Consider the following 57671-nt stretch of genomic DNA (forward strand, 5'->3'; position numbering starts at 1 on the left):
TTGACTGAAGAACAAAAACCTACTTCTGAAAAATCGGTAAAAAGAAAATCCAATACATATTGGGAATGGGGAAAGGCCATCATTATAGCGGTTGCACTTGCGCTGTTAATCCGCCATTTCCTGTTTGAACCGTACTTAGTGGAAGGATCATCAATGTACCCGACATTACATGACGGTGAAAGGCTGTTTGTCAACAAAAGCGTCAATTATATCGGAGAAATCGAGCGGGGGGACATCGTCATTATTAACGGCGATACGTCGAAAGTCCATTATGTAAAGCGGCTCATCGGAAAACCGGGAGAAACGGTGGAAATGAAAAATGACACGCTTTATATAAACGGCAAAAAAATCGCAGAACCGTACCTCGCGAGCAATAAAAAAGAAGCGAAAAAACTGGGAGTCAACCTGACGGGAGATTTTGGCCCCGTAAAGGTTCCGAAAGGCAAATACTTCGTCATGGGCGACAATCGGCTGAACTCAATGGACAGCCGGAACGGACTCGGTTTAATTGCCGAAAACCGGATCGTCGGCACCTCGAAGTTTGTGTTCTTCCCGTTTCATGATATGCGTCAGACAAAATAAAAACGCCGCGCTGCCCGATTTGGACAGCAGGCGTTTTTTATTTGGCAAACGAGGCGGCGACGGCGATGAACAATACCGTGGCCAGCACTGATCCGACAATGGCCAGAACGCTGAAAAAAAGGTTCACCTGCTTCTTCTCTTTGCCGCGTTTTTCAAGCATCCGTTTTGAAAAGAGATGCGAAAACGTATAAATGAGGGCGATTCCGACGTACAAGCCGATGTCACGGGCCGTAAAGCCTGTGACGGCCAGAAAAACCCCGGTGAAGAAAATCATAAGACAGTATTCTGTGAGTGTTAAAAGCTTCAACTTGTTCCTCCGTGATGAATATGTATATATATCTATTGTATCACAGCGCTCCGGGTTTGACGCCTGCATCTTTCAAACCCGTATATTCGCAGGGAAACATTTCTCTTCCCCTTTATTCATGGTATACTTTTAATGATGATAGACACGATGGAGGATTCTAAATGATTGCTGTAAATAATGTGAGCTTGCGTTTTGCGGATCGCAAGTTATTTGAAGATGTCAATATTAAATTTACGCCGGGCAACTGCTACGGATTAATAGGCGCAAACGGTGCCGGAAAATCAACATTTTTGAAAATTTTATCCGGTGAGCTGGAGCCGCAGACCGGCGATGTCCATATGAGCCCGGGCGAACGTCTTGCCATTCTGAAGCAGAACCACTTTGAATATGAAGAGTTCGAAGTGCTTAAAGTCGTCATTATGGGACATAAACGTTTATACGAAGTCATGCAGGAAAAAGACGCGATTTATATGAAGCCTGATTTTTCAGATGAAGACGGCATCCGCGCCGCTGAGCTTGAAGGAGAGTTTGCGGAATTAAACGGATGGGAAGCTGAAAGTGAAGCCGCTATTTTGTTAAAGGGTCTCGGCATCTCTGAAGACCTGCATACGAAGAAAATGGCGGACTTAGGCGGTTCAGAAAAGGTGAAAGTGCTTTTAGCACAGGCGCTGTTCGGCAAGCCGGACGTTCTGCTGCTTGATGAACCGACCAACCACTTGGATCTGAAAGCGATTCAGTGGCTGGAAGAGTTTTTAATCAACTTTGAGAACACAGTCATCGTCGTATCCCATGACCGTCACTTTTTAAATAAAGTGTGCACGCACATCGCCGATCTTGATTTTAATAAAATTCAAGTGTACGTCGGCAACTATGATTTCTGGTATGAATCCAGCCAGCTTGCTTTAAAGCTTTCTCAGGAAGCCAACAAGAAAAAAGAAGAGCAGATTAAACAGCTTCAGGAGTTCGTGGCCAGATTCAGCGCCAACGCCTCTAAATCAAAGCAGGCGACATCAAGAAAGAAACTCCTTGATAAAATCACGCTTGATGATATCAAACCGTCATCACGCCGTTATCCTTATGTCAATTTCACGCCGGAACGCGAGATCGGAAATGACGTGCTGCGGGTTGAAGGCTTAACAAAAACGATTGACGGGGTTAAGGTGCTTGATAACGTCAGCTTTATTATGAACAGAGAAGATAAAATTGCTTTTACGGGCCGCAACGAACTTGCCGTTACAACATTGTTTAAAATCATTTCCGGGGAAATGGAAGCAGACAGCGGCACATTTAAATGGGGCGTGACCACTTCTCAGGCGTACTTCCCTAAAGACAACAGCGAATACTTTGACGGCAGCGATGCGAACCTTGTTGACTGGCTCCGCCAATACTCGCCGCATGACCAAAGTGAAAGCTTTCTGCGCGGTTTCTTAGGACGCATGCTGTTCTCAGGAGAAGAAGTCAACAAAAAATCAAACGTCCTTTCCGGAGGAGAAAAAGTGCGCTGCATGCTTTCAAAAGCGATGCTTTCCGGCGCGAATATCTTAATTCTGGATGAACCGACCAACCACTTAGATTTGGAATCCATTACGGCGCTTAACAACGGCTTAATCAGCTTTAAAGGCGCTATGCTGTTTTCATCTCATGACCATCAGTTTGTACAGACAATTGCCAACCGCATTATTGAATTAACGCCTAAAGGCATTGTTGACAAACAAATGTCTTATGACGAATTTCTTGAAAACGCGGATGTACAGAAAAAGCTTGAAGAGCTATACGCGTAATAAAGAAGCAGGGGAGACTCTGCTTTTTTATTTATGAAAAAAGTTTTCAATCTTCTGACTTCCCGTTACAATAAATGAAATACATATTTGAAAAGAGACGGAGGAATGCATCATGAAGTTTTTAATTGTCGGAGCTGGAGGAGTGGGCGGATATATCGGCGCGCGTCTTGCAGAAAAGGGAAATGACGTTACGTTTCTCGTCCGCAAGAAACGGGCGGAACAATTACAAAAAACGGGTTTGACCGTCAAAAGTGCAAAAGGTGATGTTTCAATCAAGCCGAAATTAATGATGGCGGGCGAAGAAGGAGCATTTGACGCGGTTATCATCGCTTCAAAAGCGTATTCTTTGCAGGACGTCATTCGGGATGTCAAACCGTTTGTCAAACCTTCGTCGGTCATTATTCCTTTTTTAAACGGATACAGGCACTATAACCAGCTGTTTGAAGCTTTTTCAAAACGGCAGGTGCTGGGCGGCCTCTGCTTTATTGAGAGCGCCCTTAACGACAAAGGGGACATTCTTCATACGAGCGCTGCCCACCGCTTTGTTTTCGGTGAATGGAACGGGGAACGCACGGAACGTATGAATGAGCTGGAAAACGCATTTGCAGGTGTGAAAGCGGATGTCATCATCAGCCGGGATATTGAAAAGGACATTTGGAAAAAATATATGTTTATTGCCGCGCAGGCGGGAGTGACCACTCTGTTTCAACAGCCGGTCGGACCGATTTTAGAAACAGAAGGCGGCCGCAAAACGGCAAAGCGCCTCTTTGCTGAAATCGGAGCCATTTTCAAGGCTGCCGGCATCCCGAAAGATCCTGGTCTGGAAGAAGAGAGTTATCGCACATTGACAAGCATGTCTTACCATATGAAATCGTCGATGCTGAGAGATATGGAAAAGGGCAGGGTGACGGAAGGTGATCATTTACACGGATTTTTGCTTGAGAAAGCGAAAGGCTTGTCAGTTGATACACCTGTTTTGGAAACCGTCTGCGCCAACTTGCAAATGTATGAAGCGAAATAAAAAGGAGGCCTAAGCGCCTCCTTTTTTTATTAAAATGCCCAGTTTCCGTTTCTGAAGATCGGTTCTCTTTTGCCGTCCGCCGTAATGCCGTCGATATTCATATCTTTGGAACCGACCATAAAATCTACGTGTGTAATGCTTTCATTTAAGCCCTCTTTGACAAGCTCTTCCCGTGTCATTTGTTTACCGCCCTCAATATTAAAGGCATACGCACTGCCGATCGCCAAGTGGTTAGAGGCGTTTTCATCGTACAGTGTGTTGTAAAATAAAATATTTGATTGTGAAATCGGTGAATCGTACGGCACTAAGGCCACTTCTCCAAGATAGTGTGAGCCTTCATCGGTTTCGACGATACCTTTTAAAATCTCCTCGCCTTTTTCAGCTTTCACATCGACAATGCGGCCGTTTTCAAAGGTAAGAGTGAAGTTATCAATAATGTTGCCGCCGTAGCTCAGCGGTTTCGTGCTGGAAACCGTGCCGTTCACCCCGTCACGCTGCGGAAGGGTGAAAACCTCTTCTGTCGGCATGTTGGCCATGAATTCGTGCCCGCTCTCATTCACGCTTCCCGCGCCTGCCCATACATGTTTTTTCGGCAGTTCAATGGTTAAGTCTGTTCCTTCAGCCTGATAATGCAGGGCGCTGTAATGTTTTTTGTTTAAGTGTTCCACTTTTTCATGAAGGTTTTGATCATGTTTTTTCCATGCTTCCACAGGGTTTTCTTCATTTACGCGGGTCGTTTTGAAAATTTCTTCCCATAAAAGCTGAACGGCTGTTTCTTCCGGCTGATCCGGGAACACTTTTTTCGCCCAGCCTGTTGAAGCGGCTCCGATCACCGTCCAGCTGACCTTATCTGATTGAATATATTGTCTGTATGTATGCAATGCTTTTCCGGCGGCTTTTTGGAACGCTGCAATCCGTTTGCCGTCAGTGCCTTTTAACAGGTCGGGGTCGGATGAGACGACAGAAATAAACGCAGCCCCTTTTTTCGCGAGCTCTTCTTTGCCTTTTGCTTCCCATTCAGGATACTCTTCAAACGCTTCAAAAGGTGCCATCTCGTATTTTAATCTGGACAGTTCATCGTCCTGCCAATTTACGGTGACGTTTTTTGCGCCTTTTTCATAAGAATGTTTGGCAAGCAGTCTGACAAGTTCCCGGACATCAGTTGAGGCATTGATTACGACATGCTGTCCTTTTTGGACATTGACGCCGACTTCTACCGCCAGCTGAGCATATGTATGTAACTTTTCAGTAAACGAACTCATCGTTCATTCCTCCTCATCGGTTTTTCTCATCATATCAAATATCGCCTCATAAAGGAAAGAAAGGAGCACAAACGAAAAAGACACAGCTTTTGCTGCGTCTTTACGGGTGATTCAGTTTTACGGCGCCGCCGGCCGGAGAATGGGGCATATTGGCCAGTGAAATGCTCATACCCCCCAAAATAATTCCGCTTAAAATGACGGCTACTGCTACGCGTCTTCCCACATCTCTAAGCATATGCTTCCTCCTTAATGTTTCTCCAGTTCTCACAATATGAGCCGGCTGGAGAAAAAAGAAGCACAATCTTATTATTTAATTGCTTTTTGCAGCTTATCGATGACGTCTAATGAACGTCCCGTGCCGATAGCCACTGATTCAAGCGGATTTGCCGCCAAATGAACGGGAACGACGATTTCATCTGTCAGCCATTCTTTCATCCCGTTTAAAAGGGAGCCTCCGCCGGTTAACACGACGCCGCGGTCAACGATATCACCGCTGAGCTCCGGCGGACAATCTTCAAGTGTCGCTCTGATCGCTTCAAGAATATGCAGGAGCGATTCACGCATCGCCTGCTGAATTTCATTAGACTGCAGTCTGATTGTCTTCGGCAGACCGGTTACAAGGTCACGCCCGCGGATTTCCATCGTTTCCGGCACATGTTCGATCAATGCAAAGCCGATTTCCATTTTCACTTGTTCTGCCGTACGTTCCCCGATCAGCAGGTTGTATTTTTTTCTGACAAACGAGGCGATATCTTCATCAAGCTGGTCGCCGCCGATTCTGATCGAATGGCAGGATACGACGCCCCCGAATGAGATGATGGCGACTTCAGTCGTACCGCCGCCGATATCTACGACGACGTTTGCGACCGGCTCGTCAACAGGGAGATCGGCCCCGATTGCAGCGGCTACGGGTTCTTCAATCAAGTGAACGTTTTTCGCTCCGCAGTTTTTGACAGCGTCACTGATGGCGCGGCGTTCAACGGCTGTTGAGCCTGAAGGCGTGCAGACGACGACATTCGGTTTGCGGAAGGTCATTCCGATTTTTTTTCCGGCTTTTTTCATAATGTGTTTTAATAAGTCAGTTGTCATATCATAATCAGCAATGACACCGTCTTTCATCGGCCGTACGGCGACGATTTTCCCCGGCGTCTTTCCGATCATGCTTTTGGCATCCGTTCCGATGGCAAGCACCGCTTTCGTTGTTGTATCTACAGCGACAACGGAAGGCTCGTTTAAAATAATTCCTTTATTTTTACTGTAAACAAGTATATTAGCGGTTCCTAAGTCGATTCCGATCTCAGTTGATTGAAACATGTTTTCACCCAATCCCTATCCTGATTTAATTGATTCTACATTTAAAGTTTCTGAGAAAAAACACGATTTTTGGGGGTTTCCAGCGGGAATGAAATGTTTTTGTAAAAAAGGAGGGAAAGTCTGTATCCCATATTTCAAAAGGATTTTCTTTTTGTAAAAAAACATTCAGCTCCGGATGCTGAGAAACTTTTGCTCCGTTCCTTTCGTCTACGTTTATGAAGGATTTTCCTTGGACATAAAGAAGAGACATTAAAGGAAGTAGGGGATTTCTATGAAATCAATTGGTGTAGTAAGAAAAGTAGACGAACTCGGGCGTATTGTCATGCCGATTGAATTGAGAAGAGCATTGGATATCGCTATTAAAGATAGTATTGAATTTTTCGTTGACGGAGACAAAATTGTCTTGAAAAAATACAAGCCGCACGGCATTTGCTTAATGACGGGGGAAATTACTCCCGAAAATCAGGAGTACGGCAACGGCAAAATTATTTTAAGTCCTGAAGGAGCGAAAATGCTGCTTGAGGAAATCGAGGAAGCGTTAAAAGATAGATCATAATCAGCAAAAAGGGCGGAGCATCATTCCGTCCTTTTATTATGAACTTGTGCAAAAACTCACGGGAAAAGTAAGCGAACCTGCTCAATTAATTGGGAATAGTTATCATTTTTTAGTCAATAATGCAGTCAACAATGTTACAATATATGTAGAAATGCTAGCGGCAGGTGGGACTATGGGAAAATATCAAGCGCGTATCATTTCCTTAATCTTGGCAATGATTTTTATTATGTTTTGGGATTATTTATTTTATATGATTGAACGGAATCCGATTAACTGGCCCGTTGACATCACCTTTACCGCCGTCACATTAATCAGCGTCTGGCTGCTGGCTTATTATGTGGATAATAAAAAGCAACTGCTGGCGGAGCTGAAGGACAGCGAGCAGAAAGCAAAGGCGCTTTCAGATGAGAAAAACCGGATCATGGACAATCTGCAGGAAATCGTTTTTCAGACGGATGCACAAGGGAATATTACATATTTGAATCAGGCCTGGACGGCGATTACGGGCCACTCCATCAGCGAATGTATGGGCACGATGTATAATGATTATTTTATAAAAGAAAAACATATCATTGATTATATTATCTCCCAAATCAAGCAGCAGTCCCCGTCAGGAATGTTTACGGCCAAATATATTAAAAGAGACGGCTCGATCTTTTGGGGAGAAGTCCATTATAAGCTGTATTATGACCGCAGACATAAATTTGTCGGAAGCCTGGGGACGATGTCTGATATCAGTGAACGGAAAAAAGCGGTCGACGAGCTTCTGGAAACGAACGAACGCCTTGCCATGCAATCTCAAAAGCTGGCCATTGCCGGGGAGCTTGCGGCAGGAATCGCCCATGAAGTAAGAAATCCTTTAACGTCAGTCAGCGGCTTTCTCCAGCTGATGAAAGCCCAGTATCCGGAAAGAACGGATTATTTTGATATTATTTTTTCGGAGATTAAAAGAATTGACCTCGTGCTGGGGGAGCTGCTTCTGCTCGCCAAGCCGCAGACCGTGACGTTTACCGCTCATCATCTCAACCATATTTTGCGGCAGGTGGCGACGCTTCTTGACACGAACGCGGTGCTGTCGAACACTGTGATTGAGAAGGATTTCAGGCAGACTGAGTCCTGTATGGTCAACGGTGACGAAAACCAGCTGAAACAGGTATTTATCAATATTATTAAAAATGCAATTGAAGCGATGCCTGACGGCGGGAATATTCATATTTATACAAAACGGGATGAAGAATACGCGGTGATCAGCATACAGGATGAAGGAAACGGCATGTCGAAAGAAAAGCTTGAAAACATCGGGAAACCGTTTTTCTCAACAAAAGATCAGGGAACGGGTCTCGGTCTTCCGATTTGTTTACGAATTCTGAAGGAGCATAATGGTAAACTTAACATTAAGAGCAAAAATGGAGAAGGCAGTACGTTTCAGGTGATTCTGCCGTTAGAAGCGGCTGCTGTCCAAAAGGAGGAAAAATAACTTGCTTCTTTTTGTATACGGTTTGTTACGGAAGCGTGAAGAAAATCATGAACTGCTGAAGGGCGCTCCGTGTGTGTGCGAGCAGGCTGCGATAAACGGCGTGCTGTACGAAACGGATAAAGGTCAGCCTGCGGCGTCTTTAGCAGAAACAGCTTTTGTGTACGGGGAATTGTATGAAACAGATCATCAGATGATCCGTAAGCTGGATGCGTATTATGCTGATTTTGACCGGAAAGAGGTTGCCGTGACGACGGATGCCGGGAATAAAACCGCCTTCGCATATGTCGTAAAGCCCGACCAGTGTGCCTCATTCAGCCGTATCAAAAGCGGAGACTGGAAAGAATACCGTTTTATGAAACGGGAGGATGACAGTCCGGTTTATTATTTCGCATACGGTTCCTGTATGGACAATGCCCGGTTTAAACAGGCGGGGGTCGATCACTTTTTTGCCGAGCCGGTCGGAGGGGCGGTTGTTGAAGGGTATTCGACGAGATTCACGTTAAGGCGTCCTGATGGTTCCAGAGCCGATCTTGTTGAAGATGGGGGACGAACTGAAGGCGTGCTGTACAAGCTCCCGTTTGAAGCGGCAACCTATCTGTACAAAAGAGAAGGTGTTGATAACCACACATACCGTCCCGCGTTCATAGAAGTGTGTGCCGGCGGCCGTGTATACAGAGGCGTCCTGACGTTTCTCGTTCTTGATAAAGCTGAGGAAATTGCGCCTCCGGGCCACTATCAGGAAGAAATCGAACGCGGAGCGGACTTGTATTTATCGCCCGCCTTTTCAGAAAAGCTTAAACGCTATATGAACTCATTGCCGAAAATGTGATACTATTCCTATTAGAGATATTGTTTAAAGGAGTACTGTTATGAGAAAAGAGTTTGCCGTTATCGGTCTCGGACGCTTCGGCGGAAGTATTTGCAAAGCATTAAGTGAAGAAGGCCTTGAGGTCATGGCGATGGATATTGATGAAGATAAAGTTAATGAATACGCCAAAATCGCATCACACGCGGTCATTGGCGATTCAACCGATGAATCAGTGCTGAAAAACTTAGGGCTGCGCAACTTTGACCACGTCATTGTGGCAATCGGCGAAAATATACAGGCGAGCATTTTAACGACGCTGATCTTAAAGGAACTCGGCGTGAACACGATCACGGTTAAAGCGCAGAACGATTATCATGAGAAAGTGCTTGCGAAAATCGGGGCCGACCACATCGTCCACCCTGAACGTGACATGGCAAAACGCATCGCCCACAACATCGTATCAAATAATGTGCTTGATTATTTGGAGCTGTCCGACGAACACAGCATTGTGGAGATCGTGGCCAACAGCAGGCTTGCGGGCAACACACTGCTTGATCTGGACATCCGGGCGAAGTACGGCATTAATATCGTGGCCATCAAGAGAGAAAAAGAAGTGATCGTATCTCCCCTGGCGACTGAAATGATCCAAAAAGAAGATATTCTCATCGTTATCGGCTCTCTTACGGACATTTCCCGATTTGAAAAAAGAGTGCTTCATACAAAGTGAAAAGCCGTCCGTAAAAGGACGGTCTTTTATTATGTCGGAATAGTAAGACATTTATTGTGTGAGCAGTATTTTCTGCGATTTTTATTGACTATGATCAGGCGATCCGATAGCATATTGTACCATATAAAGAAAAAGAGGAGGCCTCATTTTGAACAAAGAAACACTGGCTGAACGGCTGAATGCATCAGCCGGCAGACAAAAAGCCGATACCGTCATTAAAAACGGAAAAATCATGGATGTATTTAATCAGGAATGGATTTCTGCAGATATCGCCATTACGGACGGAGTGATCGTCGGGCTGGGTGATTATGAAGGGGAAGAAGTCATTGATGCAGAAGGCCAAATGATCGTTCCGGGCTTTATTGACGGACATGTTCATATCGAGTCCTCTATGGTTACTCCGATTGAATTTGCTAAAGCCGTCCTCCCACACGGAGTGACTACTGTCATCACTGATCCTCACGAAATTGCGAACGTTTCCGGAGCAAAAGGCATTTCTTTTATGATAGAGCAGGCGAAAAAGGCGCCGCTGAACATCCGTTTCATGCTTCCTTCCTGTGTTCCCGCGGCTAGCTTTGAACGCTCGGGAGCCGTATTAAAAGCCGAGGATTTAAAGCCTTTTTATCAGGAGAAAGAGGTGCTCGGACTTGCGGAAGTAATGGATTATGTGTCTGTTGCGGAAGGTGAAGAGGATATGCTTCAGAAACTGCTTGATGCCAAGCGTCACGGAAAACGGATCGACGGGCATTTAGCCGGACTGTCTTCAGATATCATCAATATATACAGAACCGCAATGGTGTCAAATGATCATGAAGTGACGACAAAAGAAGAAGCACTGGACAGAATCAGACGGGGAATGTATGTCATGCTGCGCGAAGGATCGGTGGCAAAAAATACGCTCAATGTGCTGCCGGCGGTGAATGAAAAAAACGCGCGGCGCTTTTTCTTTTGCACGGATGATAAGCATGTAGATGACCTGCTTTCAGAAGGAAGTGTGAACCACCAAGTCAAAATGGCGATAAAGGCGGGACTTGATCCATTCCTTGCGTATCAGCTCGCCAGCTTAAATGCGGCTGAGTGCTACGGCCTTGAAACAAAAGGGGCGGTAGCACCGGGTTTTGACGCAGATCTGCTGTTCATTTCAGATGTGCGGGAGGCTGCCGTCACGAAGACCATGGTCGCCGGCCGGACCGTTGCCGAGAACGGACGCACGGTTTATGAACAGTCTGCCGGTTCCTATTCGCCGGACCAGGCGCTGTTGGATACAGTGCGGCTGAAATCGCCGCTGACTGAATCGGATTTTCATATACCGATTCAAGAGGGCAAGAAAATGAATGTAATCGAAATGATACCGAATCATTTGGAGACGAGAAAAAAAGAAGTGCCTGCACCGTCTGCTGACGCGTTTCGTCCTGATACAGAAAATGATTTATTAAAAATCGTCGTCGCAGAGCGGCACAGCGGCGAAAAAATGATAGGACTCGGGATTGTACAAGGGTTCGGGTTAAAAGAAGGCGCCATCGCCACAACCATTTCTCACGATTCCCATAATATCATCGCCGTCGGTACAAACGATGCCGATTTGGCAAAAGCAATCAACAGGCTCCGTGACACCGGAGGAGGATTAACAGCTGTGAAAAACGGAGAATTGCTTCACTCCGTTCCGCTTCCGATCGCCGGGCTTTTGTCTGATAAGTCGGCGGAATGGGTCAATGACAGCTTGGGCGTGCTTCATGAGAAGCTTCCTCTGCTCGGATTCACCGGTGATTTCAATCCGTTTCTCACATTATCGTTTTTAGCGCTTCCGGTGATTCCGGATATTAAAATGACAGCGGCCGGTCTATTTGATGTCAAAGCCTTTCAGCATATTCCGCTGCAATAAAAAAAACTGCACTCGTAATGAGTGCAGTTTTTTTTAGACCTCCATAATGATCGGAAGGATCATCGGGCGGCGTTTTGTTTTTTCGTATAGGAACGGAGCAAGCGTATCGGTAATTTCGTTTTTAATTTCGGACCACTGCGTTGTTTTCCGATCCATAACTTTCTCCAGATGGTTCGAAATCAGCTGCTGCGCGTCATTGATCAAATCACCGGATTCTCTCATGTATACAAAACCTCTTGAGATTAAATCAGGCCCCGCCGAAACCTTAAAGTCGTCCATGTTGATGCTGACAACAACGATAACAAGGCCTTCTTCTGAAAGAATGCGGCGGTCGCGGAGCACGATATTGCCGATATCACCGATTCCGCTTCCGTCAATGTAAACGGAGCCGGACGGAATTTTGCCTGCCACAGCGGCTTCTTCGCCTTTGAGGGCCAGCACTTCTCCATTATCCATGATAAAGCAGTTTTCTTCAGGTATGCCGCAATCAGTCGCGAGTTTGACGTGCATTTTCTGCATTCTGTACTCACCGTGAATCGGCATAAAGAACTTCGGTTTGATCAGGCGGAGCATTAATTTCTGCTCTTCCTGTCCGCCGTGTCCGGATGTATGAATGTCATTCAATGAACCGTGAATGACTTCTGCGCCCGCACGGTACAGCTGGTTGATGGTGCGGCTTACGCTGATTGTGTTTCCGGGAATCGGAGAGGAAGAAAAGACGACCGTATCTCCGGGATTAATGGAAATCTGCCGGTGCGTCCCGTTAGCGATGCGTGATAACGCCGCCATCGGTTCACCTTGGCTTCCCGTACATAAAATTGTTACTTTATTGGCAGGCAAACGATTGATTTCGTTATGCTCAATAAACGTATTTTTAGGACAGGTAATGTAGCCGAGATTTTGTCCGATTTCAATAGCCGATTCCATACTGCGTCCGAATACGGCAACTTTTCTGCCTTTTAAAACGGCTGCTTCAATCACCTGCTGAAGACGGTGTATATTCGAAGCGAATGTCGCAAATATAATTCTGCCGTCCACTTTTCGGAAAATATCGTGAATGCTTTCGCCTACGCGGCGTTCTGACATGGTGAAATCAGGAACCTCACTGTTTGTACTGTCAGAAAGCAGGCACAGAACGCCTTCTTTCCCGATTTCAGCCATCTTTGTCAAGTTTGCCGGTTCGCCTACCGGTGTGAAATCGAACTTAAAGTCCCCGGTATGTACGATATTGCCCGGCGGTGTTTTGACGACGATTCCGTATGAATCCGGAATGCTGTGTGTCGTTCTGAAGAAGGATACAGACGTCTTGCGGAACTTCACGATGTCGTCTTCACCGATGATGTTTAATTTGGTCTGTCTTAACAGCCCGTGCTCTTCAAGTTTATTCCGAAGTAAGCCGATCGCGAGTTTACCGCCGTAAACGGGAATATTTACTTGTCTGAGCAGGTACGGAATACCGCCGATATGGTCTTCGTGACCGTGGGTGATAAACAGACCTTTAATTTTATCTTCATTTTTTACTAAATACGTGTAATCGGGGATTACGTAATCAATGCCGAGAAGTTCATCTTCCGGGAACTTGATTCCCGCATCAATCAGTACAATTTCATCCTGAAACTGCACCCCGTACGTATTTTTTCCGATCTCGCCCAATCCGCCGAGGGCGAAAACGGCAGTCTGGTCATTTTTTACAAATTTCATTCCGCTCATAACTCCAATACTTTAAAATTTTCGCTCTGCTTCTCATATTCTAAAAAAGCACCGTCCACAGGCTGAACAAATTCAATGTTGTATTTCTGATCTTTCAGTTTCGTTCTGACGTCCCGTTCTGAAACGCCCTCAATGTAAAGTGAATCTGTTTTTTCCCGAACAGGTACTTCGTCAGCCTTCTCTTGATAAAATACCTTATAAATCATCCAAATCTCTCCTTAAATGCCGTATGTTAGACTCGCTTATTCTATTATATTCGAAAACGGATTATAAGGAAAGTCTCGAGCAAAAAAGGGACTTTCAAAAAACGAAAGATCCCTTCTACGCGATGACTTTTTTCCGGAGCATTCCGCCCCACTGTCTTCTGAGTTTCTTCCGTAATCGGCGCAGCATCGTATACCTCCTTTAAAGCCCTTTATAGAAGTAGTATGCGGAAAAAATGAATTTGTTTTCGTGGGTAAAACTGGAATTTCATCAAGGCAGTTTTCCGGAAGAAAAACTTTCTGTATGATGATATTGAAAAAGACACGACTGATAAACGGGAAAAAGGAGAAATTGACATGAATCCAAAACTGATCTTTTTTGATATTGACGGCACGATCTATGACCATGATAAACATATTCCCGATAGCGCAAGAAACGCCGTGAAGGCGCTTAAAGAGGCTGGCCATCACGTTTTTATCGCCAGCGGAAGGTCCCCGTTTATGGTAAAACCGATTCTGGAAGAGCTTGAGATTGAATCATTTATTTCATACAACGGCCAGTATGTCGTATTTGAAGGTGAGGTCATTTATAAAAATCCGCTTCCTGAAGATGCGGTTGCGCGTTTATTAAAGCAGGCGGCAGAAGGGGAGCACCCCGTCGTATTTATGGCGGAAGACACGATGAAAACGACCGTCCCCGGACATCCGCACGTCTCGGAAGGAATCGGCAGTCTGAAAGCGCCTTATCCCGAAGTTGATGAAACTTTTTATAAAGGAAAAGAAATTTATCAGCTGCTTTTATTCTGCCGCGGACACGAAGAAAAAGCATATGCCGCTTTTCCGGAGTTTGATTACGTCCGCTGGCACGAATTGTCAACGGATGTGCTTCCGAAAGGCGGTTCAAAAGCGGAAGGCATTAAAAGAGTGCTTGAGCGGCTTCCGTACCGCGTAAGTGACACTTATGCATTCGGCGACGGATTAAATGACCTTGAGATGATCCGTTTTGTCGGCACCGGGGTGGCGATGGGAAATGCGGTTCCGGAATTAAAAGGTGCCGCCGATTTCGTCACAAAGCCGGTGGATGAAGAGGGAATCAGCTGGGCCGTCAAAGAACTGGGCCTTTTGAAATAAAGAAAACCGGCACTTTGGGAAGTGCCGGTTATTTTTAACGGTCAATGGCAATGGCGTTTTCAGGTTCTTTGAACGGATTTTCTTTATCGATATGGTCGTAAAACATCACGCCGTTCAGATGATCGATTTCGTGCTGAAACACGATGGCCGGAAAACCTTTGAGGCGGATGTCAATCTGTTCTCCTTCAAGCGTCACCGCCTTTACGCGGATGCGGGCGTAGCGCGGCACATAGCCGGGAATGGGTTCGTCTACCGACAGGCAGCCTTCTCCGCTCGTCAAGTAGCTTTTTTCCACTGAGTGGCTGACGATCTTAGGGTTAAAAAGAGCATAGCTGTATAAAGTGCCTTTCGCATCTTCTGCATGGACGGCGATCATCCGTTTTTTTACGTCTGTTTGGGGAGCGGCAAGGCCGACGCCCGGACGAAGCTTGTATTTCTCGGCTAATTCAGGATTTTGGCTGTTTTTCACAAACTCAATCATATCAGCAAGATGCTGTTTTTCTTCGTCAGAAGCGGGAAGCTGAACTTCTTCAGCGATCTCTCTGAGCGCGGGATGTCCGTCGCGTACAATATTTTCCATAGTAATCAAGAAACTTCACTCCTAAAGCTTAATATGTAAATTATAGCGAATTTCTTTATCGCGGCGCAACGAAACAATTGGCCGGCCATAGCAGGCCGGCCGATGTTCACGTTGTATAGGGTCAGCAGCCGCAGCCTAAATAAGCGGCACCGACGATGATTAATAAGATAAACAATACGACGATTAATGCGAATGTGCGGCCGTAACCGCCGCCGCAGCCGTAACCGTAACCGCCGCCATAACCATATCCGCCGCCGCAGCAACCGCCGCCAAATCCGCCGCCAAATCCATATCCGTACATAAAAAAACCTCCTCTTTTAATTACGCTGACCCTCTGTCAGCAGGGCCGGCGTCTACTATAAACTATGTAAAAGCCAAAAAGATGTATGGTCATCCGCCCTGTTTTCTCAATTTTTTATGCAAGTATTCTTTGACAGCACCGTAAGCGTCTTTTTACCCGGTCATGTCAATTACAGCTCAGCTATTGTCAAAAAGCGTTCGGGCTTCTATAGTGGAAATTGTCAAGATTGGGGGATTTTAAGTGAATATGATTCAAAAAAAGGTATTAGCAGGAATCGGAGCGCTCGGCGCCGCAAGTATGCTGCTTGCCGGATGCGGGGGAAAAGATCCGGTTGAATCGCTTCATGACTCGATGGAAAAAGCCGTTCAAGCGGAAAAACCGTTTCAAAAAGAGCAGAAAACATTAGAAAAATTGGAGAAAAAAGAGCATCAGCTATACGACAGCGCGGTTAAACTGAATATGGATGATTACCAGAAAATTGTCACACTGTCTGATCAGGCTCTGAGCAATGCAAATCAGCGAAAAAAACATCTGAAAGCAGAAAAAGACAGTATTGATGATTCAAAAAAAGCGTTTGAATCCGCAAAAAAAACTTCTCAAGAAATAAAGGATAAGAAAGTAAAAGAAAAAGCCGGGCATGCTGTCGCTTTAATGGGGAAAAGGTATGCATCTTATGATCTTTTGTACAAAAAGTACGAAAAAGCCATTTCACTTGATAAGGACCTTTATAAACTGATTAAAGATAAAAAGCTCACATTAGCGCAGCTGGAAGAGCAAATCAGCAAAGTAAACTCAGTTTACGAAAAGGTGCATAAACAAGCAGATGAGTTCAATCAATTTACTAAAGACTACAACAAAGAGAAAGAACTATTATTCCGCAAATAGTATAGTGAAGGCATATCGGCATGGGCTGATGAACTGATAACAACCGAGTTCAGCCGCCTGTAAAAAGGCGGCTGAAGAATTGGTATATACGTGTGTTTCCCATTGACAACAAGTAAATCATGGTATAGTATTTATTTAGGGAAATATTCACATAAAACCAATCGTTGTTTCGGCACGTTGGAATGTTTTTATTATATTGATATATATAAAACAGAATGAAAATGTGATTTTAATTATCAGAAAATTCTACCTATTTATATTTACGGCAATATGATATTTGTACATGCTTTTTGCTTTTAAACCTTTATCCGGCATAAAGGTTTTTTTATTTTGCTTAGTAATGCTTATTAAGTAAGTGTGCTAAGAGTAAACGACAATTTTAAAATTGAAGTGAAAAACGTTAATCAAATCGGAACGAAAAGAAACGGCAGAAATACGGAACAGGAGGAAAACAAATGCTTGCTTACGTCTTTCCCGGACAGGGAGCGCAGTTTAAAGGAATGGGCAGAGACTTATTCGATGAATTCAGTGAGCTCATTAAAAAGGCAGATCATATTTTAGGATACTCCATAAAGGATTTATGCCTTTCAGATGAAAAAGAGAGGCTGACTGATACGAAGTATACACAACCTGCAATTTATACAGTGAGCGCACTGCAATATTTAAAGGGTTTAAAAGAAGGTCATACACGCCCTGATGCTGTTGCAGGACATAGTCTGGGTGAATATACTGCGCTTTTTGCGGCCGGCGTTTTTAATTTTGAAACAGGTCTCCGGCTGGTTGCTAAAAGAGGCGAGTTAATGAGTGAGGCTTCCGAGGGCGGAATGGCTGCCGTGATCGGACTGGATGAGCATCACATAAAAAAAATACTTCAGAAGTATGAATTCGGCCAAATAGATATCGCCAATTACAATACATCTTCACAAATTGTGATAGCAGGGGCTGCAGATGAGATAAAGCGGGCAGCCTCTTTTTTTGAAAAAGAAGGGGCGAAAGCTTATATCGTATTGCAAGTCGGCGGAGCTTTTCATTCTCGTTTCATGGAAAGTGCACAGCGTGAATTTGCGGAATTTATCGAGGAGTTTCATTTTTCTGAATTGAATTTCCCGGTCATATCTAACTATACGGCAAGACCTTATAAACAAGAAGATATCAAACGGAATTTAATTGAACAAATAACAAACTCGGTGAAATGGACTGAAAGCATCAGGTATCTAATGGGACAAGGCGTAACTGTGTTTGAAGAGATCGGTCCCGGCAACATTCTGACTAAATTAATTCACACCATACAAAGAGATGAGGAACCGCTTACTATCAGTGCGCCGGAAGACAGTCTCTTTTTTTCTGAAGGGAACAAGGACAATTCGGAAAGCGGGAAAGAGCATAGCCTCTTGGCCGAAAATATAGAGAGCGGTGCAGCTTCACCGGTGTCCCGATTGGGTGATCAATCTTTCAAAGAAGATTACGGTTTGACATACGCGTATTTGGCAGGTGCAATGCATAGAGGGATCTCTTCCGCTGAAATGCTGATCCGCCTCGGGAAGAAAGGAATGCTGGGGTTCTTTGGCACAGCGGGTTTACCTATAAGGGAAATTGAACAGGCCCTTATTTCTATTAAGAAGACACTCAAAAATGGTCAGCCCTACGGAATGAATCTGCGATTTGAGCCGGATCATCAAGATAGAGAAAAGGAATTGATAGATTTATATATCAAGCATGACGTACGAGTAATAGAAGCGTCTTCGTATCTTTCCGTCAGCGCACCATTAATTTATTACAAAGCGCATCAGTTGAAGATAGACAAAAGCGGCAGGGTCATACCTCATAATCGGATCATTGCCAAAGTTTCACGGCCGGAAGTTGCGGCCGCATTTCTGAGTCCGCCTCCTCAAAGTATCGTAAAGAGAATGTGTCAGAACGGTATGCTGACGGAAGAGCAGGCGGAGTGGCTCAGCCGTATTCCGGCAGCAGACGATATCATTATTGAAGCAGATTGCGGAAGTAATACCGAACAGGGCTCATTGACGGCGATGCTGCCGTTTTTTGTTAACCTGCGGGATGAGATGATGGAAACACACAAATACGCAAGGAAGATAAGGATCGGGGCTGCGGGAGGAATCGGGACTCCCGAGTCTGCGGCGTCTGCTTTTTTAATGGGCGCTGATTTTATTATGACGGGATCCATTAATCAATGTACAGTTGAAGCCGAAACAAGCGGTTTTGTTAAAGAAATGCTGAGTGAGACAGGAATATGCGATACTGCTTATGCGCCTTCGGAGACTCTGTTTGAGTTCGGAACAAAGGTTCAGGTGCTGAAAAAGGGCACGCTGTTTCCGGTCAGGGCAAATAAATTATTTCAAATCTACCAACAATACGAGTCTTTGAGTGAGATAGATGAAAAGACAAAGATTCAGCTCGAAAATGATTATTTTAACAAGACTTTTGATGAAATCTACGAAAGCATAATAGATAAACAGCCGAACCTGGCCCAAAAAGCTGAGCGCAATCAAAAATATAAGATGCTGTTACTATTTAAGTGGTATTTGCAAAGAGGATGTCTGCTTGCTTTGGAAGGGCAGGAAGAACAAAAGGTGAATTTCCAAGTTCATTGCGGCCCGTCTTTAGGCGCTTTTAATCATTGGGTAAAGGGCACGGATTTGGAATCATGGAGAAACAGACATGTCGATGACATTGGTGAAAAATTGATGAATGAGACCGAAAGTCTGCTAAGGCACAGATTGGATACGTTATTTCTACACTAAAGAAGGAGCGGGTGGAGGCCAATGGTTCATTTGAATAAACAGAATGCGGATATCGCGATAATCGGGGTTGCTTGCAGATTCCCCGATGCAGATCATTATCAAGAATTCTGGGAAAACATAAATAGCGGCAAAGATTCCATCCGGGAAGTGCCGATTGAACGGTGGGATCCCGAACTTTATTATTCAGCTGATATCAGTGTACCGAACAAAACAATCAGCAAGTGGGGAGGTTTTATTCATAAAGCTGACCATTTCGACCATAAGTTTTTTAATATCTCTCCCCGGGAAGCGAAAAACATGGATCCTGAGCAAAGAATCCTTTTAGAAGAAACTTGGCGGTGCATCGAAGATTCCGGGGTTTCTTTGCAGGATCTCCAGCGTAAAACCACTTCTGTTTTTGCAGGTATTATGAATTCTGACTACCGGCAGACAGGTAAAGCTGAATCGGAAATCGACAGTTATGCCTGTTTAGGAAGTTTCGAAGCTATGCTTTCCAACCGGCTTTCATACACATTCGGTTTGACCGGAAAAAGTATGTCTGTAAATGCCGCTTGTGCATCGTCGCTTGTTGCTTTACATGAAGCGGTTAAGTCACTGCGGACAAAAGAAAGCGATTATGCAATCGCATCGGGAGTAAACTTGAATTTCCAACCCGGAAAATATATTTCTTTTTCTAAAGCCAGAATGCTGAGTCCTGACGGCAAATGTAAAACCTTTGACGCAGCGGCGAACGGGTACGTTCCCGGAGAAGGGGCAGGCGTTGTATTGCTGCAGCGCCTTGGTGATGCAGTAAAAGCCGGTCACCATATATACGGGATCATAAAAGGGACAGCTGTTAATCATGGCGGTAAATCCCGTTCCATAACCGCTCCTAGAGCAGAAGCGCAGAGCCGGGTCATCTCAGAAGCTTTACACAACGCTGCTGTCGATGCTGCGACGGTTTCTTATGTAGAAGCACATGGCACAGGTACATCTCTGGGCGATCCGATAGAAATAGAAGCATTGACAAAAGCGTATCGGCAATATACTGAGGATACTCAATATTGCAGGATCGGAAGTGTGAAAACAAATATCGGTCATACAGAAGCAGCAGCTGGAATGGCCGGATTGATAAAAGTTCTAATGATGATGAAACACCGGAGGGTGCCGAAAAGCCTGAATGTACATACGGTAAATCCAATTATACAGTTTGAAAAAACACCGTTCAGGCCGGCGCTTGATTCAAGTGATTGGAAGGCGGCAGACGGGGCTCCGCTCAGGGCGGGAATCAGCTCCTTCGGTTTTGGGGGTGTTAACTCTCACGTCATCATCGAAGAATTTATACATACAAAAGACGAATCTGACAGAAAAGGAAGGGTACCCTTCCTTTTTTCCGCTAAAAGTGAAGAAAGCATGAAACAAATGATACATCATTGGAGAACCTTTGCTGACGATTCTGAGGAATTTTGCAAAATATCAAATGAAGTGATCAGCAGCACCCTTTTAACGGGGAGGACATCGTTTGATTACAGGGCTGGTTTATTGGCAGGCAGCAAGGAGGAATTTAAAAATCAGCTTAAAGAGGGATTAAGTTTTCGGAGGAAACAAGATTCTGAATGGGCGCTTGCCATCGGTGACTTCAAATGGGAAAGTTATAAACAATTTGCCGTTTTGAAACGGGTATTCCCTGATTTAGAAAAGAACGTAAGGTCGGTGCTGAAAGATATACCAACATTGCACAGTTCATTTAAAAGAAAATGGACACCTGAGAAAATCCGCTTGTATTCTTTAGTTATCAATACGGAAATCATAAAAAGTATCCTGGCATCCGGTTTTAAGCCAAGCCTCATTACAGGCGCCGGAGACGGATATTACGTCGCTCTTGCAGCAGCGGATATCATCAAAATTGAAAAGGCCATTTCTGTAATCACAGGCGCTGAAAAACCTTCGCACATATCCTGTGAGCCGCCGTCCATTCCATTTGTCAATCCGTACACTTCAAAAACGTACCCGCCGGTTCGATTAAATGAAGATTATGTAAGGATGCTGCTGAACGGTCTGAGCTTCCCGGCTGATTTTACAGACCGCCTGTACGGGAAAACACGGCTGCTTCTTGAGCACCAATATACGTTTAAAGGGTTTTTAGAAGAGTGGGATAAAGCGGGGAAGACTCAGGAAATCGAGATTTTATCTTATATTGTGAATCGCGCGGCGGTTAAAAGAAATGCATTGCCGGCTGATGAGGAAGCAGCGATCATGGCTATCCTTGCCTCTATGAGAAGACTGTATAAGAGATGGGATTTAACAGATTATGATGGATTCTTTAATAATGATTATGTTCTGGAAATATTAAATTTACTTGATGAAGGAATCTTCTCTAAAGAACTTTTTCTGAGCATGTTATTGAAAAAGCAAGACGGAATTAAACAGGCTGTTGCTTGTATTAATGAGCAGCCGGCAGGTTTTTATGATAAAACTCGTTTTCCGTTGATGACAGAATACAATCAAATGGATGCCGTGTCTCAGGAGATAGCTGATCATATGCCGCTTCACACGGAAGAAAAGGGAACGGAGCCGGATGTGGATGTTTCTGATTTTTCAGTTTTTCAATTCGGATCGCTCCCTCCATCAGCAAAACTAAACAAAGCGGCTGCTTTTGAAGCGGACAAACCAGCTGATGAGGCTCTTTATCATTCATTTATGCAAATGTGGCTTTCAGGAGAAGAGATTGAATGGGCGAAACTAGGTGACTATCATAAAAGAAAAGCCCCGCTTCCGCCTTATCCGTTTGAGCGCTGTCAATTTTCTTTAAACCCTCAGCAGGTAAAATCAGACGCGGCTTTTTCAGAAAAGAAGAATCAGGCACTTTATACGCCGGTATGGAAAGAAACCGCACTTGAGAATGAAGCGGATAGCGGACAAGCCTGTACTATTTTGTTGTTCTCCGGAAACAAAGACTATTTTGAAGAGCTGAAAAAAAGAGAGAATACGTCCGCATATCTTATTATGCCCGGTGACCGTTTAGAGCAGATAAGCGACAGTGTTTTCACGATCAACAGGCAGCGGCCCGATGATTATCAAAGTGTCATTCGTCTGTTAAAAGAAAAAGGCGCAGCGCCTGATGCAATTTTGCATACGTGGTCTGAAAAACGGCCTGAACTGGAAGAAACACTCGAATCAGGAATTTATTCCGGGTTTTATCTGACTAAAGCTTTAATCAGCGAGAACCTTATAAACAAAGTAACGTTCATTTATACATTCAGCGCAGATCAAAAAGAAAAATTGCCGTATTTTGAAGGTGTGAACGGTTTTTTAAAATCGGTAAAACAAGAATATCCGCAGTTGCATTGTAAGACGGTTTGCTTTGAACATGATTCTGCATCCGTTTCATTTTCAGAGAAGGCTGCTATTCTTTATAAAGAAATAAACACAGCGCCTGATCGGCATATTCATATCACTTACAGAGGCTGCGTAAGATATGCACGGATGTTAGAGAAGCAGAGAGAAACATACACAAAGACCATTCAATACCCTGAAAAAGATAAAGTATATTTAATTACAGGGGGATTTGGGGGGATTGGCAGTAAAGTCGCTGAATATTGCGCGAAAACTGAAAGATCCACCATTATTCTATCGGGGCGATCTGCTTTAAACGGAGATAAGCAGAAACATTTAGAATACCTGAACAGCTTTAAAGCAAAGGTTTATTATGTACAGGCGAATATATCCGATAAAGAAGCGGTAAAAAAAATGATTGACGGTATTACCGATCAGCATGCAGGTCTTCATGGCGTCATTCATTGTGCAGGAGTTATCAGAGACTCGCTGCTTTTTCGAAAAACAAAGCAGGAACTTTCAGAGGTGATTGCTCCAAAAGTTCATGGCGCATTGAATCTTGATCATGCAACGAAGTCGCTGGAATTGGATTTTTTCGCCGTTTTTTCTTCAGTCGTCTCTATTGCAGGGAACGAAGGCCAATGTGATTATGCATATGCAAACAGCTTTTTAGATCATTTTGCCGAATATCGGGAACAGAAACGGCAAAATTCTCTGCGCAGCGGCCGCACGCTGACAATCAATTGGCCTTTATGGCAAGACATCGGAATGGGGGCGAACCTGTCAGGTCAAGGGCGGACGTCTCTTTTTCATGGTTCCGGGCTCGAAGAACTTCCTGCTGAAGACGGAACGCAATGGTTTTCGCGGATTGTAACTTCGGGTCAGCTGCATAATATTGCAGTCTGCGGTGATCATGAGCGCTTTGAACAATTTATGCGGCAGAGATTTTTGACGGACGAAACAGAGACAGGCAGTGCCATTCCTTTGGCTCAAGGCGATATTTTGGATCAGACAGTTTTGTTTTTAACCAATATCATCTCCTCTGAGATCGGTGCAGAACGGGAAGAGATCGATCAAGATGTGCATCTGGCTGAATATGGAATGGATTCGGTTATGATTCATCAATGCAACACAAAGCTGGAGCAGTCACTGGGAGCAATTTCGAAAACGCTTTTATTTGAATTTCATACAATCAGAGATTTAGCAGATCATCTTGTAAAGGAATATCCGGATCGGCTGGGGCGTTTATTTTCACGGGAGGAAAAAGGAAAACAGATTCAGAGCATTACCCCTGCCAGGCCGGAACAAAACATCACTGCACCTGCGGCGGAGGAAAAAGAACATCTTGACGGGATAGCGGTAATCGGTATCAGCGGCCGTTATCCCGGGGCTGAAAATATCGAAGAATTGTGGGAGCTTCTATCAAAAGAGAGAACCGCAATCACAGAAATTCCGAAAGAACGATGGAATTATGAGACCTACTATGATCCAGACCCCGCTAAAGCGCATGAGGGGAAAATTTATTGCAAATGGGGCGGATTTTTAAAGAATGCTGAATCATTTGATTCTTTGTTTTTCCAAATATCGCCGAGAGAAGCAGAAGCGATGGATCCTCAGGAACGAATATTTCTCGAAACCGTGTGGAAAGCATTTGAAGATTCGGGATATACCATTGAAGGGTTGAGAAAGCAGACCGAAAAACATGTCGGTGTATTTGCGGGAGTGACAACCAATTCCTACAAGCTGCTCGGCGAAAGAATACCGACGGATAAAAACGATGTACTTCCAAATTCGTTCCCATGGTCTCTCGCGAACAGAGTGTCTTACACATTTGACTTTACAGGTCCCAGTGTCCCTGTAGATACGGCTTGCTCTTCATCCTTAACGGCAATTCACATGGCTTGCCAAAGTTTAACAAAGGGTGAGTGCTCGGTTGCGGTTGCGGGAGGAGTAAATTTGTATCTTCATCCTTCTGACTATTTATACCGATGTCAGATGGGGATGCTTTCAAAATCGGGAAAATGCAGAAGTTTTGGAGAAGGCGGCGACGGTTTCGTACCCGGGGAAGGTGTCGGGGCCGTTATTCTTAAACCGCTTAAAGATGCCATACGTGATAATGATACTGTGTACGCCGTCATTAAAGGAACGGCAATTAATCACGGCGGAAAGACAAATGGCTATACGGTGCCTAATCCTGCCGCACAGGCGGATTTAATTCAAGGAGCTCTTAAAGCGGCCGGTTGGAGCGCCAGAAGTGTCAGCTTTATTGAAGCCCACGGCACGGGAACGCCGCTGGGTGACCCGATTGAAGTCCGAGGCCTGACCAAGGCGTTTAGAGCTTATACCGAAGATGTTTCATATTGCTCTCTCGGATCGATTAAATCTAACATCGGTCATCTCGAAGCGGCTGCGGGTATTGCCGGCCTGACAAAGATTATCTTACAAATGAAGTATAAAAAAATAGCCGCAACACTGCATGCTGAACGGGTGCATCCGGATCTTTATCTGGAAGAGACACCTTTTTGTCTTCAGCAGGAAACCGCCGACTGGATAAAACCCGCGAATGAAAAACATTCTGACAGCAATTATCCGCGGCGCGCGGGATTAAGTTCTTTCGGAGCGGGCGGGGCAAATGCTCATATCCTTGTGGAAGAGTATGAGTCTGCTGCTGACTGTCATACGAATTGTGAGGAAAGTGAGGAACTTATCGTACTCTCAGCCAAGCATTCACTGAGTTTACGGGAATCGGCAAAACAGCTGGAGGAATATCTTCAAAAGGCCCGTCATAAGCAGGACGAGTTTTTGCAGCAAGCGGGAACAAACAAGCCGCTTCACCTTTCTGATATTGCGTATACCCTTCTTGAAGGGCGTGAAGCCATGCCGGAAAGGCTTGCTGTCATTTCAAATAATATCGATGATCTGATGTTGAAATTAAATCACTTTTATAATGGAATTGACGATCACGAAATATTTAGAGGGAAAAAACCGAATCATAAACGCAGACAGCAGCAATCGGATCTTCCGCTCAAATCCGGCAGAACTACATTAGCCGAAATGGCTGAATTTTGGGTATCAGGAGGGAATTTAAGCTGGGAAGATTTCCGCACCGGCAGAAAACCGGCGAAAATTGCGCTGCCGACTTACCCTTTCTTAAAAAACAGACTGTGGGTGTCAAATAAGGCGCAAACAAAATCAGCAGCCGGTACAGCTCCTTTATTTGATTTTTCTGCAGGTGAGTGCCGATTTTATAAAACGCTTTCTGATTCTGAATATTATTTAAAAGATCATGTTGTGCATGGGAATATGGTTCTGCCCGGAGCGGCAATCATCGAAGCGGCCAGAGAAGCGGGAGAGAGGCTGTACGGAAAATCAGTCATAAAACTGAGTCAGGTTGTATGGCCGGTTCCAATAATCGTTGAAAAAGAAAAGACGATAATGATAGATCTGCTGCCGAATCAAAAAGACGGCAGATTTGTGGTGAAAACCGATATGCAACCTGAAGCGGCAGTTCATTGCCAAGGAAACATTATCACATGCGGAGATAAAGATGCCTCTCATACAGAGCATTTTCAATTGGACAACTGGTTAACCGGACAGAAGAGATTAATCAGCGGCGCTGAGTGTTATAGGACCTTCCGGCAGAGCGGTTTGGACTATGGAGCCAGTTTTCAGGTAATAAAACAGCTGTTTATCCATGAAAATGCTGTTCTTGCACGAATATCACTTCCTGAGAGCATTCATAAAAAATCCGGCACGCTGCTGGAACCGTGTTTATTGGATGGCATTTTTCAATCCACAACCGGGTTTATGTCCGGTCAAGAAGGGGATCACACCGCATATTTGCCTTTTGAATTAGGCGAGCTGGAGATTCTGCATGCACCTTCGGCAAACGGCTATGCTTACATTACAGCTGCCGATGAAAGACAACATGATGATGTCAAAAGGTTTCATATACTATTTATGGATGAAAACGGATCTGTAAGTCTTAAAATAAAAAACTTAGCGTTGAAGGCATTAAAGGCTGCACCGCAGACTCAGGATGAGCGGCATTCAGTTAAGTATTACACTGATATGTGGAAGCGGGCCCCTCTGCTTCATCAGCCTGAAGCCAGCGGTTTAAACAGCTGCCTTGTGATTTCACTCCGTCAGGATATATCAGAACCGCTGATCCGCAAGGCATATAAAGATATCGGCCTGAATATGATCTTTGTCCGCCATGGCGGCAGTTTTCAAGAAAAAGAAACTGATTCCTTTGAATTGAACAGCGTCAAACTTGACGGCTATAAGAAATTGCTGGCGATTCTCAAAGAAAGACAAGTGACAATTGACCGCGTCATTTTAATCGGGATGAGCCCTGAAACGGGAATTGAGCATAACATTCATGAAAAACTGGAAGAGGCTGTTTTGCCGGTTTTCAATGTAACGAAAGCTCTGCTAGCAACAATCCCAAGACATAAAATCCTGATATCACATGTATTTTTCACAAGGGAAAATCAAATCTTACCTTATCAAATGGCAATCAGCGGCTTTTTTAGGTCGCTTCATTTAGAACATCCTATGTTGTCCGGTAAAAATATTGAAATACACAGCGATGAAATTCAGTTACAGCTGAACGGCGGTCTGCCTGAATTAAAAAACCTTGTGAAAGAAACAGTCATCAGCGATGATACTTCTTCAGAAATCAGATACAGAGATGGAATCAGGCAGGTAAAGCACTCTGCAGAAATTGAAAGTGCCGAGCCCCCCAAAAAGATGGAAGTAAAAGAAGGGGGAGTTTACCTCATTACAGGAGGAACAGGCGGTCTGGGACTGATTTTCGCCAGACATCTTGTGCGAAAAGGGAGAATAAAACTTGTCCTTATCGGCAGGTCAGAGCTTTCTGAGGAAGCCATAAGCAATGTAAAAGAGCTCGAAAAAAACGGATCAGAAGTTTTTTATGTAAGAACCGATATTTCTGATAAGGAAAATGTCGACAACCTGATAAAACTCGTCAAAAACAAATTAGGTCCTGTTAAAGGAATTATTCACAGCGCCGGTGTGATAAAAGATTCATTACTCATCAATAAGCGTGAAGAGGATCTCGATTCAGTCTTGGCCAGCAAGGTTTACGGAACGATATGGCTTGACCGGTATACAGACAGAGAACCTCTGGACTTTTTTGTTATGTTTTCATCTATCAGCGCAATAATCGGGAATGCCGGACAAACTGATTATGCTTATGCAAACCGGTTTATGGATTATTTTGCGGAAATGAGAGCAACGGAAAATAAACCTGGAAAAACAGTCTCGATTAATTGGCCTTTATGGAAAGAAGGCGGTATGCAAATTGACATTCATTCAGAGAAGTTCCTTTATGACCGTTTCGGAATGCTGCCTCTGGAAAAACGGGAAGGCCTTGCAGCATTTGATCAAGCAATGACAGGGTGTGAACATCAAATAATGGTATTTAGCGGTAATGAATTAAAGCTGGAACGAATGATAACGATTGACAGCGGAAAAAGTGACCCGGCAATCGCCGACGAAAATCAAGAACCGAAAGAGCTGTCAATAACTGAATCTTTAAAAAGCACTTTGACGCGCATCGTCACCGGCGTATTAAAAATTGAAGAACGGGAATTTGATTTTGAACTGCCGATAAGTGAATACGGATTTGATTCAATTATGTTTACAATGCTGGGCAACGAATTAAACGAAACATTAGGAATATCAATGATGCCGTCAGATTTTTTCGGTCTTACTGATTTTAATGAACTTCTTGAGTTTTTAAAGAGTGAGTATTCTGAAGAGCTTCATCTCTGCGGTTCTTTTTCTTCAGATGAATCTGCGGCGAAAGACAGGAGAGAAAATCTGATTGAGGGCATCGCAAAGATGATGTCAAGTATTTTAAAGATTGACAGAAAGGAAATAGAAGAAGAGACTTCATTCGGCGAGTACGGATTTGATTCTATTACGTTTACCAGACTCGGAAATGAAATCAATCAACAATATGGTACGGAATTATTGCCGTCCATTTTCTTTGAATGCAATTCACTGGCTGAACTGACTGATTATGTAATCGAGCAATACGGAGAAATCCTTTTTGCTGAGACAGAATCTTTTTCTGCAGCTGACGAAAAAACATTGTACAGCACGCCTCCGCCGGAATCCTATGAACATTCCCCTGAGCCTGAAAACAAAACTAGGCAAGAGGAAAGACATATGAATGAGCCGGTTGCAATAGTGGGAATAAGCGGCCGTTTCCCCAAAACAGATACGCTGGAAGACTTTTGGGAAGGAATTGAAAAAGGGCGGGATATGATTACAGACATTCCTGAAGACCGTTGGAACTGGAAAGAGTTTGACGGCGATCCGATCAGGGACGTCAATAGAACAAAAATAAAAAAAGGCGGATTTATCAAAGGTGCGGACAGTTTTGATCCGTTGTTTTTCGGGATTTCTCCCGCCGAAGCAGAATTAATGGATCCCCAGCAAAGAATTTTTATGGAGACTGTATGGAAAACAATAGAAGATGCGGGCTATAAGCCATCTGATTTGGCAGGGACGAAAACCGCGGTGTTTGCAGGGGTTGCCACAACGGATTATGCTGAACGTCTGAATGAAAATGGCGTCTCTGTTCAGGCGCAGACTGCAACCGGTTTAAATCATTGTATATTGGCAAATCGTATTTCTTACCAGCTGAACCTGACGGGTCCGAGCGAACCGATTGACACTGCCTGTTCAAGTTCGTTAGTTGCTCTTCATCGTGCGGCTGAGGGGATTCAAAGAGGCGATTTTGAAATGGCGATTGCAGGCGGTGTGCATATTATGACAAGCCCTACTCTGTTTATAGCTTTTGATAAAGCAGGTATGCTTTCCAAAGACGGAAAGTGCAAAACGTTTGATAAAAGCGCTGACGGCTATGTAAGGAGTGAAGGGGCGGCTGCAGTATTGCTTAAGCCGCTCAGCAAAGCACAGGCAGACGGTGATCATATATATGGTTTGATTAAAGGGTCAGCTGTAAATCACGGCGGCCGCGCCAATTCTTTGACAGCTCCGAATCCGAACGCACAGGCGGACTTATTAACCGAAGCTTGGCGGAAGGCGGGGGTCAGCCCTGCCACTGCGGGATATATAGAAGCGCATGGCACAGGGACAAGTCTTGGCGATCCGATTGAAGTGAACAGCATCATAAAGGCATTTAAAACGTTATATCAAGAATGGGACATTCCCTTTGAGAAACAGAAATGCTGCGGAATCGGGTCTGTGAAAACAAACATCGGCCATCTCGAAACCGCTGCCGGAATAGCCGGAGTGATGAAAGTGTTACTGGCTTTTAAATATCGCAAACTTCCGGGTCTCGCCCATTTTTCAGAACTCAATCCATACATCAAACTGGAAAATACGCCATTTTATATCACAGAAACCGCTCAAAAGTGGCATCCGATAAAAGATGAAGAGAACAACGATCTGCCGAGGAGAGCAGGTGTCAGCTCATTCGGATTCGGCGGTGTGAACGCGCATATTGTTTTAGAGGAATATAGGGAACCTCAAAAAGAAGTGCCGGAAAACAACGGTAACACACATATTTTTGTTTTATCTGCGAAAACCAAAGATCAATTACTTAAGTATATCCGGCTTATGCTTCAGTACTTGGATCGCGTGATTGCCGGTGAAATGACCGTTAATGCCAGTGACATGGAATTTACATTGCAAAACGGCCGGGAAGCAATGAACGAAAGAATTGCCGTATGTGCAGCGAGTCTGACTGAGCTGAGAGATAAATACGTCAGCTTTCTTGATGACAGCAAGGTGCAAAAAGGCGTATTTATAAGCGAAAACACAGAAGAGCGCACAGCTGTTTCTGAATATATGATTGAGGAGGCTCTTCAAAGCGGAAAAGAGGAGCTGCTCGCACAATGGTGGGCCAATGGAGCCGAGTTTGAATGGAAGACAATCGGCAATAAGAAATTGAATAGAGTGCCGCTGCCAACTTATCCGTTTGCAAAAGAGAGTTATTGGTTTACTCCGAAAAAGAACAAAAGCGAGGTTAATAGCAAAAGTCTTCACCCATTAATCAGCGAGAATGTCTCAACATTAAAGAAACAAGCATTTAAAACTGTTATTTCCGGAACTGAATTTTTCGTCACTGATCATCTTGTTTCAGGAGACTATGTGCTGCCAGGAGCCGCTTCGCTTGAAATGGCTCTCGTTTGTGCGGAAATAAGCGGAGAAAGTAAAGTATATAAAATAAAAGACGTGATGTGGAACAGACCTATATTATATAAAGGAAAAACGCTGCACATTTATACCGACTTGGACATGAAACAAGATAAGTTGAACGTAACGATATGTAAAGAGGGTCCGGATGGCGTGCAGCAAATCTGCACACGAAGTGAAACAGTATTCGGAGACATAAACAGCAATCCTGAGTATGTCGATATTGATAAGTTCAAACGCAGCAGTGGGCCGGTCATAAGCCGGGAAGAGTGTTATCACCGCTTCAGTCGTATGGGCCTGACATATCATAGCAGTTTTCAAACGTTGAAAGCCGTATACCGCAGTGATATGGAGTTAATGGCAGAATTGGAGCTTCCGGCTCATTTAGCGAACGGGTTTTCACATTTTACACTCCATCCTTCATTAATTGACGGCGGTTTTCAAGCGGCGGCATTTTTGTTAAGAGATAATGAGAAAGAGGGCTTATTTGTTCCATATTCACTTAGAGAGCTTCACATTAAGAGGGCGCTTACTGCCCGATGCCATGTTTCGGTGAGAGAAACCGGTTTTTATACGTATAACATTGATTTTATTAACGAGAGCGGCGAAATAGCCGTGAGCATGAAAGACTTTTCTGTCAGAAAAGTGACCGGGGGAGAATTAACCGCAGGACGTAAAAATGAAGATCAGGAAATTCTCTTCTTATTAGAACAATTGAAAAACGGTGAACTTTCTGCTGACCAAGTTTATCAGCTGCTGGAGGGAAAATAGTGCAGATCAAACAAATACTTTCCTTAATTGAAGAACAGCAAATGTCTCCTGATGCAGGACTGGAGCTAATTCGCACTTACAGAAAAGAACAAATGGAAAAAAAGGCGGAGCAAGCTCCGTCCCCAACCATTTTTTTTAAGAACGATTGGGTAAGGACAAATAACATTGATATGCCGAATCAGCAGGCCCCGGGGAATATGCTGATTTTTGATCAGGATAACCGTCTTTTTCAGCATGCCGAGATGATGAATGGAGATCATAACCGTGTCATTCTCGTAACGCCCGATTCTGATTATAGAATTGAACGGAATAGATGCACAATCAATCCTTCTGATGAAAGTCATGTCGAAATGCTGCTGTCTGATTTGGATGAAAACGGATTTACACCTGATGTCGTGCTTTATTTATGGAACGGAGAAATCAGAGAATTCACTGAAGAATCCGTTAACGAAACTCTTTGCAGAGGGATAAACTCGCTCTTTTTATTATCAAAAGCTTTAATGCGGAGAAACGAACCTGTTACGTTATTGCATATTTATTGGACAAGGGATCTGAATCAGCCGTTTCATGAAGCTGTCGGAGGTTTCATGAAAACGGTAAACATGGAAAGCTCCAAGCTTAAAGCGAAAACCATACAGATTCGCCATGAGCATTCTGACATAAATCCTCCGGTTTCCGAGATATGGGATGCTGTAATCAGTGAAATGCAGCGCTTTCAAACGGATGAATGTGAGATTTTAATAGACTCACATACCCGTTATGTGAAAGGGCTGCAGCCTATTGATATTCCGGAACACGATCACGGATCTGTAACGTATCAAAAAGGCGGCATATATATCATTACCGGAGGAGCCGGAAAACTCGGGCTGCTGTTTGCGGAACACATCGCTAAAGAAAACCAAGCCGTGATTATACTTACAGGCCGTTCTTTTTTAGCAGCTGATCAAAAAGAACGGATCAGTAAGCTTAATGAGAGCGGCTCTATTGTTGAATATCAGCGGACGGACATAACAGATCGAACAGAGGCAGAGCGATTCATTTTCGGCGTTAAACAGCGGTACGGCAGCATAAACGGGATCATTCATGCTGCCGGCATCCTTCGTGACTCATTTCTTGTAAATAAAAGTCTCAGTGATTTTACGGACGTACTGAAACCGAAAGTTTACGGGACAATCTGGCTGGATGAGCTGACAAAAGACGAAGATCTTGATTTTTTTGTTCTCTTTTCTTCTTTTTCCGCTTACGGAAATGCCGGGCAAAGTGACTATGCCTATGCAAATCATTTTATGGACAGTTTTGCAATGCTTCGATCTCAGCTCTCCCGAAACGGAAAAACCCTTTCAATCAATTGGCCGTTATTGAAAGATGGCGGGATGAGTCTCGACAGCAATGGAATCAACCAAATAAAAGAAAAATACGGAATGACTCCGATGCGAACTTCCTCTGTTCTGGAAGCGTTTCTGAAAATGCTGCGGTCTTCATTTACCAGCTTAATGCCTGCAGAAGGAGAGCGGGATAAAATGATAAAAGCGCTTTCGATTCAAAGAAACACAGCTGCAGCAGATCAAGATACACTCACGGCGGAACACGATGAAGAAGAGGAATATGCTGCGAAAGAAAAAGTCAATGACTATTTAATCAAGATCATCAGCGGTGTCTTGAAAATCCAAGCTCATAAAATAAATGCGAAAGACTCTTTTGAGAAATTCGGAATCAACTCACTTATGATCATGTCACTTATTTCAAAGCTTGAAGATACTTTCGGGGATCTTCCAAAAACAATCTTTTTTGAATATCAGAACATTGAAGAGCTTTCAAACTTCTTCCTAACATCTTTTAAAGAAAAAGTGCTTAAGGCCGCAGGGGCAGCTCCGGTAACAAGAGTGCCGAAGAAAAGAGAAAATCTGAGTAAAAAACAGCACCGGCAGCAGAGGGTTGCAGCTGCACCGAGCATGGTTCAGCCGGGTGAGGATATTGCCATTATCGGTGTGAGCGGAAGATATCCGAATTCCGATACTCTTGAGGAGTTCTGGGAAAACATTGCCGGAGGGAAAAACTGTATTATTGAAATCCCCGAGGAACGTTGGGATTTCAGATCGATTTACAGTCCCGACAGAATGGAGAAGGGGAAAATCAACAGTAAGTGGGGCGGTTTTATCAGCGGTGTTGATCAATTCGATCCGCTGTTTTTCCACATTTCTCATAAAGAAGCTGAGCTGATGGACCCTCAGGAGCGAATTTTTCTCGAAACCTCCTGGCATACGTTTGAAGATTCAGGATATACAAAAGAGAAGCTTGACGGTATGAAAGCCGGTGTGTTTGTCGGAGCCATGTACGGACAATATCAATTATTCGGCGCAGAAGAAACTGCGCGGGGCAATCCGATTGCGCTCAGTTCCTTCTTTTCATCTATTGCGAACAGGGTTTCATACTTTTTTAATCTTTCCGGCCCGAGCATTGCACTGGATACGATGTGTTCATCGTCGCTGACGGCCATTCACTTGGCGTGTGAAAGCATTAAAAGAGGGGAAAGTGAAATTGCGCTTGCGGGCGGCGTTAATGTGTCCATACACCCCAGCAAATACCTTTGGCTGAGTCAAGGTAATTTTGTTTCCACCGAAGGATTGTGCAGAAGTTTCGGAGAGGGCGGAGACGGCTATGTCCCTGGAGAAGGTTCGGGAGCCGTCCTGTTGAAACCTCTGGAAAAAGCAATTGCCGATCAGGATCATATATACGGAGTGATTAAAGGAACATCTGTAAATCATGGCGGAAAAACCAATGGATTTACGGTTCCGAATCCGAATGCACAAGCTGAGCTGATTGCTGAAAATTTCAAGAAATCGGGCATCAGTCCGCGATCCGTCAGCTACTTGGAAGCACACGGAACGGGTACTTCGCTCGGAGATCCGATTGAGATCGCAGGATTGACAAAAGCTTTTGAGAAATTTACGGACGATAAACAATTTTGCGCCATAGGTTCAGTGAAGTCTAATATCGGACATTTGGAGTCTGCCGCAGGTATAGCAGCCCTTACAAAAGTTCTTTTACAATTTAAGCACCAGAAATTGGCGCCATCCATTCACTCGGAACAGCTGAACCAAAATATCCGATTTGAAAAGACGCCTTTTTACGTTCAGCAGAAAGAAGAAGAGTGGCGGAAAGAATCAGGCGCCTCCAACAGGAGAGCAGCAATCAGTTCGTTCGGAGCGGGAGGAGCAAATGCCCATGTCATTGTGGAAGAATATCAAAACCATGCTGACACACAAACAATAAGCGGTCCGTTTGCCGCAGTTCTCTCTGCCAAAAATGAAGACAGACTGAAAGAATACGCTCGGCGCCTTCTGCAATTCACAGAGCGGGAGACAAAGGCCTCGGCAGCTGATATCGCTTTTACATTGCAGACATGCAGGGAACCGATGGAAGACAGACTTGCTGTTGTAGCTTCCGATTTGCCGGAACTTAAGGAGAAGCTGAGAACTTTCTGTATTGAAGGAACAATTGGAGAGGGCGTATACAAAGGCAATGTTACGAAAGATTTTGATAAAGTCTTTATCTTTCATGATCAAAAGATGAAAGATAAATTCCTCGAGGTGATGATGGAGACAAAGGACTTGAATCTTCTTGCAAAATTATGGTCTTTCGGGGCTGATATTCAATGGAGAGAGTTATATGAAGAATATACCCCGCAAAAGGTCAAGCTTCCTTTATATCCATTTGCTGAGGAGTCTTACTGGGTGCCTGGAAGCCAAAGTGCAGTATTTACGGAAATATTGCCGCAGCAGTCTTCACTGCACCCGCTTCTGGATTCGAATGAATCTACTCTGGAACAGCAGTTTTTTAAAACGACATTAAGAGACAAAGAGATTTGGTTAAAAGACCACATTGTAAAAAACAAGAGCATTCTCCCGGCAGCTGCTTTTCTTGAAATGGCATGCGCAGCGGGAACGCGGTCATATCGAAAGAAAAAGGTCACTCGTTTAAAAAACGTGATATTTGCCAGACCGGCCATGCTTTTGCAAGAGAGCCTGACCATTTACACTCATATTTCCGTAAAAGACGGCAGCATATTATTTAACATGTCACCTGACGAGGATGCTGCTGTAAGGACTGGATTTGTGACGGGGGAATTAGATTATGATCATCATTACAGTGATGATATAGAGAACATCGACAGACAAGAGATGATAAACAGAAGTGCTTTTGTCCGTGAACAAGATGAATGTTACGAGTATTTTCGGGAAAACGGGTTCCTGTATGGGCGCGCTTTTCAGCCGATTCAACGTTTATGGGGCGGCGGAACGGAAGCGGTTGCACACTTATTGCTGCCAAAAGAAGCCGCATATGCTCTTGAAAATTATACATTGCATCCGTCTTTAATTGATGGGGCTCTGCAATCTTTGTTCGGCATTACGGACGGAAGAGAAGAGGCATCTGTTTATGTTCCTTTTTCAATAGGAGAGATTACGATTCGGAAAAAAGTTTCAGCAGAATGCTGGGCTTATGCGCGTAAAACAGGCCAAAAAGGTCACTCCGAGCTTATTTACGATATTCAGCTGCTTAATGAACAGGGAGAGAGACTTGCAGGTTTAAAGGATGTAACCATTCGTAAAAAAGAAACGTTTTCCGCGGAGGCACAGAATCATGCAACAGCGGATTCCAATGGAAAGAACGAGAGAGTAAAAGAGCTCCTCAGACAATTAAAAGCGGGCGAACTGACTGCGGAGGAAGCAGATTATGCGCTGGAGCGTATGCAGGATTAGTTTATCATTTTGCGGCAGTGCCATTTGTAAAGGGGATGAAGGTTTTTATGAAAGAAGCCCGTCATATTAGAAAAAAAGTACTCTCTGACATAGAAAGCGGCATCATTTCTTTGGAAGAAGGAGTAAAGCGGATACAGCAGCTTGGTTCTCATTCCGCAGGGGCTAACGGACAGTCGATATATTATCAAACAGTCTGGCAGCGGACAGATCTCAGCATTCATGTAAAAGGCGGCCGACGTGAGGGCAGCCTTTTATTATTTGATAAAAGTGAAGATGTGAGTAAAGAACTTGCTGCATTGCATGATACAAGGGTTATTTTGGTTAAGCCGGGGAAAGAGTTTCGAAAAACCGGGGACGGTGTATTTGAAATCGACCCCCGCTCTGAAAGAGATTACATAAACCTGTTAGGATGGCTTATAGAAGAAGAGAAGTCAGATATACGGGAAGCGGTGCATTTGTGGTCAGACATGCCGTTTGAAAAGACAGAGAGAGCGATTCGTGAACAATGCGACAGCGGAGTCTATTCTTTGTTTTTATTACAACAGGCGCTCTTCAAAAATAACTGCCGCAAACCGATCAAGCTGTTATATGGATATTTTTCGCATCTTTCCGGAGAACAGCCTCTTTACGCGGCGGCAAGCGGATTTTTGCGGACATTGCAGCTGGAAAATCCGTTAATCTCAGCAAAAACCATTGAAATGGAGCAGTCAATAGCAGCCGTTCACGCAGCTGATATCATACGCAATGAGCTGAGTGATTTCCAGCCTTCAGATGTAGAGATCCGTTATCAAGACATGCAGCGTTATGTCAAACAGCTCAAAACGTATGAACCCGAAAAAAATTCCGGAAGCGGCGATGTGCCGCTGAGAGAAAATGGAGTATATATTATCGCAGGAGGCGCGGGCGGATTAGGATTTACCTTTGCAGAATATTTGGCTTTTCAAACAAAATGCTGCCTTGTTTTAACGGGGAGATCTCCGCTTTCAGATCATATAAGAAAACAGCTGAGACGATTAGAGGATGCCGGTTCTTCAGCTGTTTATGTTCAGGCTGATATTACCAATAAGGAAGAAGCCGAATATGTAGTCAAAAAAGCCAAAACTTCTTATGGAAAAGTAAACGGGGTCATTCAGGGCGCGGGAATCATCCGTGACTCTTTCCTTCTTAACAAGTCACGAGAGGAATTCGATCAGGTAATCAGACCGAAAGTATTGGGTACGATGTGGCTGAATGATGCTGTTGAGAAAGAAAATCCTGACTTTTTCATTTGCTTCTCCTCTACTTCCGCAGTGTTGGGAAATGTCGGGCAATCTGATTACGCGTTTGGAAACAGTTATATGGATCATTTCATGAATATGCGTTCTGCCCAGCATTCTGATAAGATTTCTCTCTCTCTGAACTGGCCGCTGTGGAAAGAAGTCGGCATGCAAGTGGATGAACGAACGGTAGAGACAATGAAAAAGGCGGGTTTTTATCCTTTAGAAAAAGAAGAAGGTAAAGAAGCGTTTGCAGTCGCATTGTCCTCCGGTTTTTCGCAATTTACTGTATTTTACGGAGATGAGCAAATTGACAATCATGTTCAGCAATTATATGAACGAAAAGACAGCATTCAGGCAGATGAAGGAACAGGGAGAAATATCGAATCATTTGATTCAGAGAAACTGACAGCTGAAACATCTGATTTCATCATAAAAATGATTGCTGCAGAATTCAGGATGCCTGCGGACAAAATAGATGCAGAAGAGCCATTGGAAAAATACGGACTTGATTCCGTTATGATTATCAATATTACGAATGAGCTTGAAAAACATTTCGGCGCGCTCTCAAAAACGCTGTTATTCGAATATCAGACTGCGGCAGAATTGTCACAGTATTTCGTTGAGGAGCACAGGGATACTCTTCTTCATAAACTCCGGTTAGGAGAAAACGGGAGCAGCGCCCCATCTCAGAAGAAAAAAGATAATAAACAGACAGCCGATGTTAACGGGAAACAGAAAATCCAGATGAAAAATCAGGTGCAGCAGGAGAAGTATCATGATAATGATATCGCGATTATCGGTATCAGCGGACGTTACCCGATGGCAAATGATCTTGATACTCTGTGGGAAAACTTATTGAACGGTAAAGACTGTATAACTGAGATACCTAAGGATCGGTGGGATTCGGGGCTGCACTATCAGCCCGCAGCGGGCGATGAAGTAAAAAACCAAAGCAAATGGGGGGGATTTATTGACGATGTGTATCATTTTGATCCGTTGTTCTTTAATATTTCTCCTGCCGAAGCTGAATTAATTGATCCGCAGGAGAGACTGTTTTTAGAGACGGTTTGGCACACCATAGAAGATGCGGGGTACGCAAAGAAAACGCTTGAAAGAAAAAACGTCGGTGTTTTTGCAGGGGTTATGTACGGCCACTATCAGCTGTACAGTGTTGGTCACGAAGCGGCCGTTTCTTCCTCATATGCATCAATCGCAAACCGGGTATCGTACTTTTTTAATTTCAGCGGGCCAAGTATTGCTTTGGATACGATGTGTTCCTCATCATTAACGGCTGTTCATTTTGCCTGTGAAAGTTTAATCAGGAATGAATGTGAAATTGCAATTGCAGGAGGCGTCAATTTATCCATTCATCCTCATAAATATGAACTCCTGACTCAAGGCGGATTTTTATCCAGTGATGGCCGGTGCAGAAGCTTCGGTTCCGGAGGAGACGGCTATGTGCCGGGAGAAGGGACAGGTGCCGTGCTGCTGAAACCCGTAAAAAAGGCTATTGCAGACGGTGATCAGATTTATTCAGTTATTAAGGCAACAGCCATCAACCACGGTGCTAAGACGAATGGATATACCGTGCCGAATCCCAAAGCTCAAAGTGAGGTCATTACGAGAGCCTTTAAAAAAGGGTTTATTGATCCAAAAAGCATCAGCTATATAGAAGCTCACGGAACAGGCACCGCGTTAGGAGATCCAATTGAAATCACCGGTCTGACCAGAGCATTTTCAGATGCCGAACGCGATAAGAAAACATGCGCGATCGGGTCGATTAAGTCAAATATCGGACATCTTGAGGCTGCTGCAGGCATAGCGGGCATTACGAAAGTTATTCTTCAAATGAAACATAAAACGATTGTTCCGTCACTGACTCATTCTGCTGAATTGAATGAAAATATACCATTTCAAAAAACACCTTTTTATGTACCGGACAGTGCCGAAAAATGGGAGTCATCCGTTCCCAGGCGTGCCGGAATCAGTTCTTTCGGGGCAGGAGGAGCTAATGCCCATGTTATTTTAGAAGAATTTGCGGATGAAGCTATCTCTCCTCTCGCGGCTGAAGAACCTGAACAGCTTTTATTTGTTTTTTCTGCAAAAAATGCCGACAGGCTGGCAGAGTATGCAAAACGCGCAAAAGAACATATAGCAGCCAGAGATTATCCATTAGAAACACTTAGAAATACAGCATTTACTTTACAAACCGGCAGAGAAGAAATGCCGCACAGATTGGCTGTTATCGCCTCTACAAAAGATGAATTGCTTAAAGGACTGACAGATTATACTCTCGGAAACGCGATGGATCATATTTTTACAAGCGGCAAAGACACAACAGAAGCTCAAAGGATGAACAAAGCTGAGATTGAAGAAGCAGCCGCAAACAGGGATCTTGTGAAGATTGCTGAATACTGGGTTGGCGGTAACGGAGTAGATTGGCCGTCACTTTATAAAGATGTCACTTTGAGACGGATTTCAGCACCCGGATATCCATTTGCCAAAGAGCTATGCAGAATAGATGCGCAAAATACGGGAAGCCGCCGGATGAACGTAAATAACGATCTGCATCCTTACATTTCATGCAATATATCTGATTTTAAAGCACAGAAGTTTCTTATCAATGTAAGCGATACCGATTTGTATATAAAAACAAAGTATCAAGACAAGGAAATGTTTCCGTTTCTCAGCCAGATTGAAATGGCGAGAGCTGCCGGAGCGATGGCTTCAGGGAATCCGATTATTAAATTAACAGAGCTCTCCTTTAGAGAACCGATGTTACAAAGCGGAAGCAATGAGCAGATCCGGATTGTATTAACCCCGGATAATCAGGGTGCATCGTATTCTATAGAAAAACAGAGCGACTCATCCATTTATTCCTCAGGGCGGCTTGAATTAGAAGGCGGAGTGTACGAGAACGGAAATATTCATCTTGAGCCGTTCCTGTCTCAGCATGCAGACCGCATACCGTACGAAGCGTTTTATCAGCGGCTTGCCGAATTCGGATACAGCTGCAGTGACAGTCTGAAAGCGGCAGAGCATTGCGTCAGCAGGAACGGACAGGTGCTTTTAAAGATAAAAGCAAAGGCTGGGCCGAAAGGGTGCATAATCAAACCGGAAGTTATTGAGAGCGTATATCAAGCCGTCATATACCTTGCGGGGGAAAATGCCGGAGAGCTCCCGGAAAACATTAAAGAATGTATGATTTTTGATCATGAGACTGAACCCGTTTATGTATATGCAGAACAAACTGGAGAAAGCGATTCGGCTTATGATGTGTATGTATTAGACAATGCCGGCGGGATTTTGATGGAACTGAGCGGGCTGGTTTTTGGCGAAAAGCCTAATAAAAATGTACGTTTTTATGAGCATAAGTGGGATCAAAAAAACCCTCTGATTGAAATCAAAGATAGGGAGCCAAAAACAATTCTGGTCTTTGCAAAAGATGAAGCATTAGCTGAAGCTCTGAAAAATCAATCAGACAGCCGTGTCATTCTCGTCACGCCGGATCAGCGGCAGACCGATCAAAATCTGCTGACATTCTGTGTAAACCCGGAAGTGACGTCAGATTACATTCGTTTATTTGAAGAATTGGAGAAAAAGGGATGTTCTCCTGATGTCATCTTGCACACGGGAGAAACATTTTACGCGGGTGACCACCTTCTCAGCGGCCTGGAATCAATTTTTTATTTATTAAAAGCCCTGAGCGCCCGCAGTGACGCCTCTCTTTATCTTCATTCTCTGCTTCTTGTTCACTCTTTTAAAGAAGGCGTGAATGATCCGTATACGGGCGCTCTTGCAGGCTGTTTAAAAACGGCAAATATGTTGGTGCCATCCGCAGAGAATGTGAAGTCAATCGGTTTTTCAGAACGTATATCAATTGAAAAAAGGGCTGAATTTTGTCTTAACGAAATGGTTTCAGGCATGGAACGGCAGGCGGAAGAAGTTAAATATATAAATGACAAGAGGTATGTTAAGACATTAAAGGAGTATGTATTCAATCATACAGAGCACTCTCATCTGCTGAAACAGAAAGGGGTTTACCTCATAACGGGCGGTTTGGGCGGTCTGGGCCTGATTTTCGCAAAATATTTAGCCTCTCAGTATCAAGCAAAATTAGTATTGACGGGAAGGTCACCGTTAACAGCTGATAAACGCCATAACATTGACCGGCTGCAGGCGCTTGGAGGAGATGCTGTATATTATCAAGCTGATGCCGCAGATCAAAAGACGATGGGACGGGTCATAGAAGAAACGAAACGGACTTGGGGCTCCATTCAAGGTGTTATTCATTCAGCTGGTCATGCCGATGATCGGTTATTTACAGAGATGAATCTGACTGATTTTTCAGAGGGCATGACTGCTAAAATTGAAGGAACGGTATGCTTAGATGAATTAACGAAAGATGAGCCGCTTGATTTCTTTATCGTATTTTCTTCTATTTCTTCGGTCTTCGGAGATTTTGGACAGGTTAATTATGCGTTGGGCAATTATTTTCAAGATCAATATATAAATTGGAGATCCGAACAGAGCCGCCGGCAAGAGAGACAAGGCAAGAGCATTTCGATTAACTGGCCGTTGTGGCGTAAAGGCGGAATGCATTTAAACAAAGAAGCGGAAGAAGCTTATCTTTCCGCATCCGGGTTTGATTATTTGGAAACGGAAGAAGGGATAGCGGCTTTTGAGACGATTTTGGCAAATGACTGTCCGCAAATTTCGGTTGTTACCGGGGATGCCGGAACAACACCAGCAAAAAAAGATCTGCCGCATCAAAAAGTAAATACGCTTCCGGTTCGTCAAGAGGAAATTTCTTATACAGCACCGGCTTATACAGACAATGTCCTGGAAGAACTGAAGCAAATGGTATCGGAATTATTGAAAATTAACATTGAACAGCTGGATACGGCAGAGAATTTCGGCAATCTCGGCTTTGATTCTATCAGTTTGAAAACATTAGCTGTCCGACTGAATAAAAAATACAAGCTTAAGCTGACACCTGCCGTTTTCTTTACTTACAGCCATATTAAGTCTCTTTCAGAATTTCTTAACAGTGAACTGCGTACTGTTGCAAAAGGGAATACAGATGCAGAAAAAAACATTTCTGAAAAAAGGAAAGTGCACGCCGAGAAAACCACCGGGAAAACCGTGAAGCCGCCGCGAAGTTTTCCGTTTGAAAAAAAGACAACAAGACAGGCTGACCATCATCCAGAGAAGCAGCCAGTTGCCATTATCGGGATGAGTTGTGTTTTTCCGGGAGCAAAAAATGCAGATGAGTTTTGGATCAATTTAATCAATGAAAAAGATTTGATTCAGGAAATTCCCCCGGATCGCTGGGATTGGAAAAAATACGCCGAAGGCAAAGGAAGCAGCGAAGTACATTCGAAATGGGGCGGCTTTATCACAGATGCCGATAAATTCGATGAGGCGTTTTTCAATATTAATCCGCGGGAAGCAGAACTCATGGATCCTCAGCACAGAATTTATTTGCAGGAAACCTGGAAAGCGATAGAAGATGCGGGTTACAAAGCTTCAAAGCTGTCTGGCAAAAATATCGGGGTGTTTACGGGCATTCAATTTAATGATTACCGCCAGCTGCTGATGAGGCATTCGGACGGGGCGCATGCGTTTGCGGGAACCGGAAACAGCCAGGCGCTCATCAGCAACCGTGTATCCCACTATTTTAATTTCAGAGGTCCGAGTGAGTCCATTGATACAGCCTGCTCAAGCAGTCTTGTAGCAATCCACAGAGCTGTGCGCTCGATTCAAAATGGCGAAAGTGAGCTGGCGGTAGCAGGCGGGGTTTCGCTGCTCTTAGATCCAGTCACGCATATGTATACTGATAAACTCGGTATTTTGTCTAGGGATGGCCGGTGTAAGACGTTTGATAAACTTGCCGACGGTTATGTCCGCGGTGAAGGTGCAGCTGTTCTGTTATTGAAACCATTGCAAGCGGCAATGAATGACAGAGACAATATTTACGGAGTTCTGAGAGGAACCGGAGAAAATCACGGAGGAAGATCTGCTTCATTGACCGCGCCGAACCCGGAAGCTCAGGCAGAACTGTTAACGTCTGTTTACAAAAATGCCGATATTCCTGTTGATACGATATCTTATATTGAAGCACACGGAACCGGGACAGAACTGGGAGATCCGATTGAGATTGAAGGCTTGAAAAAAGCGTTTGGATCTTTTGAGCCGCATTCAGGAAAGAATCATGATCAATATTGCGGCATCGGTTCAGTAAAAACGAATATCGGTCATTTAGAGCCCGCCTCTGGAATGCCGGGGCTGATTAAAGTATTACTATCCATGAAGTATAAAACACTGCCTGCCACACTACATGTCAAGGAACTGAACCCTTACATTCAATTAAGCGGAACACCGTTTCATATTGTCAATAAAACAATGAAGTGGGCCAGATTTAAAGATGGACAAGGAAATGAAGTTCCGCGCCGTGCCGGAGTCAGTTCCTTTGGATTCGGCGGGGCAAATGCTCATGTCATCGTGGAAGAATTTGAATACGGACAAGATAAAGCAGTAACTGCCGAGCGGGAACAAATCATTGTTCTATCGGCCAAAACAAAGGAAAGGCTGATGGTTAAAGCCAAAGAGTTAACAACGTTTTTACATGAAGAACTATCAGTTCAACTCAGTCAGCAAGAGGTGCAGGAACGTGATTTGCAAGAGGCGGTTCGGGAAGCGGCAGCGGGTATCCTGCGTTTAGATACCGCAGATATAGATGCAAAGACACCTCTTGCTGAATTCGGATTTGATCCGTTGGCTTATTCCGAATTAATCTCTTATATAAACCATATGTACGGCACAGAAATATCACTAGACATATTTCAGGAATTAATGACCCTGAGCGAGCTGTGCCGCTATATCAGCAGCGTCCGGAATCGATCAGCTGATAAACCGCATAACGGCAATTTTAGAGAAAAGTCCGGAATCAGTCTTGAAGAAATAGCATATACGCTGCAAACCGGAAGGGAACCATTTGAATGCCGCCTTGCGATCACTTGCTCGAATACCGGAGATCTTCTTGAAAAATTAAACGGTTACATCCAAGGGAGCAGGCTGCAAGGTGTTTATGAAGGAAATGTAACGGATTTTGATAGTCTGTACGCTCCTTTATTCGGCGGCCCCGAAGGTCATGCATATGTTCAATCACTGATTCAGCAAAACAAGCCGGCCAAACTGGCTCAGTTGTGGACGATCGGTTGTGAAATCAGCTGGGAAGACTTGTATGAGGAGGAACTCAAACCGGTTAAACTGTCTCTTCCTCTTTATCCTTTCAGCAAGAACAGACATTGGATTCATTTAAATAAAGATGAAGCGCAGAAGGCTGAGGCTTTCTCGGGTACTGAGCTTCACAACTCAAATAAAGATACAGCAGATGGAGAAATCATGTCGCTTCTTGAAAAAGCACAAACAGGTGAGATGAATACGAAAGAGACGTCAGAGCTGATAGAGGAGTTGCTTTTCCATGAATGAAAAAACGATGCAAATTGAGCAAATCGTGAAAAAGGTGAAAGAATGCAGCCTGACGCCTGAAGAAGGGCTGGAATTAATTAAGAGCTTGGGGAAAACCCATCTATATGAAATGGTATGGGATAGACATGAATTTAAAGGCAGTGGAAAATTCCCGCATACGAAAGAGCCAATTTTATTTTTTTGTGAAGACGACAGCATGTATACCGTAATGAAGAGGCAGCTTGAAGGCTATGAGGCACCTTTCATTTACGTGACTTCCGGCGAGCGTTTCGAAGATTGCCGGAACGGTCGTTTTACAATGAACTTTGCAAAAGATGAGGATTATGATGCGTTATGCGGGGTTCTGCGTTCTCAAAATATAAGACCTCGTCATATTATTCATTTTTTGGCTGCCGGGCTCTTCAAAAATACAGAAGATGCAATGAGAAAGCAGCTCAATAAAAGTCTGTATTCCTTGTTTCACATGTTTCAGGCCTTCATGGCGAACAAACTTTGTCCGAAAGCAGAAATTTTGTATCTGTATGAAAATGCCGAGGGCGAGGTTCAGCCGATTTATAACGCGGTTGAAAGTTTTCTTAAGACCGTACAGGCCGAAAATCCGAATTTCACATGTAAGGCTGCAGAGCTGAAATCAATGTTTGACGAGCCGTTTACAAAGCAGCATGTTGCAGATGTCATCTCTTTTGAATGGAACAATCAATGTAAGACGAACCACGTTACCTGTTATGAGCCGAGCCATTATTATAAAAGGCAGCTTCAAACAGTAAAAAAAGAAGATGGGGAGAAACATAGTTTCAGTGTAAAAAAGAACGGTGTGTATTTAATTACGGGAGGAGCCGGCGGTCTCGGGTACCTGTTTGCGGAATATCTGGCGAAACAGGCAGAAGTCAAGCTGGTATTAACCGGCCGTTCCCCGGCCTCCCGTGAAACGGCGCAAAAATTGAGCGCTCTTGAAAATCTTGGCGCTGAAGCCTTATATGTCCCGGCAGATATTTCAAAGGAAAAAGAGACGGCCGCGTTAATGAAGCACATTAAGCAGACATTCGGAGAATTAAACGGAATTTTGCACAGCGCCGGACTTGTTAAGGATGCATTTATCATAAAAAAAACGAAAGAAAGCATAGAAGAAGTTATAGCGCCTAAAGTATTCGGAACCGTTTGGCTGGATAAAGCAGCTGAAGAAGAGCCTCTTGATTTCTTCGTTATGTTTTCGTCCCTTTCGGCCGTTCTGCCTAATGCGGGTCAAAGCGACTACGCCTTCGCTAACGGATATATGGACGGATTCACCCAGTATCGAAGCATTAAGGGACGTCCCGGGAAAACACTTTCTATTAATTGGCCGTTATGGGATGCGGGGAATATGACAGTCGGGCCGGGAGAGCTGCAAGCTTTAAGACATGCAGGGCTGGAACTTTTATCCGCCCAAGCCGGGCTTGCCGCTTTTCAGGACAGTATGAGCCGCTCTGCTTCTCAGCTGGCTGTTATCAGCGGAGACAAAGATAGAATAAGTGAATTACTCTCAACGGATCATAAAGAAATAGAGACTGTGCCTGAAAACAACAGTAATCTGCCGCAATTAAATGAAAAAGATCTGAAAAAGCAAACGGTTCGTCTTTTGACAGAGATCGTCGGTGCGGAAACGGGAAGACCGGCGGACAGTATTTTACCCGAGGATACGTTTGACCGTTACGGAATTGATTCTCTAACGATTTTAGGTCTTAACTCCCGTCTGGAAAAATATTTTGGAAGAGTGTCTAAGACTCTTTTCTTTGAATACAGCAGTGTTGAAGAGCTGTCAGAGTATTTTCTTGAACACTATCATCATGAGTTGAAGAAGGCGTTTTTACCGGCAGCCGAACAGCGAATTGATCATTCGGCGCCGGTGAAACGAGAGAAGCTTTCCGTTTCCCGCATACCATCCGCACCTTCCGAGGAAGATATTGCAATTATCGGTATAGCCGGCCGCTACCCGATGGCGAAGGATGTGGAACAGTTTTGGGAAAATATTTCTTCCGGAAAAGATTGCATAACGGAAATACCGAAAGAGCGCTGGGATTTTCGGAAATATTATCACACAGGTGACAATGCCCGTCATGACAGCAAATGGGGGGGGTTTATAAAAGACGCTGATAAATTCGACCCGCTGTTCTTCTCAATTTCGCCCCGTGATGCCGAGTTAATTGATCCTCAGGAACGGTTATTTTTAGAGACAGCGTGGCACACGTTTGAAGATGCGGGTTACACAAAGAAAAAGTTGAAACGGCATAAGACAGGTGTATTTGTCGGTGTCACCTACAGCCACTATCAGTTATTTGCAGCCGGTGCTTCAGATGATGAGGAACGTCAGGCGCTCCTGTCTTCTTATTCGTCTATCGCAAACCGGGTATCATATTTCTTTGACCTGCACGGACCCAGCCTTGCAATTGATACAATGTGTTCTTCTTCACTTTCTGCTGTTCATTTTGCATGTGAAAGTTTAAAAAGGGGAGAATCCACCCTCGCTATTGCCGGAGGAGTGAATTTATCGTTACACCCGGATAAATATACTTTACTTTCACAAAATCATTTTGTTTCAAGTGATGGGCGCTGCAGAAGCTTTGGAGCGGGAGGAGACGGTTATGTGCCGGGAGAAGGAGTCGGGGCCGTTCTTTTGAAATCGCTTTCTGCCGCAAAGGCTGACGGGGACAGGATTTACGGTGTGATTAAGGGAACATCTGTAAATCACGGCGGAAAAACAAACGGATACACTGTGCCAAATCCGGGCGAGCAGGCAAACGTCATCAGTGAAACTCTTGATAAGGCGGGGATTGATGCAGACAGCATAAGTTATATTGAAGCGCATGGCACCGGAACATCTTTGGGAGACCCGATTGAAATTTCAGGTTTAACCAAAGCTTTGCACAGCTCGAAAAGCGATTATCGTTGTGCAATTGGTTCGGTTAAGTCAAATATCGGACACCTAGAGGCTGCGGCGGGAATTGCTTCTATCACAAAAGTGCTGATGCAAATGAAATATAAACAGCTTGCTCCTTCCCTTCATTCCGATAACTTAAATCCTAATATTGATTTTGGGGAAACACCGTTTTACGTGCAGTCTGAACTGACCGATTGGGAGACGCCGCAAAATCAAGCCAGAAGGTCAGGCATCAGTTCTTTCGGCGCTGGAGGATCTAATGCTCACATTATCATCGAAGAGTATAAGAATGAAGAAAAGATGGAAACGGTACAGAGCAACAAGACGCAAATTATTCTGCTTTCTGCCAAAAATGAAGAACGGCTCAGACTCTTGATTGATGCATATATAAAAGAACTGGAGCCAAACACGTCACTAGCCGATGCTGCGTACACTTCGCAGACCGGGAGAAACGCTATGGAAGAGCGGCTCGCTGTTGAGGTTAGCAGCATTGACGATCTTCGCAATAAGCTGACGATGTATTTGCGGTCAGATCAGAAGGTAAACGGTTTATATAGGGGAAAGGCCCGCCGAGGCGCTGGTCAAAAGGGTGCCCTGTCAGCCGCTCACTTTGAAAATGCAAGAGATATGGCCATTCACTGGGTGAACGGAGGAGACGTTGAATGGGAAGAGATGTACACTGCGGAATTACCGAAGCTTATCTCTCTTCCTGTATATCCTTTTGAACGGAACAGATATTGGGTGCCTGCCGCAAAAGCAGCACAGAAACAGAAAAAAACAGGTGTACCGCAAAGTCTGCCCCATACACCGATTGACTTATCATTTGATGTATTAAAAAAATCGTGGAAAAAACAAAAGGCTGCGCCTTCCGCTTTTACGAAAGGACAGGTGATGATCCTGGCTAATAGTGAAAGTGAGCGGCTTGCATTCGAATTGTTTGATTCAGATCCTCTGATTGAACCCACTGTCATTTGCGCAGATAACTGGGATCATTCAAATGGGGAAGCCAAAAAAACGGCTCTAGCAGTCATAGAAGAAAATCCGGAAATCATCGGCATGATTGACCTGTCAGATTTGCGGAGTGATCAAAACGGGGCACACACCGGCACAATCGGGAAGCTGACACTGCTGCAGGAAATCATAAAGACACGTAAACAGCTTTTCGTTTTACATGTGACCAGGGGGCTGCAGACATTTCTGAATGACAAGCCGTCGTTAGCCGGAGCCGAAACAGCCGGACTATATAAAATGCTGAGTGCGGAGTATCAAAAGATAAAATCAAAAACAATAGATGTAGACGGGCATGTCGGGACTGCGGCGGAACTGAGACAGGTAATTACAGATGAAGCTTGCGCTGACGGGCTGTATAGTGAAATCTGCTACCGGAACGGTGAACGTTATATTCCATACGTCGAGAAATTACATGCAGCGGAAATAAACCGGAAACTATCCGGCCTGCCGGTATGCCGTACGGATCAAACCCTGGTTATTACAGGGGGAACAAGAGGGATCGGAGCAGAACTTGCCAGACATTATGCCGGCAAGGGAGTCAAAAAACTTGTGTTGATGGGAGTAACCGACCTTCCGGAATCTGATAAAATAGCCGGCATGTTAAAAGACACCGATGAAAAGTCACCTCTTTATTCGAAATTACAACTGCTGCATGAGTTGGATCAAAAGGGAGTTCAGGTGGAAGTGTATTCCGGGCCGCTCACGGAAAAAGAAACATTACAACGCTTCTTTTCAGAGGTGAGACTGAAGTTCGGCAAAGTCGGCGGGGTCATTCATTGCGCTGGTGCAGCCAATCATTCGAATCCGGCTTTTATTCATAAATCTGATCAAGAAATAAGAGAAGTATTTGAGCCAAAGGTACAGGGGATGCAGGTACTTCATGACATTTTTATTGATGACAAACTTGATTTCTTCATTTTGTTTTCATCTGTTGCGAGCGCCTTTCCTTTATTAGGCGCCGGAACAAGTGACTATGCCGCAGCGAACGCTTTCATGGATTACTTTGCGGCGTATCAGCATGCAGCCGGCAGAACATATTATCAATCAATTAACTGGCCGAGCTGGAGGGACATTGGGATGGGCGAGGTGACAAGTCCATCATATCAGGCACTTGGTTTACTTTCACACTCAACAGAAACAGGTATTGTCATGCTGGATGAAATGATGACGATAAACGGATACCCCTGCCTTATACCGGCAAAGACACATCCGGAGAAATTCAAGCTGGAGCAGCTGCTTCAGACAAGAATTCAAGCTGCTATAAATAACCCGGATGCTGAAGAAAAAGAGATCTCTGGTCAGGGAGACAATGAAGCTATGATCAGGAAGTTAATGGAGATTTTTTCCGCGGAGCTGAAAATACCTTACGAGAATTTAGATCAGGATACGTCTTTTGCGGATTATGGAGTTGATTCAATCTTACTGGTTCAGCTTGTCAAAAAAGCGGAAGATGCATTTCAAATAAAAATTGAACCATCAGCTTTTCTGGAGTATCCGAGTTTTTCACAACTGGGCGTCTATATAAACGAATTATTTGCAAGTGAGGGGATCAGTCCTCAAATTGATTCAGAAAACATTGAGATTCGGAAAAAAGAGCAACATATAAATCAAAATGCTTCTGAAGTACGGGACAGCGGATCTCAAATGCAACAAACCAGTCTGAACCAAATCGCTATTATCGGAATGGGCTGTGAGTTTCCGGATGCTCCGGACACAGAAACGTTCTGGAGAAATTTGAAGAAAGGACAAAATAGTGTCCGCGAAGTCCCGGCGTCGCGATGGGATATTTCTTCATACTACTCTGACACCTATGAAAAGGGAAAAAGTATCAGTAAGTGGGGCGGATTTCTTCAAGATATTGAGTCTTTCGATCCCGCGTTTTTTAATATGAACAAAAGTGAGGCATCAGAGCTTGATCCGTTAATCAAAAAATGCCTTGAGGTCAGCGTCCAGACATTGAGAGACGGCGGCTATACAAAAGAAGAAGTATCAAACAAAGAAGTCGGCGTCTTCATCGGTTCGCGGACCGGGACGTTTATGTCCAAAATAGGTTCTCCTTCAAAAAATACGATCGTGGGTATAGGACAAAATTTCATAGGTGCGCATATCTCACACTTTTTTAATCTGAAAGGACCGAATCTGGTTGTAGACACGGCTTGTTCTTCTTCATTGGTCAGCGTCCATCTCGCTTGTCAAAGCCTGATGTCAAAAGAGTCAGATATGGCGATTGCGGGCGGGGTTGACATTTTGCTGGATCAAAAGCCTTACGTCATGCTGAGTGAGGCTCGGGCGCTTTCACCTGAAGGAAGGTGTCATACATTTGATGAGAAGGCAGATGGATTTGTACCGGGAGAGGGATGCGGCGCAGTCCTTTTGAAAAGACTTGATGACGCCCTTGCCGAAGGTGACAGAATTTACGCGGTAATTGACTCATCCGCGGTTAATAATGACGGACAGACAATGGGAATGACAACACCTAATCCGAAAGCGCAAAGCGCAGTGATAAAAAAAGCCCTGAAAAAAGGCGGAATTGATGCAGATACTCTCAGTTATGTCGAGACGCATGGCACCGGTACGATGATAGGAGATCCGATTGAATTAAAAGCGCTGACAGAAGTGTTCCGGGAGGTTACGGAAGAAACGCAATTTTGCGGAGTGGGCAGCGTAAAAACGAATTTCGGACATTTAATGAGTGCAGCGGGGATAGCGAGTATTATAAAGGTTGCCTTATCCATAAAAAATCAGATGCTCCCGCCGACATTACATTGTAAAACGCCAAATCCGCGTTTTAAATTTGATCAGTCGCCATTCTTTCCGAACACGTCTTTAAAAGAATGGCGTCCCAGAAAAGGGGTTTTGAGAGCCGGAATCAGTTCTTTTGGATTCGGGGGCACGAACGCACATATGATATTGAGCGACAGCCATTTCACATTAGGATATGGAGAGACAAAAAGACACCCGCTTTCTCCGATTATATTCAATAAGGAACAATGCTGGATCGACAATGGAGAAACTCCAGAAAAGGAAGAGTCAGAATTGCTGATTCCTTTACTTGATTTCAAAGAATTATAAAGAAAAGAAAAGGAATGAGACAGGTGGCCAGTAATCAAAACTATCAGTTCACATTAACAATTAAACATACGGACTATATTGTCAGGGATCACCGGGTGCATGGCACCCGGATTATACCCGGTGTCACATTTTTAGATATGATATACCGTATGGCGCTGAGCAAAGGTTTGCCTATTGAAGAACTAGAGTGTCAGAATATTTTGTATTTGGAACCTGTAGCAACATCTGATACCTTTGACAGAGAAATCCGCATCCGTTTTCAGGGATTGGAACAGGGATGGGAAATTCAGGCGAAGAGCAGAAAGGTAAAAGATGACCGCATTCTGGATGAAAGCTGGGATGAGAATATGAACTGCAGGCTCATGCCGAAAATCCCGGAAAGCATGAGTTCAATTAATATTGATGAAATTAAACATGCCTCCGCCCGTGAAGCTGATATGGAGATATGTTATGACTATTTAAAAAAGGTTGATATAGAGCATTTTGAATTTATGAAGAGTCTGGGGAAGGTTTATGCGTCTGATCATTCTGTACTTGCAGAGTTGACGCTCAGCCAAATTGCCAATCAATATACCGGCTATTTTCAATTGCATCCCACTTTTCTTGATGCGTCTACCATCATATCGATCCTTTATCAGGCATGTCCCGAATATTTTACACAGGGATCTCCGGCAAGCCGGATGAAAACGTATATTCCCATTCATATTGAATCTTTCCGTATGACGAAGCGCCTGGAAGACAGGTGTTATGTGTACATAGAGAAGCAAGACCAAAATCATGATTCAGGGGATGTCATCCAAGTAAGTTACGGTTTGTACGATGCACACGGGGAGATGATCGCTTATTTTACGCGGCTGTCTGTGAAACATATTCGCTCAAAAGATTTAATTGAAAACCTGAAGCAGACTCGTTTGGAAACTGAAGCGGCTTCTCAGCCAAAAGACAGCCTGATCAGAAAAGATTCAATCATAAATCGAAGCGAAAGCATCGAGACACATCTTAAAGAATTAATATCCGGGGTTTCAAATATAGATCTGCGTGACATAAGGACAGACATTGGTTTTTATGAACAGGGCCTGGATTCAGCTTCTTTGCTTGCCATTGTCAAAGAACTTGAAAACAAAACAGGGGAACAGCTGTATCCTACACTCCTGTTTGAGCAGAAAACGATCCGGGAACTCGCCGCGTATATTAAAGAAAATCAAAGAATGTCCAGTTATTTCTTAACGCGAAATCAACCGGCTGAAAAGCCTGACATGAAAGAAAGTAAGAACGAAAATCTTTCCGCTCTTATAACAGAAGGAGACATTCAGCAGCTGATCGCAGATATCAAAGGGACTGCCCCTGAAACACTCTCTGTGGTAAAAGGTTTTTATGAACAAGGCCTCGATTCCGTAACACTTATGCAAGCCGTAAAGGCATTGGAAGAGAAAACAGGCAGGGAACTGTACCCTACTTTATTGTTTGAGTATCCGACGATTCAAAAACTTGCAAACTATTTTGCAGAGAGCGGCGAAAAGACGTCCGTTGAAAAAGACCTCCCTCTTCATCATGGAGAGAATCATACGGCTCTGACCTATTTAACACCGCATTGGAGACAAAAGGCTGCTTCTTGGGATCCGAATTGCGGAAATAAAAAGAAAACAACATACCTGCTGTTTCAATATGACAGAGAGCTTTTTCATTTTATGCGGGAAAATGCTGAAAATGGATTCGGAAATACACAGATCATTCTCGTTTTATCAGGGAATCGTTTCTCCTATCACGGAGACGGTGTTTATGAGATAGATCACAGGGAGGAAGCTCACTTTGACAGGCTTGCAGCTGATCTGAAAAAAAGGGGGCAAATGCCCGACACCGTGGTTTACGGGTGGCCGGAAGGGTCATTTGCCGGCCCGGAAAAAATAAATGAACAGCTTTCTAAAGGGGCTTACCCGCTATTCTTTTTCAGCCGGGCATTGATGCGCAGCAAGGCGGAAAAAAAGGTTGTATCGCTTTTCCTTTATCCGGCGGACCATAAAAATGATCAGCCGCTTTACGCTTCAGTCCATGGCGCAGGGCAGTCTATTTTGCTTGAGAACCCGAAACTGGCCCTTAAGACAATCGGGATATCAGTTTCAGACAAGTCATCGTTGCCGGATCTTACAGCTGAAATCATCAGATGCGAATCAACTGAAGCGCATCCGGGAGAAACCGATCTTTATTATGAAGGAAATGTGCGCTGGGTCCGTGCCTTACGGGAAGCGGAACCGGCTCAAAACTCAGGTTTCTCCTTTAAAGAAAACGGAGTATACATGATTACAGGAGGGGCCGGCGGCTTAGGCCTTATATTTGCAGAACATATCGCAGCCCAAACAAAAGCCAATATTATTTTAGCGGGCCGTTCTGAACTTACGGAAGACAAAAAGAACAAAATCAGCCGAATGAAAGCAGGCGGTTCTTCGGTTCAATATATAAGAGGTGATTTTTCAGATAGCCGCGATGCAGAGCGAATCATAAAAACCATTAAAAGGCAATTCGGAGAAATTAACGGTGTGATACACAGTGCCGGTGTGACGCACGACGCTTTATTGATTCAAAAATCAAAAGATGAAATTCAGGAAGTGATCGCTCCGAAAATAAATGGGACGGTCTTATTGGACAGCTTGCTGCAAACCGAACCTTTGGACTTCTTTGTGATGTTTTCATCAAGCAGCTCGATGTACGGGAATATCGGACAGACGGATTACGCATTGGCCAACCGGTTCATCGATCTTTTCGCTGAGTGGCGTGAAGGAATGAGGCGGAAAAAAGAACGCTCCGGCGTCTCAGTAGCCATCGGCTGGCCGCTATGGGAAGACGGCGGCATGAAAGTGGATAAACAAACTGAGAAATGGATGAAACAAAAAATCGGTATGGTTCCTCTTAGTAAAATCAATGGGATCAAAGCTTTTCAAGATTCACTCTCTCTGAACGCATCACAGCTGATCGTGTTTGAAGGTGACAAAGAAAAATTGAAATCTGCACTTCAAGATACCTTCATGGAGGATGAAAACCGTGAGATCCAAATAAATGAAACAGCTGATACAAGGCATGAGGACATTGCCATTATCGGATTAAGCGGGAAGTATCCGATGGCTGAAGACTTACCTGAATTTTGGGAGAATTTAAAGAGCGGAAAAGATTGTATTACAGAAATCCCGCCTGACCGCTGGAATATGGATGATTTCTTCAGCGAAGACAGAGATATGAAAGGGAAGTCTTACAGCAAGTGGGGAGGTTTTATCAGCGGAGCCGATCAATTTGATCCGCTTTTCTTTCATATTTCCCCAAGGGAAGCAGAACTTATGGATCCTCAGGAAAGGCTCTTTTTAGAAACGGCCAAAAATTGTTTTGAAGACTCAGGATACCCGAGAAACATGCTGGAAAAGATGAAAGTCGGTGTATTTGTCGGTGCAATGTGGGGCCAATATCAACTATTTGAAGGAGAAGAAAATGGAGTGGCTTTCTCGCCGGCATCCGTCTATTCTTCAATAGCCAATCGGGTGTCTTATTATTTTCATTTAAAAGGTCCGAGTTTGGCTCTGGATACAATGTGCTCTTCATCACTGACCTCTATTCATTACGCATGCCAAAGCATACATTGCGGAGAGAGCGATATGGCATTGGCCGGCGGAGTGAATTTGTCAATACATCCGAATAAATATAAGTTCCTCAGCATGGGGCAGTTCCTATCAAGTGACGGCAGATGCCGGAGTTTTGGAAAAGACGGAAGCGGTTATGTTCCCGGTGAGGGAGTCGGAGCCGTATTGTTAAAACCATTGAAAAAAGCAATAGAAGATCAAGATCAAATATACGGTGTGATTAAGGGAAGCGCCGTTAATCACGGAGGAAAGACGAGCGGGTATTCCATACCGAATCCGGATGCGCAGGCGGAGGTCATTTCAGAAGCGCTTCGTAAAGCTGACATTGATCCGAATACCGTCAATTATATTGAAGCGCATGGAACGGGTACGTCATTAGGCGATCCGATTGAAATTCAAGGACTGAAAGATTCCTATCAACTGAATCATCCTTGCGCCATCGGTTCGGTGAAATCAAATATCGGACATTTAGAATCTGCGGCAGGAATCGCTGCGGTAACGAAAGTGCTTCTCCAAATGAAGAATAAGCAGCTTGTTCCTTCTCTGCATTCCGATATTGTTAATCCGTTTATAGATTTTGAGCAGGTTCCTTTTCAAGTGCAGCGGAAAGCGGCTGAATGGAATATTCCGCAAAACAGCAATGCTGTTCATCCTTTGAGAGCCGGGGTAAGCGCTTTTGGAGCAGGAGGGACAAACGCGCATCTTATATTGGAAGCGTATGAGCCGCCAAACGCTTTTGATCATCAAAGCGGCCGAGTGATCTTTGTTTTATCGGCTCAAGACAAACAACGGCTGATAAAATATGCGAAGGTTATGGCTGATTTTCTATCAGAAAATGAATCGAAGGATAACAATCATAAACTGCGTCTTCAGGATATTGCCTATACACTTCAGACGGGACGCGATCATATGGAAGAACGGCTGGCGATAGTGGCAGATTCCGGGCAGGTCATTGCTGAAGAGCTCTCAGCTTATATCAGGGGTGAAAAAAGCAGCTTGAGCTATACCGGTAATACATTCGAATCAGAAGTTCACAATGAAATGCCTCACGTTTGTTCAGATTACGCCGAAGCAGCATCAAAATGGGTAAATGGAAGAAAGATAGATTGGGAGACTTTTGAGGTGAATCGGAATGCTCGCAGGATTTCTATTCCGGGACAACCGCTGATCAAACAGCGGTATTGGATAGCGGAAAAAGGGGAAACGCTTGTTTCAACAGATGTGAGTAAGCCGACTCACCCTTTCTTGGGGAGTAACACGTCCGATTTTAATCAGTTCAGTTTCACGAAAAAAATCAGCCGTAATCATCCATTCGCACTAAGTCTGTCTGAAGGAAACGTGTCCTTTTTCCCTTATGCATCTTTGGCTGAAATGGCTATCGTCAATGCAGCGGCGGCATTTGGACAACCAGTTCATACATTGACTGATTTATTGTGGACCGAAAGCATGAACGGAATGACTGATATACGGGAACTGATGATTACGCTGACGCCTGAGCGCGACTTTGCGCGGTTTGACATATATGCAAACACAAAACATGAGAATAAAGTACGTCTTGCCAGGGGAAATGCGCATATTGTTAAGCCTGAAAGCGGTATGCTTCCTGAAGCGCTTGATATTGCTGAAGTCAAATCAGAAATGACTGAACATCCTGCTGAATCGCCTTTTGTCATTGAATCAGCGAAAAACAGTGACGGAATGCTGTCGCTTCATTCATTGCCGGATGAGCTTTATGCAAAAAGAGAGAATTTTATGATCTCTCCTGAAGCGCTTGAGTCCGCGATTCATGCCAGTGCGTTTTTTGTCAGCGGAGAAACCTTCCCGGAATTGATCGGAATGGGAGCGGCGGATGTCTATCAGCCTCTCACTCAAAATTTTTATGTCTATACTCAAAAAGAGAACCGGCAGAACAGCCGTGATGTAACGTGTCGTATGACATTTACAGATGAAAACGGAAGCATTCTGGC

The 57671-nt window shown here is 44.2% G+C and carries 24 protein-coding genes (1 of these 24 only partly in view); 16 read left to right on the forward strand and 8 right to left on the reverse strand.

Annotated features, from left to right (window positions below):
* Nucleotides 1–582: a signal peptidase I sipT gene (sipT, locus tag SB847_RS02855; RefSeq protein ID WP_003154568.1), complete on the forward strand. Its 582-nt coding sequence runs from the start codon at nucleotides 1–3 to the stop codon at nucleotides 580–582.
* 37 nt (nucleotides 583–619) lie between these two features.
* On the opposite strand, the gene SB847_RS02860 is transcribed toward sipT, so the two are convergent.
* The gene (locus SB847_RS02860; RefSeq protein WP_021493749.1) at nucleotides 620–889 is read right to left on the reverse strand and encodes a hypothetical protein; all 270 of its coding nucleotides are present in this window, start codon (nucleotides 887–889) and stop codon (nucleotides 620–622) included.
* 161 nt (nucleotides 890–1050) lie between these two features.
* Here SB847_RS02860 and SB847_RS02865 point away from each other — a divergent pair, with 161 nt between their 5' ends.
* Both SB847_RS02865 and SB847_RS02870 read left to right on the forward strand, forming a co-directional pair.
* Nucleotides 1051–2670: an ABC-F family ATP-binding cassette domain-containing protein gene (locus tag SB847_RS02865; protein ID WP_007611134.1), complete on the forward strand. Its 1620-nt coding sequence runs from the start codon at nucleotides 1051–1053 to the stop codon at nucleotides 2668–2670.
* A 112-nt stretch (nucleotides 2671–2782) separates the two neighbouring features.
* The gene (locus SB847_RS02870) at nucleotides 2783–3691 is read left to right on the forward strand and encodes a ketopantoate reductase family protein (RefSeq protein ID WP_410562498.1); all 909 of its coding nucleotides are present in this window, start codon (nucleotides 2783–2785) and stop codon (nucleotides 3689–3691) included.
* A gap of 29 nt (nucleotides 3692–3720) precedes the next feature.
* On the opposite strand, the gene SB847_RS02875 is transcribed toward SB847_RS02870, so the two are convergent.
* The 3 genes from SB847_RS02875 to mreBH all read right to left on the reverse strand — a co-directional run bounded on the left by SB847_RS02875 (nucleotide 3721) and on the right by mreBH (nucleotide 6267).
* Nucleotides 3721–4953, reverse strand: a complete 1233-nt coding sequence (locus SB847_RS02875) for an aminopeptidase (protein WP_007409644.1) — start codon at nucleotides 4951–4953, stop codon at nucleotides 3721–3723.
* Between the two features lie 100 nt (nucleotides 4954–5053).
* On the reverse strand, nucleotides 5054–5188 hold the full coding sequence (locus SB847_RS02880) for a protein YkpC (RefSeq protein ID WP_003154559.1): 135 nt from the start codon (nucleotides 5186–5188) through the stop codon (nucleotides 5054–5056).
* Between the two features lie 71 nt (nucleotides 5189–5259).
* Entirely contained in the window at nucleotides 5260–6267 is a 1008-nt protein-coding gene (gene mreBH, locus SB847_RS02885; protein WP_032875216.1) for a cell shape-determining protein MreBH, read from the reverse strand.
* A gap of 271 nt (nucleotides 6268–6538) precedes the next feature.
* Between mreBH and abhA the strand changes: the two genes are divergently transcribed.
* From abhA to ade, 5 genes are all read left to right on the forward strand, one after another.
* Nucleotides 6539–6823, forward strand: coding sequence for a transcriptional regulator AbhA (gene abhA / locus SB847_RS02890; RefSeq protein ID WP_003154557.1), 285 nt, complete (start codon nucleotides 6539–6541; stop codon nucleotides 6821–6823).
* A gap of 172 nt (nucleotides 6824–6995) precedes the next feature.
* Nucleotides 6996–8300: an ATP-binding protein gene (locus tag SB847_RS02895; RefSeq protein WP_410562492.1), complete on the forward strand. Its 1305-nt coding sequence runs from the start codon at nucleotides 6996–6998 to the stop codon at nucleotides 8298–8300.
* Between the two features lies 1 nt (nucleotide 8301).
* Nucleotides 8302–9129, forward strand: coding sequence for a gamma-glutamylcyclotransferase family protein (locus SB847_RS02900; protein ID WP_015239773.1), 828 nt, complete (start codon nucleotides 8302–8304; stop codon nucleotides 9127–9129).
* A 40-nt stretch (nucleotides 9130–9169) separates the two neighbouring features.
* Nucleotides 9170–9835, forward strand: coding sequence for a Ktr system potassium transporter KtrC (gene ktrC, locus SB847_RS02905; RefSeq protein WP_003154554.1), 666 nt, complete (start codon nucleotides 9170–9172; stop codon nucleotides 9833–9835).
* Between the two features lie 148 nt (nucleotides 9836–9983).
* Nucleotides 9984–11717 (forward strand): adenine deaminase, encoded by a 1734-nt coding sequence (gene ade, locus SB847_RS02910; protein WP_410562488.1) that lies wholly within the window; start codon nucleotides 9984–9986, stop codon nucleotides 11715–11717.
* A gap of 33 nt (nucleotides 11718–11750) precedes the next feature.
* Here ade and rnjA read toward each other — a convergent pair whose 3' ends face one another.
* Nucleotides 11751–13418, reverse strand: coding sequence for a ribonuclease J1 (rnjA, locus tag SB847_RS02915; RefSeq protein WP_007611151.1), 1668 nt, complete (start codon nucleotides 13416–13418; stop codon nucleotides 11751–11753).
* Between the two features lie 5 nt (nucleotides 13419–13423).
* Entirely contained in the window at nucleotides 13424–13633 is a 210-nt protein-coding gene (locus SB847_RS02920; RefSeq protein ID WP_003154548.1) for a DNA-dependent RNA polymerase subunit epsilon, read from the reverse strand.
* Between the two features lie 354 nt (nucleotides 13634–13987).
* On the opposite strand from SB847_RS02920, the gene SB847_RS02925 reads away from it, so the two are divergent.
* Nucleotides 13988–14761: a Cof-type HAD-IIB family hydrolase gene (locus tag SB847_RS02925; RefSeq protein ID WP_410562483.1), complete on the forward strand. Its 774-nt coding sequence runs from the start codon at nucleotides 13988–13990 to the stop codon at nucleotides 14759–14761.
* A gap of 34 nt (nucleotides 14762–14795) precedes the next feature.
* Here SB847_RS02925 and def read toward each other — a convergent pair whose 3' ends face one another.
* Together def and SB847_RS02935 are read right to left on the reverse strand one after the other, a co-directional pair.
* Entirely contained in the window at nucleotides 14796–15350 is a 555-nt protein-coding gene (gene def, locus SB847_RS02930; RefSeq protein WP_003154544.1) for a peptide deformylase, read from the reverse strand.
* A gap of 112 nt (nucleotides 15351–15462) precedes the next feature.
* Nucleotides 15463–15642 carry a YjcZ family sporulation protein gene (locus SB847_RS02935; RefSeq protein ID WP_007409651.1) on the reverse strand — a complete coding sequence of 60 codons (180 nt, stop codon included), beginning with the start codon at nucleotides 15640–15642 and terminating at the stop codon, nucleotides 15463–15465.
* Between the two features lie 246 nt (nucleotides 15643–15888).
* Between SB847_RS02935 and SB847_RS02940 the strand changes: the two genes are divergently transcribed.
* The 7 genes from SB847_RS02940 to SB847_RS02970 all read left to right on the forward strand — a co-directional run.
* Nucleotides 15889–16527: a YkyA family protein gene (locus tag SB847_RS02940; protein ID WP_032864631.1), complete on the forward strand. Its 639-nt coding sequence runs from the start codon at nucleotides 15889–15891 to the stop codon at nucleotides 16525–16527.
* A 455-nt stretch (nucleotides 16528–16982) separates the two neighbouring features.
* On the forward strand, nucleotides 16983–19289 hold the full coding sequence (gene fabD / locus SB847_RS02945) for an ACP S-malonyltransferase (protein ID WP_410577316.1): 2307 nt from the start codon (nucleotides 16983–16985) through the stop codon (nucleotides 19287–19289).
* A gap of 21 nt (nucleotides 19290–19310) precedes the next feature.
* Nucleotides 19311–31571 (forward strand): SDR family NAD(P)-dependent oxidoreductase, encoded by a 12261-nt coding sequence (locus tag SB847_RS02950; protein WP_410577318.1) that lies wholly within the window; start codon nucleotides 19311–19313, stop codon nucleotides 31569–31571.
* The gene (locus SB847_RS02955) at nucleotides 31571–36331 is read left to right on the forward strand and encodes a type I polyketide synthase (protein WP_410577320.1); all 4761 of its coding nucleotides are present in this window, start codon (nucleotides 31571–31573) and stop codon (nucleotides 36329–36331) included. Before SB847_RS02950 ends, SB847_RS02955 begins: the two co-directional genes overlap by 1 nt.
* A gap of 47 nt (nucleotides 36332–36378) precedes the next feature.
* A complete protein-coding gene (locus tag SB847_RS02960; protein ID WP_410577322.1) occupies nucleotides 36379–45084 on the forward strand; it encodes a type I polyketide synthase in 8706 nt (2901 codons plus the stop codon).
* Nucleotides 45077–52081 (forward strand): SDR family NAD(P)-dependent oxidoreductase, encoded by a 7005-nt coding sequence (locus SB847_RS02965; RefSeq protein WP_410577324.1) that lies wholly within the window; start codon nucleotides 45077–45079, stop codon nucleotides 52079–52081. The genes SB847_RS02960 and SB847_RS02965 overlap by 8 nt, the downstream gene beginning before the upstream one ends.
* 23 nt (nucleotides 52082–52104) lie before the next feature.
* Nucleotides 52105–57671, forward strand: the 5' portion of a protein-coding gene (locus tag SB847_RS02970; protein WP_044801372.1) for a type I polyketide synthase. The gene runs 145 nt beyond the window's last position; the window shows 5567 of its 5712 coding nt (coding positions 1–5567); it begins with the start codon at nucleotides 52105–52107; its stop codon lies off the right edge, out of view.

Source organism: Bacillus sp. SIMBA_026 (assembly GCF_046535335.1).
Taxonomy (GTDB): Bacteria; Bacillota; Bacilli; order Bacillales; family Bacillaceae; genus Bacillus; species Bacillus velezensis.

Coding starts and splice junctions, on each gene's coding strand:
- SB847_RS02875 (WP_007409644.1), bottom strand. CDS start 4,953: ATGAGTTCGTTTACTGAAAAGTTACATACATATGCTCAGCTGGCGGTA.
- SB847_RS02870 (WP_410562498.1), top strand. CDS start 2,783: ATGAAGTTTTTAATTGTCGGAGCTGGAGGAGTGGGCGGATATATCGGC.
- SB847_RS02965 (WP_410577324.1), top strand. CDS start 45,077: ATGAATGAAAAAACGATGCAAATTGAGCAAATCGTGAAAAAGGTGAAA.
- ktrC (WP_003154554.1), top strand. CDS start 9,170: ATGAGAAAAGAGTTTGCCGTTATCGGTCTCGGACGCTTCGGCGGAAGT.
- SB847_RS02920 (WP_003154548.1), bottom strand. CDS start 13,633: ATGATTTATAAGGTATTTTATCAAGAGAAGGCTGACGAAGTACCTGTT.
- SB847_RS02880 (WP_003154559.1), bottom strand. CDS start 5,188: ATGCTTAGAGATGTGGGAAGACGCGTAGCAGTAGCCGTCATTTTAAGC.
- SB847_RS02895 (WP_410562492.1), top strand. CDS start 6,996: ATGGGAAAATATCAAGCGCGTATCATTTCCTTAATCTTGGCAATGATT.
- SB847_RS02940 (WP_032864631.1), top strand. CDS start 15,889: ATGATTCAAAAAAAGGTATTAGCAGGAATCGGAGCGCTCGGCGCCGCA.
- rnjA (WP_007611151.1), bottom strand. CDS start 13,418: ATGAAATTTGTAAAAAATGACCAGACTGCCGTTTTCGCCCTCGGCGGA.
- SB847_RS02865 (WP_007611134.1), top strand. CDS start 1,051: ATGATTGCTGTAAATAATGTGAGCTTGCGTTTTGCGGATCGCAAGTTA.
- fabD (WP_410577316.1), top strand. CDS start 16,983: ATGCTTGCTTACGTCTTTCCCGGACAGGGAGCGCAGTTTAAAGGAATG.
- mreBH (WP_032875216.1), bottom strand. CDS start 6,267: ATGTTTCAATCAACTGAGATCGGAATCGACTTAGGAACCGCTAATATA.
- SB847_RS02925 (WP_410562483.1), top strand. CDS start 13,988: ATGAATCCAAAACTGATCTTTTTTGATATTGACGGCACGATCTATGAC.
- SB847_RS02950 (WP_410577318.1), top strand. CDS start 19,311: ATGGTTCATTTGAATAAACAGAATGCGGATATCGCGATAATCGGGGTT.
- SB847_RS02960 (WP_410577322.1), top strand. CDS start 36,379: ATGAAAGAAGCCCGTCATATTAGAAAAAAAGTACTCTCTGACATAGAA.
- SB847_RS02935 (WP_007409651.1), bottom strand. CDS start 15,642: ATGTACGGATATGGATTTGGCGGCGGATTTGGCGGCGGTTGCTGCGGC.
- abhA (WP_003154557.1), top strand. CDS start 6,539: ATGAAATCAATTGGTGTAGTAAGAAAAGTAGACGAACTCGGGCGTATT.